The sequence below is a fragment of the Pseudotabrizicola algicola genome, assembly GCF_010915705.1.
Taxonomy (GTDB): Bacteria; Pseudomonadota; Alphaproteobacteria; order Rhodobacterales; family Rhodobacteraceae; genus Pseudotabrizicola; species Pseudotabrizicola algicola.
The window spans coordinates 1-54,846 of record NZ_JAAIKE010000007.1; the positions used below are offsets into that span (position 1 = coordinate 1).

Sequence of the window (54,846 nt, forward strand, 5' to 3'; positions counted from 1 at the left end):
ACAAACCGTGAAGCTTTCACCAGGATCATCGGGCAAAAACCCTACCTGGCCGATATGCAAACAGTCAGACGCCGATGCGCCCAAACCGCCCACATATCCCTTCATTCATCAAATTTTCAAAGAGCGTGAAGACAAAACAAACTCGAGGCGCTAATTCCTTAGCGTTACCCGAACCGCCGCATCTTCAGAATTTCCGAACTTCGTTTCCGTCAACCGCTCTGCGTTTCCGCAACCTGCTGTCTTCGCTTCCGTCCGTCACCGTCGCTGTTTCGCTTCGGTGAGGCGGTATTTACGGACGGACGCAGGGAGCCGCAAGGGGAAAAACATCGGCCCGTCGCATTTTTTTCACATAGCCCGAAAAACACTCAAAATCTGGGGGTTGGCGCAATTTTTACCACAAGAGATCCTGCACTGCGGCAACAATCTTGCGCCTGCAGCATCGCCCTCTTGCCCGGTGCGGGGCTTATCCACAGACTCACCGTCCGGAGCCACGGAACAGGGGCAGCCGCAGCGCCAGAACTGCCGCTACGGCAGCCGCATAAAGCAGCGGCTCGCTCGGCCAGCCCTTCACCAGAACCACGAAATGCGCCGCGCCCACCACCGCCGCCACATAGGCGAGCCGGTGCAGCCGTCGCCATGCCAGTGGCCCGAGTCGCCGGATCGCCGCATTGGTCGAGGTCAGCGCCAGCGGGATCATCGCCAGCAGACCGATCATGCCAAGGATGATATAGGGCCGCTTGTAGAGATCGCGCAGGATCTCGTCGCCGCGCAGCCCCATGTCGAGCACGACCCAGGCCAGAAAGTGCATCGCTATATAGAAGAAGGCCATCACGCCCAGCGCGCGGCGAAAGCGGATCAGGTTCAGGCCGATCAGGCGCAGCGGCGTGATGCACAAGGAGGCGAGCAGGAACTGCAACCCCCAGAGGCCGAGCTTCAGTTCGATCGCCTTCACCGGATCGGCCCCGAGGCCGCCGGTGGCGGCGGCCCAGACCAGCCAGACAAAGGGCAGCACCGCCGCCACCCAGACCAGCCCCGTCGGCACGCGGCGTGCCAGCGCATTCGCGCGCTCGGTCAGGGACGGGGCGGAAAGCTGCATGGTCAATAGTCCTTGCTCAGGTCCATCCCGGCATAGAGGCTGGCCACCTCATCATAGCCGTTGAACATCAGCGTATCCTCGCGTCCGGCAAAGATGCCCGCGCCGACGCGCCGTTCGCTGGCCTGGCTCCAGCGGGGGTGGTCCACCGTCGGGTTCACATTGCTGTAAAAGCCGTATTCGCGCGGGTTCTGCATGTTCCATGTCGTCTGTGGCTGGGTGTCGGTCAGGCGGATGCTGACGATCGACTTGATCGACTTGAACCCGTATTTCCACGGCACCACCAGACGGATCGGCGCGCCGTTCTGGTTGGGCATCGGCTCGCCATACAGACCCGTCGCCAGAATGGTCAGCGGGTGCATCGCCTCGTCCAGCCGCAGCCCCTCGCGATAGGGCCAATCCAGACTGCGGGTCATCTGCCCGGGCATCTCCTCGGGGCGCACCAGCGTCTCGAAGGCCACATACTTCGCCCCCGGCTGCACGCCGACCTTCGCCAGCAGATGGCCAAGCTCGAACCCGATCCACGGAATCACCATCGACCAGGCCTCGACGCAGCGGAAGCGGTAGATGCGCTCCTCCAGCGGGGCGTCCTTGAGGATATCGGCCAGATCATAGGTGCCGGGCCGGTCCACCAGACCGCCGATCTGAACCGACCACGGGTCCGTCGTCAGCAGGCGGGCATTGCGGGCGGGGTCACCCTTGTCGAGCCCGAACTCGTAGAAATTGTTGTAGGTGGTGATTTCGGAAAAGGTGTTCGGCGTCGCATCGGTCGAATACCGGCTCTTTGCCGCCTCGATCTTCGCCGCAGCCGGCGTGGCGATCAGCCCCGCCGCCGCCCCCGCCATCACCTGCCGCCGGTTCAGCCATTGCGCCTTCGGCGTCACATCCGACCAGTTCAATCCCCGCATAGCCTGTCTCCCCTGTGGCCCCTCGCAACAACTTGGCCGCCTCTGCGGAAAAATCAAAGCAAAGCTGCTCACATTGGCGGGAAGGGCTGCAACACGGGCCGCGACGCGCGCCGGAACCGGTCACACAACCTCACCTTGCATCACAGGTTTTTGACTGGAAACCGCCCGCACCCGCGGCTTAGCGCGCCCGCACCGCAGGGCAAGCCCGCCTCACGCAGTCGTAGCCCTGATCCGATCGCCATTCCGGACCATATACGGCAGGCCAATCAAGGCGATGATCAAACGGGAGTGACCTATGATCCGCAGAACCTTTCTTGCCATGACGACCGCCCTTGCCTTCGCAGCACCGTCCTTCGCCGACAGCCACGGCCCCAAGGACATCGTCGACACCGCTGTCGGCGCAGGCACCTTCAACACGCTGGTGGCCGCCGTGACCGCCGCCGGTCTGGTCGACACGCTGAAGGGCGAAGGCCCCTTCACCGTCTTCGCGCCGACCGATGAGGCCTTCGCCGCCCTGCCCGCAGGCACCGTCGACTCGCTCCTGCTGCCCGAGAACCTCGAGCAGCTGACCGCGATCCTCACCTACCACGTCGTGCCGGGCAAGGTCATGTCGACCGATCTCTCCGAGGGCCTGACCGCCGCCACCGTCAACGGGGCCGAGGTCACCATCACCCTCGAGGGCGGCGCCAAGGTCAACGGCGCCAACATCACCACCGCCGACATCGAAGCCTCCAACGGCGTGATCCACGTGATCGACGCCGTCATCATGCCGCCGATGTAATCACGGCCATCCGGCCGACGGGGGGCGCCGCGCGCGCCCCCCACATCCGCTTAACCAAAGCGCTCCATGCTCACAGGCCCGTCCGCGAAAGGGCCAGCATGACACCGACGCTCCACACCCTGAACCTGAACCAGATCGACACCGAGGCCCTGCCGCGCGACCGCACCGCGCTCGACCCGCAGGAGCTCGATCAACTCGCCCGCTCCATCGCGCTCAGCGGCCTGCGCCAGCCGATAGAGGTCTGGATGCTGCAAGCCCCGCGCCCGCCCTTCCTCTACGGCCTGATCTCCGGCTACCGCCGCACCGCCGCCCTGCGCCGCCTTGGCCTCACAGAGGTGCAAGCCTTCCTGCGCACGCCCGAAACGCTCGCACAGGCGATGGCCGAGATGGTGGGCGAAAATGAAATCCGCAGCCAGATCACCCCGTGGGAAAAGGCCCGCCTCGTCCTCGCCACCGTCGACGAAGGCCACTTCCCCACCCCCGACGCCGCGATCCGGGGCCTGTTCCCGCATCTCTCGCGCCAGAGCCACCACCGCATGCGCGGCCATGCCGAGGTGGTCGAGGCACTGGGGGATATCCTGTCACAGCCCGAAACCCTCTCCAGCCGCAGGCTCGACCGCCTCGCCACCGCCCTGCGGTCCGGCTGGGAAAACCTGCTGCGCGCCGCCCTCGCCCCGCTGAAATCGCCCGGCATGGAAACCCAATGGCAGGCGATGCTGCCCATCCTGACCGAAAGCACCACCTCCAAGTCCACAGGCGACTCCCCCCGCCCCCGCCGCCTCCTGCACCTGAAAAAAGGCCTGACCATCCGCCGAGAACTCACCCAACACGGCTACGCCCTGCGGTTTTCGGGGCCAGAGGCAAGGCGGGGCGGCATGATGGATGACGTGATGGATTATGTGGAGCGGTGGTTTGGGAGTGAGTGAGGGGGGCTTCCACGAAAGCTAAGCCTCTCGCCCCCAATGATTGCCAAATTGCGCCTCGCCCGCTCAAACCCGCTCCACACCCCCTGCCCAAGCCCGCCGCGCCACCGCCAACTCCCAGCCCTTCTGCAAATTCATCCAGAATTCAGCACTGGTGCCCAGCGCGGCGGCAAGCCGCAAGGCGGTGTCGCCTGTAACGCTGCGCCGTCCGGCCACGATTTCGCTGATCCGGTTGGCAGGGACGCCCACGCGCCGTGCCAGTTCGGCGGCGCTCAGGCCCATCGGGGCCAGAAATTCCTCACCCAGCACTTCCCCCGGATGCACGGGGTCCAGCGTCTGCGCGTCAGTGATAGTCGCAGATTTCAACGTCATGTGCGTCGTTCCCTTCCCATCTGAAACACAGCCGCCACTGGTCATTGATGCGGATAGACCATTGCCCGGCGCGGTCGCCTGACAGCGCCTCCAGCCGATTGCCCGGCGGCATCCGCAAATCCTCAACCGTCACTGCTGCGTGCAGCATCGCCAATTTGCGCAGTGCCGCCCGTTCCACCGCCTGAAACGCCGGCACCCGTTCCAGCCGGAACAGCTTTTCGGTGCGCTTGTCGGCGAAGCTAGCAATCATACGCGTTACGTATCATGTATTGCCTCCATTTTCAAGCTGTCTCAGGGGGGGCTGGCAGAAAGATACCCCCCAAACCTTAACAACACCCTAATCCCACACCCCTAACCCATTGAAAACAAATAAACCCTCCCCCTGTAACACAGGGGGAGGGTGCGGGCAGGGGTGAGTCCCCGGCCAAGGGTCAGTGGATCACGGCCTCCACCGGACGGGCCCGGCGCGAGGCCGAGACGCGGTCGCCGATGATCAGCCCCTCCGGCCCCGCCCCGACCACCACGGTGGACCCGTCCAGCACGTCGCCCGACAGGATCATCTCGGCCAGCGGGTCCTGCAGGTGCCGCTGGATGACCCGCTTCAGCGGCCGCGCCCCGAAGACCGGGTCATACCCTTCCTCCGCCAGCCAGGCCCGCGCGGCATCGTCCAGCTCCAGCGTGATCTTCCGCGAGGCCAGCCGCTTCTCCAGCCGCTTCATCTGGATCAGCACGATCCCCGCCATATCGGCGCGGTTCAGCCGGTCGAAGATCACCTGCTCGTCCAGCCGGTTCAGGAACTCCGGCCGGAAGTGCTGGCGGACCGCCTCCATCACCTCGGCGCGAGCGCCCCCCTGATCCGCCCCTTCCGGCAGCTCCGACAAGGCCCGCGCCCCGAGGTTCGAGGTGAGGATGATGAGCGTCTGCTTGAAGTCCACCGTCCGCCCCTGCCCGTCCGTCAGCACCCCGTCATCCAGCACCTGCAAGAGCACGTTGAAGACGTCCGGATGCGCCTTTTCCACCTCGTCGAACAGCACGACCTGATAGGGCCGGCGCCGCACCGCTTCGGTCAGCACGCCGCCCTCGTCATAACCGACATAGCCCGGAGGCGCGCCGATCAGCCGGGCGACCGAGTGTTTCTCCATGAACTCCGACATGTCGATGCGGACCATCGCCGAGTCATCGTCGAACAGATACTCCGCCACCGCCTTGGTCAGCTCGGTTTTCCCCACGCCCGTGGGCCCGAGGAAGAGGAAGGACCCGAGCGGGCGGTTCTCGTCGTTCAACCCCGCCCGCGCCCGGCGCACGGCATTGGCCACGGCAACCAGTGCCGCCTGCTGGCCCACCACCCGCTTGCCAAGCTCTTCCTCCATCCGCAGCAGCTTCTCGCGCTCGCCTTCCAGCATCTTCGTGGTCGGAATGCCCGTCCAGCGCTCCACCACCTCGGCAATCTGCTCGGGGCGGACCGCTTCGGACACCAGGGCATCCCCTTCGCGCGCTTCGGCCTCGGCCAGCGATTTCTCCAACCCCGGAATACGCCCGTACTGCAGCTCACCGGCCTTGCCGAAGTCACCGTCCCGCTTGGCCTGCTCAAGCTCGGCCCTCGCGCGGTCAAGATGCTCCTTCAGGTCGCGCGCCGCCTCGAGCGAATCCCGCTCGGCCTGCCATTTGGCAGACATCGAGTCAGACTGCTCTTTCAGGTCGGCCAACTCCTTTTCGAGTTTTTCCAGACGATCCCGGCTGGCGGCATCATCCTCTTTCTTCAGGGCCTCGGATTCGATCTGCAGCTGCAGGATCTGGCGGTCCAGTTGATCCAGTTCTTCCGGCTTGCTGTCCACCTCCATCCGCAACCGGCTGGCGGCCTCATCCACAAGGTCGATGGCCTTGTCGGGCAGGAAACGGTCGGTGATGTAGCGATGAGACAGCGTTGCCGCCGCCACCAGGGCCGAGTCGGAAATCCGCACCCCGTGGTGCAGTTCATACTTTTCCTTGATCCCGCGCAGGATGCTGATCGTATCCTCGACCGTGGGCTCGTTCACCATCACCGGCTGGAAACGGCGGGCGAGGGCCGCATCCTTTTCCACATACTTGCGGTATTCATCAAGCGTGGTCGCACCAACGCAATGCAACTCGCCCCGCGCCAAGGCAGGCTTGATCAGGTTCGCGGCATCCATTGCACCGTCAGATTTCCCGGCACCAACAAGCGTGTGCATCTCGTCGATGAACAGGATGATCTCGCCCTCGGCGGCAGTGACCTCGTTCAGCACAGCCTTCAGGCGTTCCTCGAACTCACCCCGATACTTCGCGCCCGCAATCAGCGCGCCCATGTCGAGCGCCATCAGCTTCTTGTTGCGCAGGGATTCAGGCACATCGCCGTTCACGATGCGCAGGGCCAGCCCTTCGGCGATGGCGGTTTTCCCGACGCCGGGTTCGCCGATCAGAACGGGATTGTTCTTGGTGCGGCGGCTCAACACCTGCATGGCGCGGCGGATTTCCTCATCGCGTCCGATGATGGGGTCGATCTTCCCCTCGGACGCGGCTTCGGTCAGGTCGCGGGCATATTTCTTGAGGGCATCATAGCCCTGCTCGGCACTGGCCGTATCGGCAGTGCGGCCTTTGCGGATGTCATTGATCGCGGCGTTAAGCTTTTGTGGCGTGACAGCGCCCGCATCAAGACAGGTTTTCGCAGCCCCCGGCACCAAGGCAAGTGCCATCAGGATGCGTTCCACGGGAACGAAACTGTCACCCGCCTTCTTGGCCAGTTTCTCGGACTCGTCGAGCACCTTGACAAGCGAAGCATCGGTAAACGGCTGCGCATCGCCCGAGACGCGCGGCATCTTTTTCAGCGCAGCCTCGACGGCATCACTCACCCGAGCGGGCTCTCCACCCGAGCGGCGGATCAGATTGGCGGCCATCCCCTGCTCATCATCCATGATGGCCTTGAGCAGATGCTCGGCCGTCAGGCGCTGATGGTTTTCCCGCATGGCAATGGTTTGCGCGGCTTGAAGGAACCCGCGCGAGCGTTCCGTGAACTTTTCCAGGTTCATCGGTCATTCTCCTATGTTAGCACCGCTTGCCCGCGCCCGACATCGGCACACGGAACCTCGGCCTCATCAGAAAGATGGGATGTCACAGAGCTTGATGCAAGATTGCCACAAGGGACGCGTGCAGATTCCCTTTGGCGCGGGCAGGGAGCGACGGACACGAGTCAACCACAAAGCGAGCAACCTTGCCCAAAGGCAGACCGCGCCGGAACGAATCCGCCGAAAACCGGCCCGGCAATCGGCGGGATCGGGCTTGGCCTTGGCCAGACAGGACGCCACGGGTTGCGGCGCTGCGTCGCAACCCCGACAGTCAGCCGAAAGAACGGGCAGGCGGGAGAGCAGCCGGATTGCCCACGCCGAGAAAGGGCCTGTCATGTATGACCTGTTGCAACCCCTGATCCACAAGGCCGCCGTGCATGAAATAGCGGTAAATGTCGCGCGCACCGGACTTTCGATCGGCAGCGAAGCGGAACTTCATCAGCTTCCCAATGGGCGGATAGGCGTGTTTGCACGGCTCAGCCGCAAGTTTCTGGGGGTGTTTCCGCGGCAGGTGACTGTGCTTGTCGGCATGCTCGGGCCGCAGGCAACGGCCCTGATTGCCCCGGCGGTCGAGCGCAATGAATTGCTGCGGGTGCGCATCGTCGGGCTGACGCCAGAGCATCTGAGCGCCCCCGGATATGGCCCCGAGGTGCATGTCTCGGTCTGGGGCGATCCGCGTCATGTGTCGGTCTGGGCGCAAGATGGCACCGTGACCACCCCGCCGCCCCTCAAGTCGGAAGCGCCGGAAAGCTAACCCGGCAGGGCATAGCGCACATAGGCAAAGGCGCTGCCGTCAGGGGCCCAGTTCGGCACATTCATCGTGCCTTGGCCGCCGTTCATCTCGATCAACCGCTGCCGATTGCCGCCATCCGGGTCCATCCGGCAGATGGCAACCGGCAGATCGGCAGGGTGGCCCAGCGTGCCGGGCGGATAGGCGAGGTAGATGACATGCTGCCCGCAAGGCGAGGGGTGCGGAAACCAGTTTACGAAATTATCGGCAAACAGTTTGCGCTGATCGGTGCCATCTGATGCCATCACCCAGATCTGGGCATGTCCGTCGCGGTCACAGTTGTAATAGATGGCATGGCCATCAGGGCTGTAATCGGGGCCATCGCAATGCCCCTCGCCATTGGTCAGCCGCCGCTCGGTCCCGCCATCAACCGGCAAGGTGTAAACATCAATCACGCGCGAGCCGCCCCGCGCCGCGACATAGGCCAGCGTGCGGCCATCGGGCGACCAGCCATGCCACCAACTGGGCGCTTCGGGCGAAACGCGCTGCGGCATGCCCCCGCCCGCTGGCACCAGATAGATCTCGGACCCTGCGCCGCGATGATGGCTTGAGATCACCCACGTCTTGCCATCAGGTGAAATGCCGTGATCGTTGTTCAGCCGCCCGACGCCCTCCAGATCGACCGCCTGCAAGGCGGGCGCGTCAAGCGGAACGCGAAACAACCTGCCTTCACCATTGACCAGCAGATAACTGCCGCAGGGTGACCAGTTCGGCGCCTCGATATGGCAGTCGGTCTGCAAGACCACACGGGCCTGTCCCCGCGCCATGTCCCATATTTCCAGCGAGGATCTCATTCCCGCACCTTGGGCTTGAGCAGCTTGGCCGGGCGCATCGCCTCGGCCGCCTTGAACAGCCCGAAGGTCTGGTTGACGTAATTCACCACGCCGCCGATCTTTTCCATATAGGCCGCAAGTTCGGGCGTGCGTTCCGCCTCGACCACCTGCACCGCGCGACTGGGGTCATCGCCCTCAAACTGGCAATAGAACAGCGGCTCGCCGCGCTTCAGGATGATGTCCTTTTCGGGCTCGTGCCATTCAAAGGCCCACATCAACGGGCGCGGCCAGACGTTCAGCGGAAAGCGCCCACCGAAGATGGTGCCGGGCAGCGGGTCCTTGCGGTAATGCGCGAAGGTGCCAAGCTGGGTGATGTAGCACATCTCGTCAGCGATGAAGCAATAGGGCAGCATCAACTGGATGGTGGGGCGGTCGGGATAACGCCACTCCGCCTCATTCACCAGCGTCAGCAGATCACCCAGCTTGCTGGCACGCACCGGGCTTGCCACACCCAGACGGTTGACGAGATGCGCCTTGCCCTTTTCGTCACGCCTGAACCCGATGTGAATGTCGAACGGGCATTTCACCATGAAGTAGCGGCTCTCCAGCTGGATCACGGCGGGGCAGCGGCTGGCGCTTTTGGCATGGCTCTTGTTGGTCTGCCGGAAAATGATCCGTTCGGGCGGGTCATACATCACCGCACCCTTGTCCGATGTCAGGAACCATCCGACCGTCAGCGGGCCAGAGCGCGGCCCTTCCTCGGGGCGGTCAAAGGTTACCGTGAAATCCATGTCAGCCTCGCTGTGCCTGTGCTTTTTCGCGAAGACTCCGCCTTTCGGGCCGTTGCGTCAAGCCATGCGCGTCAAGCGGTTTCACGCTCTGCCAATGCGGCGCGCAAGGCCCGCAGACGCCCGCCATCGGTGCGCCGCCGGATGCGGGCGGCAAAGCCCAAATCGACAAGGCGCCCCGAGTCGATGACAGAGGACGAGCAAGAGGCGTGCACCTCGCGCAGTGGCACCGCGTGAAACGCGCCCAGAGACTCGGCGCTGATGCCCGCCCCCGGCATCACGATGATGCGCCCGCGCGCCTGCGCGATCAGATCGGCCAGCCGTGCCGCGCCTTCCGCTGCGGTAAGCGCGCCGCCGCTTGTCAGCACCCGCTGAAAGCCAAGCTCTATCGCCTGCTCCAGCGCCGCCGGAAAGTCAGGCACCAGATCAAAGCAGCGGTGCAGGGTCAGCCCCATGTGCTTGGCCCGCCCGATAAGCAGCCCCAGCACATCGGTATCAAGCCGCCCGTCGGGCCTGCTGGCGCCCAGCACGACACCCTGCATCCCGCAGGCCGAAGCCGCTTCGATATCGGCTTCCATCACCGCGATCTCGTCCGGGGTCCAGACGAAATCTCCTGCACGCGGGCGGATCATCGCATAGATCGGCACCCCCGCCCCCGCCGCCCGCCGCATCATTCCGACCGACGGCGTCAGCCCGCCAAGATCAAGCGCCGAGCACAACTCGATCCGCCCTGCCCCGCCCCTGATCGCCTCTGCCAGGCCTTCGGTGGTATCGACGCAAATCTCGATCAATGTGTTCATGGTCCAAAGGCCTCCCATCCGGCTTCGGCAGCACCGACCAGCCCAGGCTCGGGGCGGCATTGCGCGGGCACGATCAGCGCTGCATCGGTCTGGCGCAGGATCGCCGCCCGCAGACGCTGGTCAAGCGCGCCGAGCAACGCAGGCACATTGGACAGCCCGCCGCCGACAGGCACCACCGATGCGCCAACCACATTCATCACCAAGGCCAGCGGCGGCGTGATCAGATCAAGCCAAAGCGCCACCGTCTCGCCCGCCTGCACCTGTCCAGCCTGCCAATCCGACAGTATCACCGTCGAAGGGGCCGAAACCCCATGCAACCCGTGGTGAAGCTTCTCAAGCCCCCGAGCCCCGCAAACAGCATCGACACAGCCGTTCAGCCCGCAGCCGCAAGGCAGGTTCCAGGGCGCAGGCACCACCGGGCCATGCCCCCATTCCCCCGCATAGCCGCCCGCGCCCTGCACGAGCCGCCCGTCGATCACCAACCCGCCACCCACGCCCGTGCCAAGGATGACACCAAAGACAGTGCGATGCCCGCGTCCCGCGCCCTGCCGCTGTTCGGCCAAGGCAAAACAATCGGCATCGTTCAGCACCAGAACCGGCAGGCGCAGCGCGGCGGAAATCTCGTCTGCCAGCACACGGCCATCGGCGCAGGGGATATTCGCCACCTTGATGCGCCCGCTTTCCGGAGCCACCACACCCGCAATCGCAATCGACACGCCGCGCAGGGCATGACCCGCAGCAAAGGCCGACAGCGCCGCCAGAAAGGCCCCGAAATCATCGCACGGTGTGGCGGTTTCGCCCAAAGGCGTCAGCCGATCCCCCTGCGCCAAGGCCGCCTTGATCCGAGAGCCGCCGATGTCAAAGCACAGGATCATCGCGTTCCTCCAATTCCGCCCTGCTATGGCTTGACACCACTTGCCCATCGCCGCAAGACGCGTTGCACCCAGCAAAGGAGCCGCCCATGTCCGATGATCGCCTGATCGTGGCGCTTGATGTGCCGAATGTCGTTCAGGGGCTGGAGCTTGCGGCCCGCATCGGGGATGCCGCCAGTTTCTACAAGATCGGGCTCGGCATGCTGACCGGCGGCGGCTTTGCCCTTGCCAACGAGTTGAAGCAGGAGCAGGGCAAGCGCATCTTTCTGGACATGAAGCTCTTCGACATCGGGGCCACGGTCGAAGCCGCAGTGCGCGGCATCGCGCAATATGATCTCGACTTCCTGACCGTGCATGGCGACCCGCAGGTTGTGCGCGCCGCGCAGGAAGGCAAGGGCGGCACCGGGCTCAAGATCCTTGCGGTGACCATCCTCACCTCGCTCGACCGCGCCGATCTGGACGACAACTGCATCAAGCCGGGAGATATCCACGCCATCACGCTCGAACGGGCCGCCCGCGCGCTTGCCGCAGGGGCGGATGGCGTGATCGCCAGCCCGCAAGAGGCGGCAGCCATCCGCGCCCTGCCCGAAGCGGCGGGCAAGCTGATTGTCACCCCCGGTATCCGGCCCGCAGGCAGCGCCAGCGGTGACCAGAAACGCATTGCCACTCCGGCGCAGGCGATCGCCGATGGCGCCGACCACATCGTGGTGGGTCGCCCGATCTGGCAGGCGAAAGACCCTGCCGAGGCAGCGCGCCGCGTGCTGGCCGAACTGGCCTGACATCGGGCGGGTAGCGAAACCGCCTGCACCTCTCGCGTCATCAAGGCTTCACTTGCACCGCAGCCCCTGTTTCGGCTTATATGCCGGATCATTTGACGAGAGATGCAATGCAAGACGGTACCGAACACCAGACGCCAGACCTGCCCGCCGCGCAGGAGTTTACCGACGCCGCCGCCGCCGTGGATCGGCTGGAAGAGCTTTACTTCAAGGCCACCGCCTATCTGGCCGACCATTTCAGCGCGACGGTCACCAAGGGCAAGCCGGCCACTCGTATCCGCGCCTTTTACCCAGAAATCCGCCTGCGGGTCGCAAGCCATACCAAGGCAGACTCGCGCCTTGCCTTCGGCCATGTCGCCGGCCCCGGCACCTATGCCACCACGGTGACGCGCCCCGACCTGTTCCGCAATTACCTGATCCAGCAACTCACGCTGTTGATGGAAAACCACGGCGTTCCGGTGCAGATCGGCCCCTCGGAAACCCCGATTCCGGTGCATTTCGCGGTTGCCGGCAACCCTGCCGTTTCGGTCCCGCAAGAAGGTGTGCTGGAATTCAGCCTGCGCGACGTGTTTGACGTGCCGGACCTTGCCACCACGAATGACGACATCGTCAACGGTCAACGCACGGAAAACCCTGACGGGTCAATGCCGCTCGCCCCCTTTACCGCGCAGCGGGTCGATTATTCGCTCGCACGGCTTTCCCATTACACCGCCACCGATCCGCAGCATTTCCAGAACCACGTCCTGTTCACCAACTACCAATTCTATGTGGACGAGTTCGAGGCCTATGCCCGCAAGATGCTGGCCGATCCGTCGCAGGGCTATACCGCCTTTGTCGCCACCGGAAACCAGATCATCACCACCGCCGAAGGCGAACTGCAGCCGGTCGCCAAGCTGCCCCAGATGCCGACCTATCACCTCAAACGCGCGGACGGGCAGGGAATCACGCTGGTGAACATTGGTGTCGGCCCTTCAAACGCCAAGACGGCCACCGACCATATCGCCGTGCTGCGCCCACACGCATGGTTGATGGTCGGACATTGCGCGGGGCTTCGCAACTCGCAGTCCTTGGGTGATTTCTGCCTTGCCCATGCCTATCTGCGCGAAGACCATGTGCTCGACGACGATCTGCCTGTCTGGGTGCCGATTCCGGCGCTTGCCGAGATTCAGATCGCGCTGCAAGAAGCGGTCGCCGAGGTCACCCAGCTTGAAGGCTATGAACTCAAGCGGATCATGCGGACGGGGACCGTGGCCACAATCGACAACCGCAACTGGGAGCTGCGCGACCAGTCCGGTCCGGTCAAGCGTCTGTCGCAATCGCGGGCCATTGCGCTCGACATGGAAAGCGCGACCATCGCCGCCAACGGCTTCCGCTTCCGGGTGCCCTACGGCACATTGCTGTGCGTCTCGGATAAACCCCTGCATGGCGAGCTGAAACTCCCCGGCATGGCGAGTGATTTCTACAAGACCCAAGTCAGCCGCCACCTTCAAATCGGCATCCGCGCAATGGAGCGCCTCCGGTTGATGCCTATCGAGCGCATACACAGCCGCAAGTTGCGCAGCTTCGAGGAAACCGCGTTCCTTTAACCGCTCATTTTCAGGTGGGACGCACGGTTTGGGCTTGATCTGTGCAGAAAAAACCTGTGTAGCGAAACCCGTCGCCGGCAACGGCCAACCCACATCTCCGGCTCGTCCAATGCCGACGGCCTGCAATAAGGAAGAAGAAACATGACGACGAAACCGATGACGAAAACCCAGCTCGTGGCCGCGATCGCTGAATCGATGGGTGCAGACAAGAAAACCGCTGGCTCGGCGCTGGATGCGATCATCGACGTGGTGACCCGCGAAGTCGCTGCCGGCGGTTCGGTGACGCTGCCGGGTCTGGGCAAGGTTGCCTGCAAGGCCCGTCCCGAGCGTCAGGTGCGCAACCCCGCCACCGGTGAAACCATGACCAAGCCCGCCGACAAGCAAGTGAAATTTGCGATCGCCAAAGCGCTGAAAGACAGCGTCAACGCCTGATCTTCCGGCGCGTAACGAGGCAGGAACTACCAAAAGAGGCGCCCAAGCGGCGCCTCTTTTCATTGTGGCAGAAGCAGAGGCACAGGGCGCCTGAAACAATTCTCACGCAGCTTTTCATGGCGCCTGCGCCGCTGCACCGGCATCTTTCTGGCATTGCCAACACAGAGGGGATGCCATGCGTCTGTCTGACTTCAAACGGCTGATCGCTCCGGTCACCTTGCCGGACCCGCCCAAGCTGCCGCCTGCGGGTGTAACGCCTTAACCGATTGTCCCGCGCTGGCTGCCAGTTTGGGCGCGGTCCAGCATCAGGTGGTCCAGCAGGATGCAGGCCATCATCGCCTCACCCACAGGCACGGCGCGGATGCCGACACATGGGTCGTGGCGGCCCTTGGTGATCAGGTCAATCTCCTCACCGCGCTGGTTGATGGTCTGGCGCGGGGTGAGGATGCTGGAGGTGGGCTTGACAGCAAAGCGGCACACCACCGGCTGACCCGTGGAAATGCCTCCCAGGATGCCGCCCGCGCGGTTCGACAGGAACTCTGGCCCGTTCGGACCCATACGGATCTCGTCGGCATTCTCTACCCCCGTCAGCGCGGCTGCGGCCATGCCGTCGCCGATCTCGACAGCCTTGACGGCATTGATGCTCATCATCGCGCTGGCGAGGTCGCTGTCGAGCTTGCCGTAGAGCGGCGCGCCAAGGCCGGCGGGGACGCCGGTCGCGATCACCTCGATCACCGCGCCCACAGAATTGTGCGACAGGCGGAGTTGGTCGAGGTAGTCGGCCCAGTCGGTCGCGGCAACGGGGTCGGGGCACCAGAAGGGGTTGTTGCCGATGCTGGCCAGATCGACGCGGCTGCGGTCGATCCCGCGCGCGCCCATCTGAACCATGTAGCCGGTGATCGTCAGCCCCGGCACCAGCGCGGCAAGGGTGGCGCGGGCGACACCGCCTGCGGCGACGCGGGCAGCCGTCTCGCGGGCCGAGGAGCGGCCGCCACCGCGATAGTCGCGGTGGCCGTATTTCTGGTGATAGGTGATGTCGGCATGGCCGGGGCGGAAGGCCTGGGCGATGTCGCCGTAATCTTTGGACCGCTGGTCGGTGTTCTCGATCATCAACTGGATCGCGGTGCCGGTCGTGCGGCCCTCGAACACGCCCGAGAGGATGCGGACCTCGTCGGGTTCTTTCCGCTGGGTGGTGAACTTGTTCTGGCCGGGCTTGCGCTTGTCGAGCCAGGGCTGGATATCGGCTTCGGTGAGGGGGATGCCGGGGGGGCAGCCGTCGACGGTGCAGCCGATGGCGGGGCCGTGGCTTTCGCCCCAGGTGGTCACGCGGAACAGGTGGCCGAAGGTGTTCAGGCTCATGACGGTCTCCCCTTGTTGAGGATGGTTTAGGGGAAAAGCGTGCAGGAATGAAGGGGGTGGGTTTCCACTGTGTTACAGAGCGCCTCCCCTCATAGAATCAATGGGTTAGCCCTGTGGTCTTCATGAGTTGTTAACAATTCCGCTTCAAACGCCCCGCCCCGCCACCCGCTGGCCGAGAAATCGCGGCTATACAGGGGGCGACCAATGCGGCCGGAGCGATATGGGCGTGCCGGTAGGGGTGAGCGACCAAATCTCGCGCATTTCGGCATCGGTAACCGCAACGCATCCGTCGGTCCAGTTGAGCCATGTATGCCACGCCGCAAGCGCGCCCCAGCCATTGGGCAGGCCGTGGATCATGATATTGCCGCCGGGGCTGTAGCCACCTTGCGCGGCGGCGGCCTTGTCAGCGTCATTCGGGTAGGAGATGTGCAGGCTGAGATGGGCCATCGAATTCGGGTTGCGCCAGTCGATGACGTAATCGCCCTCGGGCGTGCGCTCGTCGCCCTCGCGCTCCTTGTGGCCCTGATCCCATGCGGAGCCCATGGCAATATCATAGGTTTTCAGCACGCTCTGCCCGCGCAAGAGATACATCTTGCGGTCGGATTTGGAGACGATGACGCGGTCGGCCTGTTCTTCGGCGGCGGCGTAGGGCGGCGGCGTGCCAGACCCCACGCGCGCCATGACCTTGGTGTAGCCGAAGGCGGCGACAACACCCGACATCAGGACTGTGGCGGCAAGAAGAAGGGGGCGGGTTCGCAAGGCGCAGGCTCCGTCACTGGGGGTTGCAGTGTTTCAGGCGGGCGCGGCAAGTTCAAGCGGCCGGGCCGTGGCCCTCGGGCGCTTGGGGGGCTATGCTGCGCGCCATGAGCGATGATCTGAAATCCCGCCTGCACGCACGCGCCCTTGCCGAGGGGTTTTCGGCCATGCGCATCACCACGCCGGATGCAATTCCGCAGGCGGCGGAACGGCTGGCGGCGTTTGTGGCGCAAGGGCGGCACGGGCAGATGGGCTGGATGGCCGAGCGCATGGGCTGGCGGGGCGACCCTGCCGCGCTGTGGCCCGAGGCGCGGTCTGTCATCATGCTGGCCGAAAGCTATGCGCCGGAGGAGAACCCACTGCCCCTGCTGCAAGAGCGGGATCGCGGCGTGATTTCGGTCTACGCGCAGGGCAAGGATTACCACGATCTGGTCAAGCGGCGGCTCAAACGGCTGGGGCGCTGGCTGATCGACGAGAGCCACCGCGACAAGACCGCCTGCGAGATCAAGGTGTTTGTCGACACCGCCCCCGTCATGGAAAAGCCGCTGGCACAGGCGGCGGGGCTGGGCTGGCAGGGCAAGCACACCAATCTGCTCAGCCGCGATCTGGGCAACTGGTTTTTCCTTGGCGCGATTTTCACGACGCTGGAACTTGCGCCGGATGCGCCCGAGCAAAGCCATTGCGGGTCTTGCACCGCCTGCCTCGACATTTGCCCGACGGCGGCTTTTCCTGCGCCCTATCAACTGGATGCACGGCGCTGCATTTCCTACCTGACGATCGAACATGCGGGTCCGGTGGCCGAGGACCTGCGCGCATTGATGGGCAACCGGATTTATGGCTGCGATGATTGCCTTGCCATCTGCCCGTGGAACAAGTTTGCCAAGGCGGCGCGCGATATCGGCTATGCCGCGCGGCACGGCGCGCCGCCCTTGGCCGAACTGGCGGGGCTGGATGATGCCGCGTTTCGCGCGCGTTTTGCGGGAAGCCCGATCAAGCGGATCGGGCGGAGACGGTTTGTGCGCAATGTGCTGTATGCGATCGGCAATTCGGGCGATGCGGCCCTGCGCGGCGTGGCGCAAGCGCTGTGCGACGATGCCGATGCGGCGGTGGCCGATGCGGCCCGCTGGGCAGTGTCGCGGCTTTAGGCGCCGCGCAACTGGTCGCGCAGGGTGGTGATCTGTTCACGCAGGCGCGTCAGGTCATCCAGCGACAGGCCGGATTTTTCCAGAACGGCGGCGGGGATATGCGCCGCCCGCGACTGGAGCGTGCGGCCCGCATCGGTCAGCGTGATGTTCACCTGCCGCTCATCGGCGGAACTGCGGGTGCGGCTGATCAGCCCGCGATCTTCCAGCCGTTTGAGCAGCGGGGTGAGCGTGTTGGATTCAAGCTGCACCTGACGGCCAAGGCTGCCCACCGTCTGCGCCTCGCCCGTCCAGAGCGCGGTCAGGACGAGGTATTGCGGATAGGTCAGACCCAGATCATCGAGCAGGGGTTTGTAGACATGCTGCATCGCATGGGTGGCTGAATACAGCGCAAAGCAGATCATGTCAGGCAGGGGCAAGGTCATGTGGCCAGTATAATCGCGCGCGATTGAATCGCAAGCGGGTTGACCTGCGGGGGCGACTCGCCTATATTACATCGCATACGATATAATCGCAAACGAAAGGAACTCCGATGTCCGTTGATGCGAAATACTGGACCGAGGCCCATGCCACCGGAGGCGGGCGCAATGGTCTGGCCAAGCTGGCCGATGGCAAGCTGACGGTGACGATGACCAGCCCGAAAGAGCTGGGCGGGTCGGGCGCGGGGCATAACCCCGAAGAGCTGTTCGCGCTGGGCTATGCCGCCTGCTATCTCGGCGCGATGCGCTTTGCCGCCAGCAGCGAAAAGCTGGGCACCGTGCCGGACGATGCCACGGTGAACGCCCATGTGGGCATCGGGCCGCGCAGCGATGGCGGCTTTGGCCTGAAGGTCAAGCTGGTCGTGACACTGCCGGGGGTGGAGCGTGCCGTGGCCGAAAAGATGGTGGAACGCGGACATTTCATCTGCCCCTATTCCAACGCGACCAAGGGCAATATCGAAGTGGAAACCGAACTGGCATAGGCCGGTTTGCGCCTGACCCGCGCGCTAAGGCGCGGGCGTTTGGTTTTGCGGTGATTCTGGGGTATGCTGGCTGCCCACAGTCAATGGAGGACAGCATGCAACGTGACCCGAAGGGCCGCCATCTGGCCGACACACGCAGCCCCAGCACGGGCAGCAAGACGGCGCAATTCCTGCGCCTGGCGCGGCGCAAGCGCGAGGTGTTCCACACCAGCCACGCGCCTTCCGGCGGAACGCGGCTGGCGCAGTTCCTGCGCATCGCGCGGGGGCGGATGGCCTGAACAGGCGCTCATCAAGCCTCACGGCTTTCTTCGCTGCGGGGGGCCGCAGCGAAGAGGCCGGTCAGGGCCGATGAGCGTTCAGGCGCGGACCAGTTTCTCGTAATCGAGCGAGACCTGTTTGCACAGATCGCCGACCTCGAAATTGTAATCGCCGATCTGGCCGACCGGCGTCACCTCGGCGGCGGTGCCGGTGAGGAAGCATTGCTGGAAGCCTTCCAGCTCGGACGCCTCGATGCGGCGCTCGATCACCTTGATGCCCATGCCTTGCAGCATGCCGATCACGGTCTGGCGGGTGATACCGTTCAGGATCGCGTCGGGAATGGGGGTGTGCACCTCGCCATCCTTGACGAAGAAGATGTTGGCGCCGGTCGCCTCGGCAACATAGCCGCGATAGTCGAACATCATCGCGTCCGAGCAGCCCTTGGCCTCGGCGGCGTGTTTCGACATGGTGCAGATCATGTAGAGGCCCGCGGCCTTGGCGGCATGGGGGATGGTATCGGGCGCGGGGCGCTTCCACTTGGCGATGTCGAGTTTCGCGCCCTTGAACTTGGCGTCGCCGTAGTAGTTGCCCCAGGACCAGACGGCGATGGCCATGCGGATCGGGTTGCGCTTGGCGGCGACACCCATGTCTTCGCCCGCGCCGCGCCATGCCAGCGCACGGACATAGGCGTCGGTCAGGTTGTTGGCTTTCAGCACCGCCTCTTTCGCGGCCTCGATCTCGTCGACCGAGTAGGGCAGCGGCATGTCGAGGAGTTCGCCCGACTTGCGCAGCCGTTCCGAATGTTCGCGCGACTTGAAGATCTTGCCGTTGTAGCACCGCTCGCCTTCGAACACGGCGGAGGCGTAGTGCATGGCGTGGGTCAGAATGTGGACATTGGCATCACGCCAGTCTACCAGTTTGCCATCCATCCAGATGTACCCGTCACGATCGTCATAGCCAGCCATGAAGCCCCCCAAATTTTCGCAATGTTGCCAAGGACAGGTCCGTTTCGGACATAATCTTGCGCAAAACCGTATGCGGGCTATCAGTTGGGTCTTGGAAAGTCAACAAGGCTGACGTAACTTCACCGTCAGCTAGGGAGGCGCTTCATGGCAGATCAGACCCCCAGCGGCGAAAGCCTGCTGTTTCTGACCGACGAGCAGTTGCGCAAGGGCATCGAGGCCATGTTCTTTGCCTACCGGGGCTTTACCGCCGACCCGGACCGTATTCTGGAGGGCATGGATTACGGGCGCGCCCATCATCGGGCGATCCATTTCATCCACCGCAGCCCCGGCACCACGGTTTCCAACCTGCTGACCATTCTGGGGGTGACCAAGCAATCGCTCAACCGCGTCCTGCGCACGCTGGTGGACGACGGGCTGGTGGAGGCGCGGGTGGGGCGGCGCGACAAGCGCGAGCGGCACCTGCACCTGACCGCCAAGGGGCAGGAGCTGGAGCGCGAGCTGTCGGATGCGCAGCGGGCGCGGATGCGCGCGGCCTATCGCGCGGCGGGGCCGCAGGCGGTGGCGGGGTTCCGGCAGGTGCTGGAGGCGATGATGGACCCCGAACTGCGGCGGCAATACCAAGGGCTGAAGGAGAGCGGCGCATGACGCAAGGGGACGCGCATCTGCTGGTGGTGGATGATGACGAACGCATCCGCGGGCTGTTGCAGAAATTCCTGATCCGCAACGGATTTCTGGTCTCGGTCGCCCGCGACGCGGCACAGGCGCGGCGGCTGCTGTCGGGGCTGGAATTCGACATGATCGTGCTGGATGTGATGATGCCGGGCGAGGATGGCATCACCCTGACCCGCGAATTGCGCCGCCAGATGCAGACGCCCATCCTGCTGCTGACGGCCAAGGGCGAAACCGCCAGCCGGATCGAAGGGTTCGAGGCCGGCGCAGACGATTACCTTGGCAAGCCCTTCGAGCCGAAGGAACTGCTGCTGCGGATCAACGCCATCCTGCGGCGGGTGCCGGTGGTGCGCAATGAAACGGTGCCGAAGGTGCTGCATCTTGGCCCCGTGCGCTATGACATGGACCGGGGCGAGTTGTGGCGCGGCTCCGATCCGGTGCGGCTGACCGCAACCGAGGCGGCGCTGATGCGGCTGTTTTCGGCGCAGCCCGGCCATGCGATCAGCCGTGAAAAGCTGGTGGCCGATCTGGGCCGCGACGATGCCGCGCAGGAACGGGCGGTGGATGTGCAGATTACCCGTCTGCGCCGCAAGATCGAGGATGACCCGAAACAGCCGCGCTATCTGCAGACCGTGCGCGGCGAAGGGTATATGCTGCAACCCGATTGAACGGCTTGGCAGACCTGATACAGACAGGCTGGGGGAAATCTCTTGCTCTGTATCCGTGGAGGAACGAATTGAAATCTGTTTGCGCGTCTCTTTTGGCCTCGGTCGCCTTGCTCTGTGCTGCATCGCCCGCTGTTACCCAAACCCTGATGACCTATGACTCGGTCGGCGTCTGGGACATTCTGGTGGACCCGACCATCGGCAATGGCTGCCTGATCAATGCGGTGTTCGAGGATGGATCTGACGTGCGGATCGGCTTTGCCCCCGACACGGGCAATGGCTATTTGCTGGCGATGAACGAGGCTTGGGGCGATATCGAGGAAGGGACGATGTATCCGATCTCGATGGATGTCGACGGATCGGTCTACAACGGCGAGGGCAAGGGCATCTACATTGACGGGATGCCGGGCGTGGACATCGAGTTCGACAGCGCCGATTTCCTGCTGGATGTCGCCACCAAACAGACGCTGACCCTGTCGTCCGAGGCGGGCGAGGTGATGTCGATTGACCTGACCGATACGATGGCCGCGCTGGACGCCGCCATTGCCTGTCAGGAAGCACAGGGCTGATCCTGCCCCAGCGCCCCGATCAAGCGGCTTGCAGCCGCTGCGGGGCGCGCCATACTGGGCGGCATGAAAACGCTGCTTTCCCTAGGACATGGCTATAGCGCCGATGCGCTGGCCCGTTTGCTTGTTCCGCAAGGCTGGTCGGTGATCGGCACCACGCGAACGCCCGAGAAAGCCGCGCGCCTGAAGGCGCGCGGGATCACACCACTGCTGTGGCCCGGCGATCTTGGCCCGGCCTTGGCGCAGGCCACGCATATCCTTGTTTCGGCCGCGCCGGATGCGGCGGGAGACCCGTTCCTGCTGGCCTGTCCGCAGATCGCGCAGGCGCGGGTCGATTGGGTCGGCTATCTGTCGACCACCGGCGTTTATGGCGACCATCAGGGCGGATGGGTGGACGAGGCCACGCCGCTGACCCCTGTGGGCGCGCGCGGTGCGCAGCGCGTGCTGGCCGAGACACAGTGGCGGGCGACCGGCCTGCCGCTGCACATCTTCCGGCTGGCGGGCATTTATGGCCCCGGTCGCGGCCCGTTCGAAAAGGTGCGCGACGGCAGCGCGCGGCGGATCATCAAGGCGGGCCAGTATTTCAGCCGCACCCATGTGGAGGACATTGCGCAGGTGCTGGCCGCCAGCATCGCGCGGCCCAACCCCGGCGCGGCCTATAACGTCTGCGATGACGAACCGGCCCCGCCCGAGGATGTGCTTTCCCATGCGGCAGCGCTGCTGGGCCTGCCCGAGCCGCCGGCGATAGACTTCGATCAGGCCGAGATGACGCCGATGGCGCGCAGTTTCTATGCCGAGTCAAAGCGGGTGCGCAATGACCGGATCAAGGACGAGCTTGGCGTGCGGCTGCTCTATCCGACCTATCGCGAAGGCCTGGCCGCGCTTTTGGCCGCGTCCTAGCGCACTGCATTTGCCCCTTGCGCCTGCTGGCGGGGGCCGTATCCTTGCCGATACCTCGGGGTGCCCCTGTGCCGGGCTGAGATGCGAAAGCGGACCCGTTGAACCTGAACCGGATCATACCGGCGGAGGGAAGGTGCGACGGATGACCTCCAAGCCCGACCTGTTCCGTCGCAATTGGAGGAAGACATGAAAACTTCGATCCTTGCGACCGGCCTTTCCTGCCTTGCGCTTGCGGCGCATGCGGAAACGCCTGTCCTGACCGTTTACGCGGGTGAATACTTCACCTCGGAATGGGGCCCCGGACCGGCCATCGAGGCGGGGTTCGAGGCGTTTTGCGGCTGCGACCTGCAATTCTCGACGGGCGATCTGCTGCCGCGCCTGCTGCTGGAAGGTGCGCGCACCGAGGCCGATGTGATGATCGGCCTGTCCACCGATGTGCTGGCCCGCGCGCGCGAGTCGGGGCTGTTTGCGCCGCACGGGCAGGATCTTTCGGCGCTGACGGTGCCGGTGGACTGGCCGGATGACACCTTCCTGCCGTTCAACTGGGGCCATACCGCGCTGATCTATGACACGACGCGGATGGAGACGCCCCCCGCCTCGCTGGAGGCGATGCGCGATCTGCCCGAGGGGGTGACGGTGGTGATCCAGGACCCGCGCACCTCGATCTCGGGGCTGGCGATGGTGCTGTGGGTCAAGGCGGTTTACGGCGATCAGGCGGGGGCCTTCTGGGCCGATCTGGCGCCGCATATCCTGACGGTGACGAAGGGCTGGTCGGAAAGCTATGGCCTGTTCACCAGCGGCGAGGCCGATATGGTGCTGAGCTACACCACCTCGCCCGCCTATCACATCATGGCGGAAAATGACCTGACCAAGAAGGCGGCGATCTTCCCCGAGGGGCATTACTTCATGGCCGAAACCGTGGGCAAGATTGCGGGGACCGATCAGCCCGAACTGGCCGATCAGTTTCTGGCATGGGTGCTGACGCCCGATTTCCAGAAGACCATTCCGGCGGCAAACTGGTCGCTTCCCTCGGCGCTGCCGGTGGCGGACTGGCCTGCGGGCTGGTCTGACCTGCCGCTGCCGGAAACGGTGCTGTTCCTGTCCGAGACCGAAGCCGAATCGCTGCGGGCCGAGGCGGTCGAGGAATGGCGCGCGGCGCTGTCGCAATGATCGGGACAAGCGTCGCGAGTGCCCTCGCGGCGCTTGTCCTTCTGCCGCTGGGGGCGGTGCTGTGGCGGGCCGGGGTCTGGCCCGCGCTGGCCCCCGGCGATCTGCAGGCGCTGTGGTTCACGCTGTGGCAGGCGGCGGTGTCGGCGCTGCTGTCTTGCGTGCTGGCGGTGCCGGTGGCGCGGGCGCTGGCGCGGCGGCGGTTTCCCGGGCGCGCGGCGCTGATCTCGCTGATGGGCGCGCCATTCCTGCTGCCCACCATCGTGGCGGTCATGGGGCTGATCGCGGTGTTCGGGCGCAGGGGCTGGGCGAACGAGGCGCTGGCCGCGCTGGGTGTGGCCCCGCTGTCGATCTACGGCGCGCAGGGGGTGATTCTGGCGCATGTCTTCCTGAACCTGCCGCTGGCGGTGCGGATGATCCTGCAGGGATGGCAGGCGATTCCCGCCGAACGCTTCCGCCTCGCCGACTCGCTCGGCTTTGCCCCGGCGCAGGTGTCGCGGCATCTGGAATGGCCGATGCTGCGCGCCGTGCTGCCGGGGGCCTTCGCGGTGATCTTCGTGATCTGCCTGACAAGCTTTGCCATCGCGCTGACGCTGGGCGGAGGGCCAAGGGCCACCACGGTGGAGCTGGCGATCTATCAGGCCATACGCGCCGATTTCGACCTTGGCCGCGCAGCGCTGCTGGCCGGGGTTCAGTTCCTGCTGTGCGCGGCGGTGGCGGTGCTGATCTGGCGGGTGATCGCCGCCCCCGGTTTTGGCGCGGGGCTGGGCCGCCCCCCGATGCTGCGGACGCGCGGCGCGGGGCCGTGGCTGGCCGATGTGCTGGCCATCGGCGGCGCGGCGCTGTTCCTTCTGTTGCCCTTGACCGCCATCGCGCTGCGCGGCTTGCCGGGTTTGGCCGACTTGCCTGAGGCCGTCTGGTCTGCCGCAGCGCGTTCGGTCAGCGTGGCGCTGGCTTCGACCCTCCTGACGGTGCTGGCTGCCCTTGCGCTGGCGCTGCGGGTGGCCAAGGCGGGGCGCGGCGCGGCTTTGATGGATGCGGCGGCGCTTCTGCCGCTGGCGACCTCGGGGCTGGTGCTCGGCACCGGCCTTTTCCTGCTGGTGCAGCCTTGGGTTCTGCCGGCGCAGCTGGCGCTGGAAGTCACCGTCGCGGTGAATGTCGCCCTGTCGCTGCCCTTCGTCTACCGGCTGCTGCTGCCCGAGGCGCGCACGCTGCAGGCCGATTACGGGCGGCTTTCGGCTTCGCTTGGCTTGCACGGGCCCGCATGGCTGCGCTTTGTCGCCCTGCCCCGGCTTGCGCGCCCGCTGGGTTTTGGCGCGGGGCTGGCGGCGGCGCTTTCCATGGGCGACCTTGGCGTCATCGCGCTTTTCGCTTCCGATCAGAGCGCCACCCTGCCGCTGGTGGTGCAGGGGCTGATGGCCTCTTACCGGCTGGAGGCGGCGGCGGGCGGGGCGCTTGTGCTGGTGCTGACAAGTTTCGGCCTGTTCTGGGCCTTTGATCTGATGGGGCGACGCTATGCTGCGGTTTGAACGGGTGGTGCTGGCGCAGGACGGCTTCCGCCTGAGCGCCGACTGGGAACTGCCCGCCGGCGGACGGGTCGCCGTGATCGGCCCCTCGGGCGCGGGGAAATCCACCCTGCTCTCGGCGGTTGCGGGTTTTCTGGCCCCGCAGAGCGGGCGCATCCTGTGGCAGGGTCAGGACCTTGCCGCGCTCGATCCCGGCGCGCGGCCCGTCACCATCCTGTTTCAGGACCAGAACCTGTTCCCGCACCTGACGCTGGCGCAGAACCTCGGCCTTGGGCTGCGGCCCGACCTGCGCCTGTCGCCGCCGCAGCAGGCGCAGATCGGCGCGGTGCTGGACCGCGTGGGCCTGCCCGGCCTCGCCGCGCGCAAACCCGCCCAGCTTTCGGGCGGGCAGATCGGGCGCGCCGCGCTGGCCCGTGCCCTGCTGCGCGCGCGGCCCGTGCTGTTGCTGGATGAACCTTTTGCCGCGCTCGGTCCCGCGCTCAAGGCCGAGATGCTCGGGCTGGTCGAAGAGGTGGCAGCGGAAACCGGCGCGCTGGTGATGATGGTGACCCATGACCCCGCCGATGCCCGTGCCTTTGCAGCGCTGACCGTTCTGGTCGCCGATGGCATCGCCGCGCCCCCTGCCCCGACCGCCGCGCTGTTCGCAGACCCGCCCCCCGCGCTGCGCCGCTATCTGGGATAGGACTTGCCGGCAGGACCGGCGGACAAATGAAAAACCCCGCCAGTGGCGGGGTTTCCCTTTGGTCTGTGCTGGCGCCGGTCAGGCCAGCTTGCGGCCCTTGACGTTGGCCCAGATCTTCTTGTTGGTCAGATAGAGCAGGGTCGACAGCACGATCAGGAAGATCACTGCGGTAAGGCCAGCCTGCTTGCGTGCCATCAGCTTGGGCTCTGCTGCCCAGACGAGGAAGGCGGTCACGTCCTCGGCCATATTCTCGACCGTGGCGGGGGTGCCATCGGCATAGGTGACCAGATCGTCGCTCAGCGGGTTGGGCATCGCGATCCAGCTGCCCGGCACGGTGGACACGCCATGCTCGTCCTTGCAGCTGTCCGGCACGCTGCCGTTCGGGAAGGCCGAGTTATAGTAGAACCCGTCCACACCATCGGGAGCGCAGGCCGGTTCTTCCTCGTAATGCGTCAGGATGGAATAGGTGTATTCCGCCCCGCCGATCCCGTTGAAAAGCTGGCTGATACCGGTGCCGTAGGGGCCGTGGAACCCTGCGCGGGCCTTGGTCATCAATGAGAGGTCCGGCGCGCCTTCCATGCCCGATGCCGGGAAATGGTCGGTCGGCACACCGGCGCGGTCTTCGCCGGTTTCACGGTCGGTGACCGTGAACTGCGACGCATAGGCGCGGATCTGGTCTTCCGGCATTGCCGGACCACCAGGATCGGACAGGCTGCGGATCGGCACGAACTTCATGCCGTGGCAGGCTGCGCAGACCTCGGTATAGACCTGCAGGCCGCGCTGCAGCTGGTTCTGGTCGAACTTTCCGAACGGGCCTTCGTGGGCAAAGGCCAGATCGGTGATTTCGGCATGACCGCCGGCGGCCAGTGCTGCCCCGGCCGAAAGGGCAAGGGCCGTGGTGGCGGTGAGTGCGATGTTCCTGATCATGTCAGTCAGTTCCTTTCTCACTCGGCCGCGACGGTCTTGGTGCCGCCGGTCGTCGGGGAGTAATGGGCGTTGAAGTCTTCCTCGATGGTCGCAGGCTGCGGCGTCGGCTTTTCGATGACACCCAGAAGCGGCAGGATGACAAGGAAGTAGGCGAACCAATAGGCCGAGGCGATCAGCGAGATGGTGGCATAGGGCTCTTCCGCCGGCATCGCACCCACCCACATCAGCACGATGAAGTCGACGCAGAGCAGGGCGAACCACCATTTGAACATCGGGCGGTAACGGCCCGAGCGCACCGAGGAGGTATCCAGCCACGGGGCCAGAGCCATCACCGCGATGGCACCGAACATGGCCAGCACGCCGAAGAACTTGGCGTCGACGATGCCGAAGGTCAGCCATTCCGCCGCGATCACGACCCAGACTTCACCCGTGAAGGCGCGCAGGATGGCGTAGAAGGGCAGGAAGTACCATTCCGGCACGATGTGCGCGGGCGTCGCCAGCGGGTTCGCCTCGATGTAGTTGTCGGGGTGGCCAAGGTAGTTCGGCATGAAGCCGACGATGGCGAAGAACACGACAAGGATCACGGCAAGGGCGAACAGGTCCTTGATGACGAAGTAGGGCCAGAACGGCACGGTGTCGCGCGCGGCCTCTTCCTTGGACCCGCGGCGCACTTCAACGCCCGTGGGGTTGTTGTTGCCGGTGGTGTGGAAGGCCCAGATATGCACCGCGACGAGGGCCGCGATCACGAAGGGCAGCAGGTAGTGCAGCGAGAAGAAGCGGTTCAGCGTGGCATTGTCGACTGCCGGTCCGCCGAGCAGCCAGGTCTGGATCGGCTCGCCCACGCCGGGGATCGCGCCGAACAGGCCGGTGATCACGGTTGCACCCCAGAACGACATCTGGCCCCACGGCAGAACGTAGCCCATGAAGGCGGTGGCCATCATCAGCAGGTATATGATCATGCCGATGATCCAGGTCACTTCGCGCGGGGCTTTGTAGCTGCCGTAGTAGAGGCCGCGGAAGATGTGCAGGTAGACGGCGATGAAGAACAGCGAGGCACCGTTCTGGTGCAGGTAGCGCAGCATGTGCCCGCCGTTCACGTTGCGCATGATATGCTCCACCGAGGCGAAGGCATAGTCGACGTGCGGCGTGTAATGCATCACCAGCACGATGCCGGTCACGATCTGCAGCGCAAGGCAGAAGGTCAGGACGATGCCCCAGATCCACATCCAGTTCAGGTTCTTCGGAGTGGGCAGCATCAGCGTGTCGTAGGCAAGCCCGACGATGGGAAGGCGCTTGTGCAGCCACTTCTCCCCGCCTGTCTTTGGCTCGTAATGGTCGTGCGGAATTCCGGCCATGGTGTTGTGTCCTTATCCCAGCCTGATCGTTGACTCGTCCACAAAGGACGCGAGCGGAATGTCGAGGTTGCGCGGCGCAGGTCCACGGCGGATGCGGCCGGCCTCGTCATAGTGCGACCCGTGGCAGGGGCAGAACCAGCCACCGAAGTCACCGGCCCCGTCGCCGATCGGCACGCAGCCGAGGTGGGTGCAGACGCCGATCATCACCAGCCACTCGCCCGCTTCGTCCAGCGTGCGGTTCTGGTCAAGCGCGTCGGCCCCCGGCTTGTTGGGGTTCTGTGCGGCGCGGTCGATGGTCAGCTGGTCCAGCGTGGTGGCGCGGGCGGCGGCAATCTCGGCCTCGCTGCGGCGGCGGATGAACACCGGCTTGCCGAGGAACTTGACGGTAAGCTGGGTGCCGACGGCAACGCCCGAGACGTCGACGAAGATCGACGACAGCGCCTGGACGTCGGCCGAGGGGTTCATCTGGTTCACAAGCGGCCAGACCGCGGCTCCGGCGGCAACAGCCCCGGCCCCGGCGGTTGCGTAATACAGGAAATCCCTGCGGGTGCCTGCGTGGTCTTCTGCGTGGGACACGAGTTATTCTCCCTTTCAAGGTCACACGGGCTGCGACCCATAAAGATTTCGGGGCTGTGGTTTCCCACGACCCTGCCGTTGGGGTTCTTAGCCAAGCCGGGGCGCGACGTCCAGCGGACAATACGGCGCATCTGACCTGCCATGAACCGTTATTTCCTTGCCTGTGGCCGATAGGGCGCGTCGATCACCGGGCAATCATGGCCATTATGATGCGCGGCTGTCCCTGCGGTTCAAGCCCCTGCGACAAGACGTAGCGCAGAACGCCCGCCGAAAGCTGCCGCTGCCGTCCGCCGCACATCGCGCCACGGTGCCGCCTTCCGTGGCAACGCCGCCGAGCGGGGGCTCGATGCCCCCGAGGCGGCACCCCCGATGCGGAGCGCGCGACTCAGCCCTTGGGCAGCGTCGCCTGCATCGAGGGGCGGGCGGCCAGTTCGGCTTCCCATGCCGCCAGAAGCGGACGGCCCATGCGCCAGTGCCGCCCGGCGTGGCGGAAATCCAGATAGCCCAGCGCGCAGCCAAGCGCGATTTTCCCCATATCTAGCGGACCTGCGGTCAGATAGTCCATCCAGCGGTTTTCCAGATCATCCAGCGCCCGCGCGATCTTGGACCACTGCCCTTCGACCCAGGGCGCGTGGCGGCAATCCTCGGGGCGGATGCGGGTTTCATAGACCATCAGCAGCGCGGCATCGAGAATGCCGTCGGCGGTGGCCTCGAGCGTCAGCGTCTCCCACAGGCGCGGGGCCTCGGGATACAGCCTCGCCCCCGCTTGCGCATTCAGGAACTGGCAGATCACCCGGCTGTCATAGAGCGTGGGCGCGCCCTCGCGTTCCAGCGCGGGGATCTTGCCGAGCGGATTGCGGGCGATCACCCCGCTGTCCGGCGCGACCGGGGTGCCGGAGGCGGGGGTTAGGTCGATCCCCGAAAGGCCGGTTTCGGTGATCAGCACCATGACTTTGCGGACATAGGGCGAGGTGGGCGAGTAAAACAGCTTCATCCGATATCCCGAAAGCGCAGGCGGGCCATCATGCCCGCATCAAGGTCATAGGTTTTGCCGCCGATGCGGACGCGGCGGCGCAGGCGGAAGGCGGCGTTGTGCTGCCCCTTGGCATCGCGCGGGCTGTGCGTGGCCAGACCTTCCGCCAGATCATCCAGCGCATCTTCGGCGCGCTGGTCGGTGCGCCCGGCAAAGCCGCGCTGCCGGATCAGGCGCTGGCCAAGATAACCGACGGCGGCAATCGCCCCGAAACGCAGGGCAAAGGGCAGCAGCGGGGCTAGGGGCAGCGGCATGGTCACCTCCGGTCGGTCTGTCGAAAGCTTAGGCGGGGGATGGGCCGCTGTCCATCCCGGCCACCGTCCGCAAGACCCGCGCCGCGCTAGGCGGGGTTTCGCGGGATGATTCGTTCCATTTCATCGGCAAGGCGCGCGGCATCGCTTGGCCCGCCCCTCTGGCGCAAGGCCGCGGCAGCGCGCAACCGCACTTCGGGCGGCTTGTTCTGGTTCAGCTTCCATGTGCCTTGCAGGTCGGTGATCTCCAGCCGGAAGGGCAGGATCATCCGCATCATGCGGGGCATCGCTCCGGGCGTCATCTTGGCGCTTGTCCAAGGCGTCTTGGGCAGAAGGCGCGCCTCTTGCGCGGCGCTGATCGCGTCGAGATGCGGCTCGAGCGCTTCGGGGGGCAGCGGATGCAGCGTGCCGCGCAGGTGCACGGCAATGTAGTTCCATGTGGGCACCTGATCGGGCACCAGATCATGCGGGCCATACCAGTCGGGCGAGATATAGGCATCTGGCCCCTGCACGGCCAGCAGGGCGGCAGCGGGCAGGGCGGCACGGGCGATGGGGTTTGACCGCGCAAGATGCAGATCCAGCGTCTCGCCGTTTTCAGAAATCACGAAAGGCACATGCGCGGCAAGCGGCCCTTCCGGCCCGTTGAGCGCCAGCATGCCGAACCCCTGCGCGCGCGCAAAGGCAAGGATGGCGTCATGTTCTGCAGACCGGAATGCGGGATTTGGATGCATGGAGTCCCTGTCAGCGTTGCGGTTTCGTCGGGGCGGGGGGCAGGGAGGCGCCTGCCGTCATCCTGCCAAAGGCACCGGCGCCCGCGCACGGCGCATCAGGCGGATGCCGAAAGCGGCACCGGCCAGATAGACCAGCGCGGCCAGGGGCGATTGCAGCGGCAGCGACAGCGTGACCATCGGCCCGAGGATGGTGCCCGCGCCGGGCAGGATCAGCGTTCCCGCGAAGAGCCCTGCAAGGGCGATGAGCGCCACCCAGAGCGCGGCATCAAGTGCCACCCCCCTGCCCCCGGCGCGGCGCGCAAACAGCGGGAACAGCAGCCATTGCGCAAGGGCCGCGCCCGCCAGCATCGGCGCAAGCGAGCGCACGAAGGCCCCCGGTTCGGGCGGGATGCCATTGGCCAGCGTCATCGCCAGACCAAGGGTGGCGGCGGCGACCAGCGCGGCAAGCAGGCGGCTGTGGGAATAGCTGAACATGACACATTCCTAGACGACCCCCGCCCGCAGGCAAGGGCCAAGAGAAAAGGCCGCCCGGTTTCCCGTGGCGGCCTTTTGATTACGTCGCTGCAAGCGATATCAGCCCTGACGGGCCTTGTAGCGCTTTTGCGTCTTGTTGATCACATAGACGCGGCCCTTGCGGCGCACGATCTGGCAATCACGGTGACGCGTCTTCAGCGAACGGAGCGAGTTGGCGACTTTCATGGTCGTCTCTTTCCTTGGTCGCGGCGCATCACGCGCCAGTTGAAAACAATAACTCCCGGATGGGGAGCGGTGAATGGTGGGCGGTACTGGGATCGAACCAGTGGCCACTACGATGTCAACGTAGTGCTCTACCGCTGAGCTAACCGCCCACGCTACAGCCGCTGTTCCCCCAAACGCCCCAAAGAAAAGGACGCGGGGGGAACCGCGTCGGTGTGGGGGGGTCTATAGCCAGTTGCGGCGGGGGCTGCAAGAGGCTTTCCATCGGGCGGGGCGATGCAATCTAGGCTTTTGGCATTTCGGCAAAGCCCGCTATAACAGGGAGGAGCGGGAGACAGCAGTGCAAAGCGAAGCCTTTACCCTTTACCAGCCCAAGCGGCGCGACACGCCCGTGGTGTTTTCCTCACCACACAGCGGCAGGGTCTATCCGCCTGAGTTTCTGGCCCGTTCGGTGCTCGATTCCCATGCGATCCGGTCGTCGGAAGATGCGTTTGTGGATGATCTCTTCCTTGCCGCGCCCGATTTTGGCGCGCCGCTGATCGCGGCCTCGGCCCCGCGCGCCTTTGTCGATCTCAATCGCGCCGCCGACGAGATGGACGCTTCGGTGGTGGAAGGCGTGCCGCGCAGCCCGCACAACCCGCGCGTCGCCTCGGGGCTCGGGGTGATTCCCCGCGTCGTTTCGGGCGGGCGGCAGATCTATCGCGGGAAACTGGCGCTGGTCGAGGCGGAAGAGAGGATTCGCAGCCACTGGCACCCCTATCACGCCGCCTTGCGCCAGTTGACCGAGGAAAGCCACGGCCTGTTCGGCCAGTCGGTGCTGATCGATTGCCATTCGATGCCGCATGAGGCGATCGAGGCCCATTCGCGCCCCGGTTTCCCGCGGCCCGAGGTGGTGCTGGGCGACCGATTCGGCGCGGCGGCGGCGCGCGATGTGATGGACAGGGTCGAGGCCGCATTCCGGCGCGCAGGCCTGCGGGTGTCGCGCAATGCGCCCTTTGCCGGGGCCTATATCGCGCAGACCTATGGCCGCCCGTCGCGCGGCTTTCATGTGGTGCAGGTGGAAATCGACCGCGCGCTTTACATGGACGAGGCGCGCATCCTGCCCTCGGCGGATTTTGACGCCTTCCGCGCGCTGATGGCGGGGGTGATGGCGGAAATCACCGATATCGGCCGCCGTCAGGTGCCGCTGGCGGCGGAATAGACCTCGCAGGCGGGACCGGCGCGGCCCCTGAAGCCTAGCGCAGTGCGCGACCCTTTATGATCGCCTCTTTGCCGAAGCGGGCGCGAATCGCGTCGGCGGCACGTTCGGCGCGGGCGCGTTTGGCGGCGTCGGGGTCGAGCAGATCGCCCGAGCGGTCGGCCTGATCTTCGGGCGCAAGGTCGGAAATGCCCACCCCGATCAGCCGGAACGGGCCCTTGGTGCCGGAATGGTCGAAGAGGTCACGCGCGGTGCGGTAGATGCGGTCGGCGATCTGGGTAGGGTCGGACAGCGCGTGGCGACGGGTGACGATCTGGAAATCGCCGCGCTTGAGCTTGAGCGTCACCGTGCGCCCCGCGAGCGCCTTGGCCTTGGCGCGGTCGGCCACCTGTTCGGACAGCCGCCACAGATGGCCGTCGAGCAGGTCGGGGTCGGACGTGTCTTCAAAGAAGGTGGTTTCCTTGGAAATCGACTTCACCATTTCGTCGCGCGTCACGCGGCGGCTGTCCTGCCCGCGCGCGAGGTGCCAGAGCCTGTCGCCCATCTGGCCGAAGCGCGCCACCAGATCGACGCGGTCCCAGCGCAGAAGATCGGCAATCGTGCGGATGCCCGCCTGTTCCAGCGCGGCCTGCGTGGCGGTGCCGACCCCCCAGAGGATGCGCACGGGTTTGGGACGCAGGAAGGATTCCGTCTCTGCCGGGCCGATCACCGAAAAGCCGCGCGGCTTGTCGAGATCGGAGGCGATCTTGGCCAGAAACTTGTTATGCGCGAGGCCGACGGAGCCGGTGACGCCCAGTTCCTCCTCCATCCGCTTGGTCAGGCGGGCGAGCAGGACGGCAGGCGGCGCGCCATGCAGGCGGGCGGTGCCGGTCAGGTCCAGAAACGCCTCGTCCAGCGACAGGGGTTCGATGGCGGGGGTCAGATCCTCCATCATCGCGCGGATCTGGCGGCTGACCTCGACATAGCGGGCCATGCGGGGTTTGACGACAACCGCCTGCGGGCAGAGCTTGAGCGCCTGAAACATCGGCATCGCCGAGCGCACGCCGTGGATGCGGGCGATGTAGCAGCAGGTCGACACCACCCCGCGCGTGCCGCCGCCGACGATCAGCGGCTTGTCGGCAAGGCCGGGATCATCGCGCTTTTCCACCGAGGCGTAGAAAGCATCGCAATCCATATGCGCGATGGAGAGGTGGAACAGGTCGGGATGCGCCAGCAGGCGCGGGCTGCGGCAGGCCGGACAGCGGCCCCGCGGCGGGGCCGTTTCAAAGGTCGTCAGGCAATCGCGGCACAGGGCGGGCATGATGCGCGCAGCATAGCGGGTTGGAACGCGGGCGCACAGCGGGATGTGGCAGCGCCGGAGGCATCCGTGGGAGCCTCCGGCGGGAGTATTCCCGAAAGGTGCAAGGCAGGCCTAGCGTGCCGGAGCGGGGCGCAGGCTTGGCTGTGCGGATTTGGCCGGTTTCCGGTAGCGGTCGAAGCCGAGGTCGCGGCTTTCGATCTCGGTCGCGCGGCCCGAGACGATATCGGCCAGAAGGCGGCCGGAGCCTGCCGACATGGTCCAGCCCAGCGTGCCGTGGCCGGTGTTCAGGAACAGGTTGGCGATGGGCGAGCGGCCGACGATGGGGGTGCCATCGGGGGTCATCGGGCGCAGGCCTGTCCAGAAGCTTGCCTGGCTTTGGTCACCGGCGCCGCCGAACAGGTCTTCGACCGAGTGTTGCAGGGTGCGCTTGCGCTTGTCGGACAGCGACAGGTCGAAGCCTGCGATTTCCGCCATGCCGCCGACGCGGATCCGGTCGCCCAGACGGGTGATGGCGATCTTGTGGGTTTCGTCCATCACGGTGGAGACAGGGGCGCGGGCGGCGTCGACCACCGGCACGGTGATGGAGTAGCCCTTGACCGGATAGACCGGCAGGTTCAGCCCCAGATCGGCGGCGAGTTTCGGCGAGTAGGAGCCCAGCGCCAGCACGAAGGCATCGGCAGTCACTTCGCCTTCGGAGGTGGTGACGGAGGTGATCCGGTCGCCCGTGCGGTTCAGACGGGTGATGCTGACGCCGTGGCGGAAGGTGACGCCGAGCGCGGCGGCGCGGGCGGCGAGCCCTTGGGTGAACTTGAAGCAATCGCCGGTTTCATCCTTGGGCAGGCGCAAGCCGCCTGCGATCTTGCCCGCCGCATCGGCAAGGCCCGGTTCGACCGCGAGGCAGCCTGCCACGTCGAGCACTTCGAAGGGCACGCCCCCCTGACGCAGCACGTCGATGTCCTTGCCCGCCGCATCCACCTGCTTTTGCGTGCGGAAGAGTTGCAGCGTGCCTTGCTGGCGTTCGTCGAAGCTGATGCCGGTATCGGCGCGCAGGTCGGTCAGGCAATCGCGCGAGTATTCGGCAAGGCGCACCATGCGGCCCTTGTTCACCGCATAGGCGGCGCTGGTGCAGTTCCCCAGCATCTGCAGCATCCAGCGGATTTTGGCCATGTCCGGCTTGGGGTTCACGATGAGCGGGGCATGTTCCATGAACATCCACTTGATCGCCTTCATCGGCACGCCGGGCGCGGCCCAGGGCGCGGAATAGCCGGGGCTGATCTCGCCCGCGTTGGCAAAGCTGGTTTCCATCGCGGCGGCGGGCTGCCGGTCGATCACCGTCACGTCATGCCCCGCGCGGGCCAGATACCAGGCCGAGGTCACGCCGATGACGCCAGAGCCGAGGACGACGATTTTCATGGGCAAACCTTTCGCGGAGGGGATGATCTGTCGAAGATGCATCGAAGGGGCGGGGATTTTCTGGCAAAGATGACGGGGGCTTTGGGCTTCTTTCGAATAAATCACCATTCACATGGAACATGGCGGCAGAAAGTTTCGCATGATTAAGAATCGGGCGAAGAATGAACGGCGGCAGCGGGCATTGGCGCAAGATTATCCCCAGCCTTGCCTCTGGCGGGGGAAGCCGCCATCCTGACGGGCAGCAATCCATTCAGCGGGGCGTGTTTTCATGGGTTTTGACCAGTTTCTGGGCGGCAATGCGGTGTTTCTGGCCATCGCCGCATTTCTTATCCTGTGTATCTTTCTGGGCGTGCGGATCGTGCCGCAGTCGGAAAAACATGTGGTGGAGCGCTTTGGCCGCTTGCGGTCGGTGCTGGGGCCGGGGATCAACTTCGTGGTGCCGTTTCTGGACCGGGTGGCGCACAAGATTTCCATTCTGGAGCGGCAGTTGCCGACCGCCAGTCAGGATGCCATCACCGCCGACAACGTGCTGGTGAAGGTGGAGACGAGCGTGTTCTACCGCATCACCGAGCCGGAAAAGACCGTCTACCGCATCCGCGATGTGGATGCCGCGATTGCCACCACGGTGGCAGGGATCGTGCGGAGCGAGATCGGCAAGCTGGAACTGGATCAGGTGCAGTCGAACCGCAGCCAGTTGATCGAGCGCGTGCGCGAACAGGTGACGGCGATGGTCGATGACTGGGGGGTCGAGGTGACGCGGGCCGAAATCCTTGACGTCAATCTGGACGAGGCGACGCGCGCGGCGATGTTGCAGCAGCTGAATGCCGAGCGCGCGCGGCGGGCGCAGGTGATGGAGGCCGAGGGCAAGAAGCGGTCTGTCGAACTGGCGGCGGATGCGGATCTGTATGCCGCCGAGCAGCAGGCCAAGGCCAAGCGGGTGACGGCGGATGCCGAGGCCTATGCCACGTCGGCCATTGCGGTGGCGATCAAGGAATCGGGGCTGGAGGCGGCGCAGTACCAGCTTGCGCTGGCGCAGGTCGAGGCTTTGGCCAAGGTGGCACAAGGCACCGGCAAGCAGACCATTCTGGTGCCAGCGCAGGCGCTGGATGCCTTTGCCGATGCGTTCAAGATGCTGAAGGGGCGCAGCTGATGTGGGCAGTCTGGTGGGTCTGGATCGTGGCCGGTTTCGCGCTGGGCGTGCTGGAGGTGCTGGCCCCCGGTTACATCTTCGTGGGCTTTGCCATCGGCGCGGTCGTGGTCGGCGCGGGGCTTGGCCTCGGGCTTCTGGGCGGCTCGCTGCCGTTCTTGCTGCTGGTCTTTGCGGTCGCGTCGCTGGTGGCGTGGCTGGTGCTGCGGCGGGTGCTGGGCGTGCGCAAGGGGCAGGTCCGGCTGTGGGATCGCGACATCAATGACTGACGGGCGCAGGGTTCTGGTGCTGACCCATGATGACTGCTTGTCGCATGTGACGCCCCCCGGCCACCCCGAGCAAGTGGCACGGCTGCAGGCGGTGGAGCGGGGCCTGCAGGGCCTTGCGGTGGAGCGGCGCGCGGCCCCGACGGGCGCGGTGGAGGATGTGCTGCGCTGCCATCCGCACCGCCATGTGGACCGTCTGCGCGCGGCGGTGCCCGCGCAGGGCTGGGCGCAGGTCGATGGCGATACCTTCCTGTCGCCGGGGTCATACACGGCGGCCATGCGCGGCGTGGGCGGCATCTGCGCGGCGGTAGATCATGTGATGACCGCAGGGGGCCGCGCCTTTGTGGCCACCCGCCCGCCGGGGCATCATGCCGAGCGGGAAACCGCGATGGGGTTTTGCCTGTTCGGCACGGTGGCCATCGGGGCGATGCGGGCGCTGGAGGTGCATGGGCTGAACCGGGTCGCTGTGCTGGATTTCGACGTGCATCACGGCAACGGCACGCAAGACCTGTTGTGGGACGAGCCGCGGGTGCGCTTTGTCTCCAGCCAGCAGATGCCGCTGTATCCCGGCAGCGGGCATCCGGACGAGCGCGGCGCGCATGGGCAGATCACCAACCTGCCGCTGCCCGCCGGATCGGGGGGCGCGCAGATGTGGGCCGCGTGGGAGCCTGCGCTGGCCGCGCTGCGCCTGTGGCAGCCCGAGCTTGTGATGATAAGCGCCGGGTTTGACGCGCACCGCGATGACCCTTTGGCGGGGCTGATGTGGTCGGCCGCCGATTTCGCGCGGCTGACGCGCGCCATCTGCGCGCTGGCCGACGAATGCTGCGCGGGGCGGGTGGTATCGGCCCTGGAGGGCGGCTATGATCTGGACGCATTGGCCGATTGCGTGGCCGCGCATGTGAAAGAACTGGGAAGGCAAGCCGCATGACCGACAGACCCGCCGAAAAGCCCGTAGGCGACATGAGCTTTGAAGAGGCGATGGCCGCGCTGGAACAGGTGGTGGGCCAGCTGGAACGCGGCGATGTGGCGCTCGATGCCTCGATCGCGCTCTATGAACGCGGGGCCGCGCTCAAGGCGCATTGCGAGGCCAAGCTGAAGGATGCCGAGGAAAAGGTGGAGCTGATCCGCGCCGCCGAAGGCCGCGCCATCGGCACCACACCGGCGGAGGGGATGTGAGCTTTCCCGCCGCACTGGCCGAAGCGGGCGGCCTGATCGGAGCACGGCTGGAACAGGCGCTTGCCGACGGGGCAGACGAGCCTGTCATCCATGCGATGCGCTATGCAGTGGCGGGCGGCAAGCGGCTGCGCGGCTTTCTGGTGCTGGAAACCGCGGCGCTGTTCGGGATTGCGCCCGCGCAGGCCATCAGTGCCGCCGCGGCGGTCGAGGCGCTGCACGCCTACAGCCTTGTGCATGACGACCTGCCCTGCATGGATGACGACGATCTGCGGCGCGGCCTGCCCACCGTCCATGTGAAATGGGATCAGGCGACCGCCGTTCTGGCCGGAGATGCCCTGCAGACGCTGGCCTTCGAGTTGCTGTGCGATCCGGCGCTGGGCAAGGCCGACACCCGCCTTGAACTGGTGCGCACACTGGCGCTGGCCTCGGGGGCCGAGGGCATGGTGCTCGGGCAGGCGCTGGACATCGCTGCCGAAACCGCAAGCGCACCGCTGACGCTGGACCAGATCACCCGCTTGCAGGCGGGCAAGACCGGCGCGCTGATCCGCTGGTCGGCCGAGGCGGGGGCGGTGATCGCGGGGGCCGACCCTGCCCCCTTGCGCGCCTATGCCACAGCCCTTGGCCTTGCCTTCCAGATCGCCGACGACATCCTTGACGAGACGGGCGACGAGGCACAGACGGGCAAGCGCCTGCACAAGGATGCAAAGGCGGGCAAGGCCACCTTTGTCTCGCTTCTGGGTCTGGAGGGCGCGCGCGCCCGTGCGCGGGATCTTGTCGCCGAGGCAGAGCGCCACCTTGCCCCCTATGGCGACAAGGCGCAAACCCTGATAGACGCGGCCCGGTTTGTAATCGCGCGCGACAGCTAAGGCCAAAGGCAGGACATGACCCACCGACCATCGACTCCGCTTCTGGACCGTGTGACGCTGCCTTCCGACATGAAGGGGCTGTCCGACCGCGAGTTGCGGCAACTGGCCGATGAACTGCGGGCCGAGACGATTTCGGCGGTGTCGGTGACGGGCGGCCATCTGGGCGCGGGTCTGGGCGTGGTGGAGCTCACGGTGGCGCTGCACGCCGTGTTCGATGCGCCGCGCGACAAGATCATCTGGGATGTCGGCCACCAGTGCTATCCGCACAAGATCCTGACAGGGCGGCGCGACCGCATCCGCACCCTGCGCAGCGAGGGCGGGCTGTCAGGCTTTACCAAGCGGTCGGAAAGCCCCTATGACCCGTTCGGCGCGGCCCATTCCAGCACCTCGATTTCCGCCGCACTGGGCTTTGCCATGGCCGCCGATCTGGGCGGCGATCCGGGCGATGCGGTGGCCGTGATCGGCGATGGCAGCATGAGCGCGGGCATGGCCTTCGAGGCGATGAACAACGCGGGCCATCTGAAGAAGCGGCTGTTCGTGGTGCTGAACGACAATGAAATGTCGATCGCCCCGCCGGTCGGCGCCCTGTCGAGCTACCTCAGCCGCCTCTATGCCGAGGCCCCGCTGCAAGACCTCAAGGCCGCCGCCAAGGGCGCGCTGGGCCTGCTGCCGCCGCCCTTGCAGGAAGGTGCGCGCCGAGCCAAGGAAATGCTCAAGGGCATGGCGATGGGCGGCACCCTGTTCGAGGAACTGGGCTTTTCCTACATCGGGCCGATTGACGGGCATGATCTTGACCAGCTTCTGCCGATCCTGCGCACCGCCAAGGCGCGGGCCACCGGGCCGATCCTGCTGCATGTGCTGACCAAAAAGGGCAAGGGCTATGCCCCCGCCGAAGCCGCCCGCGACAAGGGCCACGCCACCGCCAAGTTCGACGTGCTGACGGGCGTGCAGGCCAAGGCGGCGTCGAACGCGCCCAGCTATACCAAGGTCTTCGCGCAATCGCTGATCGCCGAGGCCGAGCGTGACAGCCGGATCGTCGCGGTCACTGCCGCGATGCCCGATGGCACCGGGCTGAACCTCTTTGCCGACCGTTTCCCGCGCCGCTGCTTTGACGTGGGCATTGCGGAGCAGCACGCGGTCACCTTCTCGGCAGGACTGGCGGCGGGGGGGATGCGGCCCTTCTGCGCGATCTACTCCACCTTCCTGCAGCGCGGCTACGATCAGGTGGTGCATGATGTCGCCATCCAGCGCCTGCCGGTGCGCTTTGCCATCGACCGCGCCGGTCTGGTCGGGGCCGACGGGGCGACGCATGCGGGCAGTTTCGATGTGGCCTTCCTTGCCAATCTGCCGGGCATGGTGGTGATGGCCGCCGCCGACGAGGCCGAGCTTGTCCACATGGTCGCTACCGCCGCCGCGCATGATGACGGCCCCATCGCCTTCCGCTTCCCGCGCGGCGAAGGGGTGGGCGTCGAATTGCCCGCGCGCGGCACCCCGCTTGCACTTGGCGTCGCACGGCTGATCCAGTCCGGCAACCGGGTGGCGCTATTGTCCTTCGGCACAAGGCTGGCCGAAACGCTGAAAGCCGCCGAAAGCCTCGCGCAAAAGGGCCTTGCCCCCACAGTGGTCGATGCCCGCTTTGCCAAGCCGCTCGACCGCGACATGATCTTGAACCTTGCGCGCAATCACGAAGCGCTCATCACGATTGAAGAGGGTGCCATCGGCGGCTTCGGCAGCCATGTCGCCCAGCTTCTGGCGGATGAGGGCGTGTTCGACCGTGGCCTCAAATACCGCTCGATGGTGCTGCCCGACACTTTCATCGACCACGCCTCGCCCGAGGCGATGTATCGCATCGCCGGAATGGACGCGGCCCAGATCGAGGCCAAGGTGCTGCAAACCCTCGGCATCGCCAGCCTGACGAAACGCGCCTGATCATTATCTGTCTGAAAATATTCCGGGGTCGTCGGCGGCTCGCCACCGGTTCGAGAACCAGCCGGCGACGGGCAGAGCCCCGCGCAGGCCGGACACAGGGTGCAGCGCTTCAGAAATCCAGATCGGCGTAATGCGCGGGCGGCGGGAAGCCTGGCACCTGATCGGCCAGCAGGGTGCGGAAACTGGGGCGCGACTTGATCTTGGCATACCAGTCCTTGACCGAGGCCGCGCGGTTCCAGTCCACATCGCTGATGTAGTCAAGGCAAGACAGATGCGCGGCGGCGGTGAAATCGGCCAGCGTCATCGTATCGCCCGCCAGCCAGCGCCGCTGGTCCAGAATCCACGCCATGTAATCGAGATGGAACTTGATGCGCCCTGCCCCGAACTTCACGTTCTTGGAATCCGGATAGCCCAGCTTCATCACCTTCTTGTTCACCCGTTCATACAGCAGCTTCGACGTCACCTCGTCGTGAAACTTGTCGTCGAACCACGCGCAGATGCGGCGCACCTCGTAGCGCAGGTCGGGATCGCGGGGCATCAGGGCGGGGGTGGGAAAGGTTTCGTCCAGATATTCGCAGATCGCCTGACTCTCGGACAGCGTCTTTTGCTCCAGCTTCAGGATCGGCACCTTGCCTGCCGGGTTGCGGCGCAGGAAATCGGGGCTCGGCTCCCAATAGCGCTCTTCGACCAGTTCCACCTCCAGCTTCTTCTCTGCCAGCGTCAGGCGCACCTTGCGACAAAAGGGAGACAGCGGAAAATGATAGAGGCGGATCATGCGGCACCCGTGAAATGATTGTCAGACTGATACAGGCCACGGCACGGGGGTTCAATGCGCAACCATAGCACTGGCCCGCAGGCCCGTCAGGAAAGGCGGGTCTGTGCCAGCAGGAAGGGCAGGTCGTCGAAATCCGAAAACTGCATCAGCGGGGCCAGATCGGCCACCGATGTCTTGCGATAGCCTTCGGTGAACAGCGCAAAAGGCACTCCGGCGGCTGTGGCGGTGGCGGCGTCCACCTCGCTGTCCCCGATGTAAAGCGTCGGCCCGCCGCCAAGCGCTGCGATACAGGCATGCAGGGGGGCGGGGTCCGGCTTGGCGACGGGCAGGCTGTCACCGCCGATCACCGCGCTGAAAAACGGCGCAAGGCCAAGGTCGCGCAGCACGTCGCGGGCGGGGGCCACGGGCTTGTTGGTGCAAACCCCCATCAGGTGTCCCGCCTGCTGCAAGGCGGTCAGGGCCGCCACCACCCCCGGATAGGGGCGCGTCAGGTCGCTGGACGCGGCGCTGTAATGGTGCAGCGTTGCCTTGGTCAGGCGCGGGTGCTGGCGCATGTCCAGCCCGACGCGGACGATGACCCGCTCCACCAGTTTCGGAAGCCCGTTGCCGATGAAGGAGGTGACGGTGGCCAGATCGAGCGGCGGCAACCCCTCCCCTGCCAGCATCCGCGCCACGGCGGCGTGGATGTCGGGCGCGGAATCGACCAGCGTGCCGTCGAGGTCAAAGACCAGTTGCAGCGTGCTCACTGCGCCGCCTGCGCCGCAGCGCGGATGGCGCGGATGTTCTCGCCATAGGGCGCGGGGTTCTGCACCGAGCCGCCCTTGAACACGGCCGAACCGGCCACCAGCACATCGGCGCCCGCGGCGGCAACCAGCGGCGCGGTTTCCACCGTCACGCCGCCATCGATCTCGATATGGATGGGGCGGTCGCCGATCATCGCGCGCAGCGCCCGCACCTTTTCCACCTGTGAGTGGATGAACTTCTGCCCGCCAAAACCGGGGTTCACCGTCATCACGCAGACCAGATCGACCATGTCGAGCAGATAGGCCACATCCTCCAACCCCGTGCCGGGGTTCAGCGCAAGGCCCGCCTTGGCCCCCGCCCCGCGAATGGCCTGCAGCGTGCGGTGGATATGGGGCCCGGCCTCCAGATGCGCGGTGATCACATCGGCCCCCGACTTGGCAAAGGCATCGATATAGGGATCGACCGGCGCGATCATCAGGTGAACATCCATCACGCCCTTGATATGCGGGCGGATCGCGGCGCAGGTGGCGGGGCCGAAGGTGAGGTTCGGCACGAAATGCCCGTCCATCACATCGACATGCACCCAGTCACAGCCCTGGGCTTCAATCGCCTCGCATTCCAGCCCGAAGTTGGCGAAATCGGCGGACAGGATCGACGGCGCGATCTTGATGCTGCGGCTGAAGGTCATGCGATGGGTCCCCTTTGGCATCTGTGCCGCTTCTTCAATCGCGGATCGCCTGCTTTCGTCAATGGCCGGACACGAAAAATACGCGCCGTTGCGTCGTCTCAATAGCGGAAACAGGTGTCGCGCCCGTCGGCGGCAATCGTTTCGGCCCCCGAGATGATGGCGCGGGTCCGGTTGCGCACGAAGTTGGACGGATTCGACGCAGAGCGCCCCTTGGGGTCGGGCAGCACCGCCGCCAGCCGTGCCGCTTGCAGCGCGCTGAGATTGCGGGCATCGGTGTTGAAATAATGCCGCGCCGCCGCCTGCACGCCGAACACGCCCTCATCAAATTCGGCGATGTTCAGGTAAACCTCGAGTATCCGCTGCTTGGACCAGATCAGTTCCACCGCAGGAGTCAGGACACCCTCCATCGCCTTGCGCAGCCATGACCGCCCGTGCCAGAGGAACACGTTCTTCACCACCTGCTGGCTGATGGTCGATGCCCCGCGCGTGCCGCCCTGCGCCACGGCGGCGCGGATGGCGTTCATGTCAAACCCCCAGTGCAGGCAGAAATTCGCATCTTCCGCCGCAACGGCCGAGCGGCCCATCACCGGCGCGATATCCTCGATCGCCACCCATTCGCGTTCCAGCCCGCCGAGGCGCGAGATTTCCTGCAACTGGTAGATGTTCACCGGCGGGTTGAGGAAGGAGAACAGCAGCACCAGCGACGCAAACAGCCCCGCCACGCCCAGAACGCCGCGCAAGGCCCAGCGCAGCACCGTCCGTCGAAGGTTGCGCACGGGCACAACCAGCGGTGCGGGGTCTTTCGCCTTGCGGGATTTTTTCGGTGTCGTGGCCATGCCCTGTTAGGCCCCATGCCGCTGGCGGGGTCAAGACATGACGCCGCATGGTCAAAGGGCCCCGCAAGCGGAGCCCTTTTTCATTGTGGTATCGGCGTTACTCTGCCGGAACCTTCACCGCCTCGTCGCTCAGCGGATGTGGCAGATGGATCAGCATTTCCTTGGGGCAGACCTGCAGGAAATTGGCGCGCTCGGCCTCCCAGTTGGCAAGGATCGACGCGGCCTTGCGGCTGCCGGTCTCGCGGGCATGCGCCTCGATCAGGCCGCGCAATTGCGCTTCCCAATGCGGATGGCTGACGGCGCAGGTGACCAGCGATTCCAGGTTCATGAAATCCTCGGCCACGCCGTTCGGGTCATACAGATACGCCATGCCGCCGGTCATACCAGCACCGAAGTTGGCCCCGATACGGCCAAGGATCACCGCGACGCCGCCGGTCATGTATTCGCAACCGTTCGATCCGCAGCCTTCGACCACCACTTTCGCACCCGAGTTGCGCACGGCAAAGCGTTCGCCCGCGCGGCCCGAGGCAAAGAGGAAGCCATCGGTCGCGCCATACAGCACCGTGTTGCCGATGATGGTGTTCTCCGCCGCCTCCAGCGGCGAGGACATCAGCGGACGCACCACGATGGTGCCGCCCGACAGGCCCTTGCCGACGTAGTCGTTGGCGTCGCCCATCACCTCGAGCTTCAGCCCGCGCGTGGCAAAGGCACCCAGAGATTGGCCCGCGTTGCCGGTGAGTTTCACCGTCAGGTGGTCGGGTTGCAGGCTGTTGCGCATGCCGAACTTGCGCACGATGTGGCTGGATGCGCGCGTGCCGATGGTGCGGTGCGTGTTGCGCACGGCGTAGGACAGCTGCATCTTCTCACCCTCTTCGAAGAAGCGGGCGCCATCGCGGATGATCTCGGCATCCAGCGTGTCTGGCACGGCATTGCGCGGCTTGGACCGGTCATAGGTGATCCGGTTCGCGCCATCGACGGTGATCAGCAACGGGTTCAGGTCCAGATCGTCCAGATGCGCGGCCCCACGGCTGACCTGCGTCAGCAGGTCGGCGCGGCCGATGATCTCGTCGAGGCTGCGCGCGCCGATGGCGGCGAGCAGTTCGCGGACTTCCTGCGCATAGAAGGTGATCAGGTTCACCACCTTGTCGGCGGTGCCGGTGAACTTCTTGCGCAGTTCTTCGTTCTGGGTGCAGACGCCCACCGGACAGGTGTTCGACTGGCACTGACGCACCATGATGCAGCCCATCGCGATCAGGGCGGCGGTGCCGATGCCGTATTCCTCGGCCCCCATCATCGCCGCCATCACCACATCGCGGCCCGTGCGCAGGCCGCCATCGGTGCGCAGCGTGACGCGGTCGCGCAGGTTGTTCATGCTCAGAACCTGATGCGCCTCGGTCAGGCCCATCTCCCACGGCAGGCCCGCGTATTTGATCGAGGTGCCGGGGCTGGCCCCTGTGCCGCCGTTGTGGCCCGAGATCAGGATGATGTCTGCCTTGGCCTTGGCCACGCCCGCCGCAATCGTGCCGACGCCCGACGAGGACACCAGCTTCACCGTCACCTTGGCGCGCGGGTTGATCTGCTTCAGGTCATAGATCAGCTGCGCAAGGTCTTCGATGGAGTAGATGTCATGGTGCGGCGGCGGGCTGATGAGCGTGACGCCCTTGGTCGAATGGCGCAGGCGCGCGATCAGTTCCGTCACCTTCATGCCGGGAAGCTGGCCGCCTTCGCCCGGCTTGGCCCCTTGGGCGACCTTGATCTCCAGCTCTTCGCAGGCGTTCAGGTATTCCGCCGTGACGCCAAAGCGCCCCGAGGCCACCTGTTTGATCTTGGCAGACGGGTTGTCGCCATTGGGTTCGGGCAGGAAATGCGCCGGATCTTCGCCGCCTTCGCCGCTGTCGGACTTGGCGCCGATGCGGTTCATCGCGACGTTCAGGGTCTTGTGCGCCTCTGGCCCCAAGGCCCCCAGCGACATGCCCGGTGTCACGAACCGCTTGCGGATGCTGGTGATCGATTCGACTTCCTCGATCGGCACCGGTTTGCCCAGCGGCTTGATGTCCAAGAGGTCGCGGATGTGGATCGGCGGGTTGGCCCGCATGGCGGCGCTGTATTGCTTCCAGATGTCAAAGCTGGCGCGGTCGCAGGCCGCTTGCAGCATGTGCATCGTCTGCGCTTCCCATGCGTGCTTTTCGCCCGAGCGGCGCGCCTTGTAGAAGCCGCCGATCGGCAGCACATCGGCCCCGCCCAGCCAGCCCTTGGCGTGGACCTCTTCCAGCTTTTGCTCGATGCCGGTCAGACCGATGCCGGAAATGCGGCTGTGCATGCCGGGGAAGTATTCGGCGCACATGGCGCGAGACAGGCCCACGGCCTCGAAGTTCAGGCCGCCGCGATAGCTGGAGATCACCGAAATGCCCATCTTGGACATGATCTTCAGCAAGCCGCCATCAATCGCATCGCGGTAGCGGCGCATCGCGTCGGTAAGCGAGCCATCGAGCAGGCCGCGTGCGATGCGGTCGGCAATGGAGTCTTGCGCCAGATAGGCGTTGACCGTGGTCGCGCCGCAGCCGATCAGCACCGCGAAGTAATGCGGGTCGATACATTCGGCAGACCGCACGTTGACCGAGCAGAAGGTGCGCAGCCCCTTGCGCGTCAGCCAGCTGTGCACGGCAGACGTGGCAAGGATCATCGGCATCGCCACCTTTTCCGGCCCCTGATGCTCATCCGTCAGCACCAGATGGCTGGCCCCCGACCGCACGGCATCTTCCGCCTCGGCCCGGATGCGCTCCAGCCCCTGACGCAGATCATCAAGGCCCGTCGTCACCGGGAAGGTGCAGTCGATATAGGCGACATTCTCGCCGAAATGCTTGCACATCACCTCGAATTCGGAATTGGCGATGAACGGGCTTTCCAGCACCAGAATCTCGGTCTGGCTGGAGTTTTCATCCAGCACGTTCTTGAGGTTGCCGAACCGTGTCTTGAGGCTCATCACCCGGCTTTCACGAAGCGAGTCGATGGGCGGGTTCGTCACCTGGCTGAAGTTCTGGCGGAAGAAATGCGACAGCGGGCGATAGACCGATGACAGCACGGCAGCAGGGGTATCGTCGCCCATGCTGGCGACCATTTCCTTGCCATCCTCGGCCATCGGGGCCAGCACCTGTTCCAGTTCCTCGACCGTGAATCCGGCGGCGATCTGGCGCTTGCGCAGTTCCGCGCCTTCGAACTGCGGACGTTCCGGCACGTCGCGCAGCAGGCTGTTCAGGTCGACGACCTTTTCGATCCAGTCGCCATAGGGGTTCGAGGCGGCCAGTTTGTCCTTCATCGCGGCGTCGTGGTAGAGCTTGCCCTCTTTCATGTCGACGGCAATCATCTGCCCCGGCCCGAGCGCGCCCTTTTCGCGCACGGTGGTTTCATCCACCGGCACCATGCCCGCTTCGGACCCGGCGATCAGCAGGCCATCGCCCGTCACCACATAACGCATCGGGCGCAACCCGTTGCGGTCAAGCCCGCCGCAGACCCAGCGGCCATCGGTCATCGCAAGGGCGGCGGGGCCGTCCCACGGCTCCATCACGGCGTTGCAATAGGCATACATATCGGCCCATGCTTTCGGCATGTCGGTGGTGGTCTTGCTCCATGCCTCTGGCACCAGCATGGTTTTCGCCATCGGGGCCGAGCGGCCCGAGCGCACCATCACCTCGAACACCGCATCCAGCGCACCGGAATCGGAGGTGCCCGACGGGATGATCGGCTTGATATCCTCGGCAGCGTCGCCAAAGTTGTTCGACGCCATCCGGATCTCGTGCGACTTCATCCAGTTGACGTTGCCCTTCAGCGTGTTGATTTCGCCGTTATGGGCCAGCATGCGGAAGGGCTGCGCCAGCCACCACTGCGGGAAGGTGTTGGTGCTATAGCGCTGGTGATAGATGGCGAAGGCGGATTCAAACCTGTCATCCATCAGGTCGGGGTAGAACACCGCCACCTGTTCGGCCAGCATCATGCCTTTATAGATGATGCTGCGGCAGGACAGGCTGCACAGGTAAAGCCCCTGGATATGCGCGGCCAGCGCCGCCTTTTCGATGCGGCGGCGGATGATGTAAAGCTCGCGCTCGAACTGCTCCTGATCGATGTCCTTCTCGCAGCGGATCAGGATCTGTTCGATCTCGGGGCGGGTGGCGTTGGCCTTTTCGCCCAGCACGGAGGTATCCACCGGCACATGCCGCCAGCCATAGATGTAATGGCCCATGCGCAGCACTTCGGCCTCTACGATCGTGCGGCAGCGTTCCTGCGCGCCGAAATCGGTGCGCGGCAGGAACACCTGCCCCACGGCCACCCATTTATGCGTATCGGGTTCATGCCCCGTGCGGCGGATCACGTCATAGAAGAACTTGACCGGAATCTGCACATGGATGCCCGCGCCGTCGCCGGTCTTGCCATCGGCATCCACCGCGCCGCGGTGCCAGATCGCCTTGAGCGCGTCGATGCCCGATTGCACCACCTTGCGGCTGGGCTTGCCCGAGATCGCCACGACCAGACCCACGCCGCAGGACGAATGTTCGTCATCGGCTTTGTACAGGCCATTCGCGTCCAGCCACGCGCGCTTGGCTTCTTCGGCTTTTACCCAGGCGTCGTCATAGATGGTCATGGCTGGAATCCTTCTGGCTTGGGGTGGCGCGTGTCATCAGCGGGTCGCAGTCGAACAGGGGTTCGGTGGCGGCAAAACCGGGATCGCCCGGAAACAGGAATTTGACGGGGCTTCCGTCCATCGGCAGGAAGTCCCCGTCCGGGCCGCGCCATTCGGACGGGCCCGAGAAGAACAGCCGCATTTCGGGGTGGATGTATTCGTTGCCGCGCGACTGGCGCAGCACCGCCCCGCTCTGGTCGGTTTCGGTGAACTCGAACTGGGTTTCCGCCAGGGTCACGCCGTCGATGGTGACGCTGCGGCCGGTCAGGGTGTCGAACCCGTTCACCCGCGTCTGTTCCCCGTTGTCGCGGGTCAGGCCGAAGGCAAAGGTATCGGTGCCGGTGGACAGAAGTTCGGTAAACGATGCCGGATCAGAGGGGTTCGGGTCCAGCGTCTGGCGCACGGCGGTCTGGCCCAGATCATAGCTTTCGACCCATTCGGCCTCGGCGTTGATCCGGCTGAGGAAGAACGGCCCCTGCTGGTCGAAATCGGCGCGCCACTGGTCACCGAGGGTGTCGGCGCTGCACTTGTAATGGTTGGACACACGGCATTGCCGCGCCTGCACCGTCATGAAGGTGGTGCAGCCTTCGGGCGGCGTGAAGGAACCGGCCACGGCAGGCGCGGGCAAGGCCACCGCCGCCGCAAGTATCAGATATCGCATTGCCGCCCCTTTCTCTGGTCTTTGGTCAGCCGTGCTGACCCTTGCTGACGCACGGGCCGCCCTGCCGGGCGGGCGCTGTTATTCACGGGTTCCGTGGCGAAGGGTCACTCCGCCGCGACGACTTCGGTCTGCTTGAGATAGGCCATGATCGCCTCTGCCGCCTCGCGCCCGTCGCGGATGGCCCAGACCACCAGCGACGCCCCGCGCACGATGTCACCCGCCGCATAGACGCCCGGCAGATTGGTGGCATGGGTGCGGAAATCGGCCTTGATGGTGCCCCAACGGGTCACCGCCAGTTCGGGCACGCCCCAGAGCGTCGGCACGTCTTCGGGCTCGAAGCCCAGCGCCTGCACGACCAGATCGGCCTCTTCGACGTAATCGGCGCCTTCGATCAGTTCGGGCGACTGGCGGCCGGTGGCGTCGGGTTCGCCCAGACGCATCTTCTGCACCATCACACCTTCCACCGACTCGCCGCCGGTGAAGCCCTTGGGGGCCGACAGCCACACGAATTCCACGCCTTCTTCCTCGGCGTTCTGCACTTCGCGCTGGCTGCCCGGCATGTTGGCGCGGTCGCGGCGATACAGGCATTTCACCGAGGTCGCGCCCTGACGGATAGCGGTGCGCACGCAGTCCATCGCGGTATCGCCGCCGCCGATCACCACGACGCGCTTGCCCGCTGCGTTCAACTCGCCCGAGTCGAACTCCGGCACGTCGTCGCCAAAGCTCTTGCGGTTGCTGGCGGTCAGATAGTCGAGCGCCTTGACCACGCCGCGCGCCCCCACGCCCGGAGCCTCGATGTCACGCGACTTGTAGACGCCGGTCGCGATCAGCACGGCATCATGCTGGCCGCGGATCGCATCGAAGCTGATGTCGACGCCGACGGTGCAGTTCAGCACGAATTGCACCCCGCCCAGTTCAAGCTGTTCGATCCGCTGCATCACCACCGGCTTTTCCAGCTTGAAGCCGGGGATGCCATAGGTGAGGAGGCCGCCAGCGCGGTCATAGCGGTCATAGACCGTGACCTGATAGCCCTTGCGCCGCAGCAGATCGGCGGCAGCAAGCCCCCCCGGTCCCGCGCCGATGATGGCAACGCTTTCGGGGCGGTCGGCGGCGGGCTTGATCGGCTTGACCCAGCCGTTTTCCCATGCGGTGTCGGTCAGGTATTTCTCGACCGAGCCGATGGTCACGGTGCCGTGGCCCGATTGTTCGATCACGCAATTGCCTTCGCACAGACGGTCTTGCGGGCAGATGCGGCCGCAGATCTCCGGAAAGGTGTTCGTGGCCTGGCTGATCTCGTAGGCCTCTTGCAGACGCCCTTCGGCAGTCAGGCGCAGCCAGTCGGGAATGTTGTTGTGCAAGGGGCAATGCGACTGGCAGTAGGGCACGCCGCACTGGCTGCACCGGCCCGCCTGTTCGGCTGCCTTCTCTGCGGCGAACTCGCGGTAGATTTCGTGGAAATCCTGATTGCGCAATGTAGCCGGACGCTTTTCAGGCGTCTCTTTGGCGACGGTCACGAATTTGAGCATTTTCTGCGTGGCCAAGGCTGCGTCTCCCATACGTGTATCGGGTGCGCTTTCTTACCTAAGGGCCGGACGGAATAAAAGTCAGCAATGCTGACCTTTATTCCGGTTTTTTCGCTGTTTGGTCAGCCGTGTTGACTTTTTCTTCCGAAAATAGGTCAGCACGCAATACCTAATGGCTCAGGCAGTCATCCAAAGGCCCAGCAAAGCCGCGGTTCCGACGATGATTCGCCACCAACCGAAGACCGCATAACCGTGCTTGCCAATGAAGGACAAAGCCCAGCGCACGACAAGGACGGCGGTGACAAAGGCCACCGCAAAGCCCACGGCAATATCGGTCATCGCCGAGAAATCCAGCAGATCGCGCGATTTGAACAGGTCATAGGCCACTGCCGCGCCCATCGTCGGCAGGCTGAGCAAGAAGGAGAACTCGGCCGCCGCCCGCTTTTCGACACCCATCATCAGCGCGCCCACGATGGTCGCGCCCGACCGCGAGACACCGGGGATCATGGCCACGCATTGGCACACCCCGATCCAGAAGGCCTTGCGCAGCGGCAGGGCGGTCGCATCGAAATGCAGGGGCGGGGGCGCGATACGGTCGATCACCAAAAGGATGACCCCGCCCACGATCAGCATCACCGAGATGAGCACGGGGGTCTGGAACAGCACCGTCTTGATGAAATCATGCGCGATCAAACCGATCACCACCGCCGGCAAGAAGGCGATGAGCAGCGCGACAAGCGCCCGTAGCGCCTCGGGGTCACGATGCGCGCGCAGGGCAAGCCCGCCCAGTTTCACCGCATAGAGCGAGATCAGCGCCAGAACCGCGCCGAGCTGGATCACCACTTCAAAGGTGTTGCCCGGACTGTCAAAGCCCAGAAAATGCCCCGCCAACAGCAGATGCCCCGTGGATGACACAGGGATGAATTCCGTCAGCCCTTCAAGGAGACCTAGAAGGGCTGCGAGCAATAAATTGTCCATAAAAATCAGGCCTTTTTAAGATTCTTTGCAGAATCCTTGATGGCGGCATACTGACCCGAGGGCCGATAGCGCCACAGGTATTCCGGCAAGACAGCGTCAATCGAGGTGGGCGTGATGCCAAGATCGGCAAAGCCCTTCGCTCCATCGGCCACCACGTTGTCTCGCGCAAGGTTGCGCACCTGATCGCGGGTCAGAATCTTGTTCTCGAACAACCCGACAGTCAGCGCCTGCACAAGATCGAAGGTGCCGCCCATCAGACGGGCTGCAAAAAACGGCACATTGAGAATGAGACGGCGGCGATGGATCACGCCAAGCATCTTTCCCATCAGGTCGCGGAAGCTCGCCACATCCGGCCCGCCAAGTTCGTAGATGCCCGGTTCCGCAAGGCCTTTGGCGGCACGCACCGCCGCTTCGGCCACATCTTCCACATGCACGGGCTGGAACCGAGTATCGGCACCGACCACCGGCAGGATCGGTGTCATCGTCGCCATGCCGGCAAAGCGGTTGAAGAACTGGTCTTCGGTTCCGAAGATTACCGATGGCCGCAGGATCACCGCCGACGGATAGGCCGCCAGAACCGCCGCCTCGCCCTCGGCCTTGCTGCGGGCATAGTCGCTGTCGCTGGTCTTGTCGGCCCCGATGGCGGAAAGCTGCACCAGATGCGGCACCGCAAGCTCTGCCGCGATACGGGCCACGCGGGCTGCACCCTTTGCCTGCACCGCATCGAAGGTGTTTTTGCCGGACCGGTTCAGGATGCCGACGCAATTCACCACGGCATCGGCCCCCAGCATCACCGCGCGCACCGACTCGTCGTCGCGGATGTTGCACAGCACAGGCTCGACCTGTCCCGGCACGCCATAGGGGCGCACGAACAGCGCCTCGTTCGGGCGACGCACCGCCACGCGCACGCGCCAGCCATCTTTTGCCATGCGGCGCGCGATGTAACGGCCCACAAAACCCGAACCGCCGTAGATGGTGACAAGCTTGCTCATGCGGATGAACCCTTTCGGCCTGACGAAACCTGAGACTTCCATAGCTTTGACACCCCGTGCGGGCAAGATGAAAGGCCGTCGCACAGGCGGTGAGTTTTTTCTTGTGAAGTGCTTTTCTTCCCGTTGACACCCCCGCACGGCCCGCATAAACAGCCCCCACACCATCGCCCAGATGGCGGAATTGGTAGACGCACTGGTTTCAGGTACCAGCGCTGCAAGGCGTGGAGGTTCGAGTCCTCTTCTGGGCACCAAATTCAAAACGGCCGTCCTTCGGGACGGCCGTTTTCATTTGCGCCGCAGCCTGCTAAGGCGCAGTCACTCAGCAAAGGGGCCAGCCGCGTGACGATTTACCTGCACAAGACCGATCTTCCCGATGGCCTTACGCTTGGCCCCGTGGTGGCGATCGACACCGAAACGATGGGGCTGGACCCGCGCCGCGACCGTCTGTGCGTGGTGCAGCTTTCGGACGGGAACGGTGACGCGCATCTGGTGCAGATCGGCCTTGGCCAGACCTCGGCCCCGAATCTCGAACGGTTGCTCACCGATCCGGCCACGCTCAAGCTGTTCCATTACGGGCGTTTCGACATCGCGGCACTGAAATGCGCCTTTGGCGTCACCACGCAGCCCGTGTGGTGCACCAAGATCGCCTCGCGGCTGATCCGAACCTTCACCGACCGGCACGGGCTCAAGCATCTGCTGCTGGAACTTCTGGGCGTCGATGTATCAAAGCAGCAGCAGACGAGCGACTGGGGCGCGGCCACGCTGACCGAGGCGCAAAAGGACTATGCGGCGTCCGATGTGCTGCATCTGCACGCGCTGAAGGCCGAGCTTGAAAAGCGGCTGGAGCGGGAGGAGCGCAGCGATCTGGCGGCCCGCCTGTTCGCCTTTTTGCCGACGCGGGCCGAACTGGACCTGATGGGCTGGTCCGACACCACCGACATCTTCAACCACTAGCATCTTCACCCGCTCGGCGGCCTGCCGCCGACACGGGCAGCGCCGCCATTGGCGGCATCGGCCGCGCTCTGTAACCTGCCGCAGGGCTTTGCCGCGAGAAAGCAGCATGGATATGGCACAATCGGATTTCCACTCGCGTCTGATCGGCTGGCTCAAGATCCTGCTGCCCCTAGTGGCGCTTGGCATCTTGTCGACGCTGTTTCTGGTCGCGCGCACCATCGACCCTGACAATGCGATTCCCTATGCCGATGTCGACGTCGAGGACCGCTTGCGCGAGCCGCGCATGACCGCGCCGAATTATGCGGGGCTGACCGCAGACGGGGCCGCGCTGACCATCCGCGCCGATGAGGCGCGCCCCGCCTCGGACAGCGGAACAAGGGCCAGCGCGCTGGCGCTGAGCGGGGTGCTGGAAACCCCCGATGGCGGCCGCACCGAGTTGCTGGCGGGGGCCGGACAGATCGACCCCGGCGCGCGGCGTATCCTGCTGACCGACGGGGTCACCATCCGCTCGTCGACGGGCTGGCAGGTGCAGGGCGAAAACCTGACCGCTGCGATGGACACGACCGATATCGAGATGCCCGATGCCGTGACCGCGACCGGCCCGGCGGGCGTTGTCACCGCCGACAGCCTGCGGCTGACTCAGGCCGGTGACGGGGAAGACTCCTATCTTCTGGTTTTCAACGGGGCGGTGAAGCTGGTATACGCTCCGGCAAACTGATCCATTGCACAATTTTCAGACAGGCTGACCATGTTCCAGTTGCGCGCCTCTTTTTCTCTGGCGGCCATATCTCGGGTGACCCTCGGCCTTGCGGTCGTCCTGTGCCTGTCTTTCCTCTCCGGTGATCCGGCCCGGGCGCAGCAGGCGAACATCCGCTTTGGTGGCTTGCAGCAGGATACCACCCTGCCCGTCGAGGTGACATCGGACACGCTTTCGGTCGATCAGGCCAGCGGCGCCGCGATGTTCACCGGCAATGTCATGGCCAAGCAGGGCGAAATGCGGCTGACCGCAGGCACGATCCGTGTGGAATATGCCAGTGACGGCCAGGGCATCGCCCGCCTGATCGCCAGCGACGGGGTGACTCTGGTCAGCCCGAGTGACGCGGCAGAGGCGCGCGAGGCGGTTTATACCATCGCCAGCGGCACGGTAGAGATGACGGGCGATGTGCTTCTGACCCAAGGCCGCGCCGCGATTTCCGGCCAGAACCTGACGGTGAACCTGACCGATGGCACCGGCACCATGACAGGCGGGGTCAAGACCGTGTTCCAGCCGGGGTCGGCACCTTGACCGCCCCGCGCGCGCTTTCCGTCACCCAAGGCAGCGCCGGTCTGGTGATCCGGTCGCTGCGCAAAAGCTACAAGAAGCGACCGGTGATCCGCGACGTCTCGATGGAACTCAGCCGGGGCGAGGTGGTGGCGCTGCTGGGGCCGAACGGATCGGGCAAGACCACCTGCTTTTACGCCATCGCCGGATTGGTCACGCCCGAAGGCGGGCAGGTCATCATCGACGGCAAAGACGTGACCGCCCTGCCGATGTACCGGCGCGCACGGCTCGGCATCGGCTATCTG

59 protein-coding genes, 2 tRNA genes and 1 riboswitch (1 of these 62 only partly in view) are annotated in these 54,846 nt (G+C 65.2%); of the genes, 28 read left to right on the top strand and 33 right to left on the bottom strand.

The genetic code is table 11. The features are described from left to right. Positions 1-475 precede the first annotated feature (475 nt). Positions 476-1,096, bottom strand: coding sequence for a protein-methionine-sulfoxide reductase heme-binding subunit MsrQ (gene msrQ, locus G3572_RS17215; protein ID WP_164614216.1), 621 nt, complete (start codon positions 1,094-1,096; stop codon positions 476-478). A 2-nt stretch (positions 1,097-1,098) separates the two neighbouring features. Continuing rightward, positions 1,099-2,001, bottom strand: coding sequence for a protein-methionine-sulfoxide reductase catalytic subunit MsrP (gene msrP, locus G3572_RS17220; RefSeq protein WP_164614218.1), 903 nt, complete (start codon positions 1,999-2,001; stop codon positions 1,099-1,101). A gap of 295 nt (positions 2,002-2,296) precedes the next feature. Here msrP and G3572_RS17225 point away from each other — a divergent pair, with 295 nt between their 5' ends. Both G3572_RS17225 and G3572_RS17230 read left to right on the top strand, forming a co-directional pair. Then, complete coding sequence (locus G3572_RS17225; protein ID WP_164614220.1) at positions 2,297-2,782, top strand: fasciclin domain-containing protein; 486 nt, start codon at positions 2,297-2,299, stop codon at positions 2,780-2,782. A gap of 98 nt (positions 2,783-2,880) precedes the next feature. Further along, complete coding sequence (locus G3572_RS17230) at positions 2,881-3,708, top strand: ParB/RepB/Spo0J family partition protein (protein WP_164614223.1); 828 nt, start codon at positions 2,881-2,883, stop codon at positions 3,706-3,708. Between the two features lie 63 nt (positions 3,709-3,771). On the opposite strand, the gene G3572_RS17235 is transcribed toward G3572_RS17230, so the two are convergent. The 3 genes from G3572_RS17235 to clpB all read right to left on the bottom strand — a co-directional run bounded on the left by G3572_RS17235 (position 3,772) and on the right by clpB (position 7,121). Next, complete coding sequence (locus G3572_RS17235; protein WP_164614225.1) at positions 3,772-4,077, bottom strand: HigA family addiction module antitoxin; 306 nt, start codon at positions 4,075-4,077, stop codon at positions 3,772-3,774. Further along, complete coding sequence (locus G3572_RS17240) at positions 4,049-4,327, bottom strand: type II toxin-antitoxin system RelE/ParE family toxin (RefSeq protein WP_164614227.1); 279 nt, start codon at positions 4,325-4,327, stop codon at positions 4,049-4,051. Before G3572_RS17240 ends, G3572_RS17235 begins: the two co-directional genes overlap by 29 nt. Before the next feature lie 181 nt (positions 4,328-4,508). Next, a complete protein-coding gene (clpB, locus tag G3572_RS17245) occupies positions 4,509-7,121 on the bottom strand; it encodes an ATP-dependent chaperone ClpB (RefSeq protein WP_164614229.1) in 2,613 nt (870 codons plus the stop codon). A 370-nt stretch (positions 7,122-7,491) separates the two neighbouring features. On the opposite strand from clpB, the gene G3572_RS17250 reads away from it, so the two are divergent. Then, positions 7,492-7,911 carry a hypothetical protein gene (locus G3572_RS17250; RefSeq protein ID WP_164614231.1) on the top strand — a complete coding sequence of 140 codons (420 nt, stop codon included), beginning with the start codon at positions 7,492-7,494 and terminating at the stop codon, positions 7,909-7,911. Here the strand turns inward: G3572_RS17250 and G3572_RS17255 are convergent. The 4 genes from G3572_RS17255 to G3572_RS17270 all read right to left on the bottom strand — a co-directional run bounded on the left by G3572_RS17255 (position 7,908) and on the right by G3572_RS17270 (position 11,183). Continuing rightward, entirely contained in the window at positions 7,908-8,741 is an 834-nt protein-coding gene (locus tag G3572_RS17255) for a TolB family protein (protein WP_164614233.1), read from the bottom strand. The two genes, G3572_RS17250 and G3572_RS17255, sit on opposite strands and share 4 nt — an antisense overlap. Continuing rightward, positions 8,738-9,511 carry a hypothetical protein gene (locus G3572_RS17260; protein WP_164614235.1) on the bottom strand — a complete coding sequence of 258 codons (774 nt, stop codon included), beginning with the start codon at positions 9,509-9,511 and terminating at the stop codon, positions 8,738-8,740. The genes G3572_RS17255 and G3572_RS17260 overlap by 4 nt, the downstream gene beginning before the upstream one ends. Positions 9,512-9,582: 71 nt before the next feature. Continuing rightward, the gene (locus G3572_RS17265; protein ID WP_164614237.1) at positions 9,583-10,308 is read right to left on the bottom strand and encodes a copper homeostasis protein CutC; all 726 of its coding nucleotides are present in this window, start codon (positions 10,306-10,308) and stop codon (positions 9,583-9,585) included. After that, positions 10,305-11,183: an ROK family protein gene (locus G3572_RS17270; RefSeq protein ID WP_164614239.1), complete on the bottom strand. Its 879-nt coding sequence runs from the start codon at positions 11,181-11,183 to the stop codon at positions 10,305-10,307. Before G3572_RS17270 ends, G3572_RS17265 begins: the two co-directional genes overlap by 4 nt. An 86-nt stretch (positions 11,184-11,269) precedes the next feature. Between G3572_RS17270 and pyrF the strand changes: the two genes are divergently transcribed. From pyrF to G3572_RS17285, 3 genes are all read left to right on the top strand, one after another. Then, on the top strand, positions 11,270-11,959 hold the full coding sequence (gene pyrF, locus G3572_RS17275; RefSeq protein ID WP_164614241.1) for an orotidine-5'-phosphate decarboxylase: 690 nt from the start codon (positions 11,270-11,272) through the stop codon (positions 11,957-11,959). Positions 11,960-12,066: 107 nt separating this feature from the next. After that, entirely contained in the window at positions 12,067-13,542 is a 1,476-nt protein-coding gene (locus tag G3572_RS17280) for an AMP nucleosidase (RefSeq protein WP_164614243.1), read from the top strand. A gap of 141 nt (positions 13,543-13,683) precedes the next feature. Further along, positions 13,684-13,974 (top strand): HU family DNA-binding protein, encoded by a 291-nt coding sequence (locus tag G3572_RS17285; RefSeq protein WP_164614245.1) that lies wholly within the window; start codon positions 13,684-13,686, stop codon positions 13,972-13,974. Positions 13,975-14,232: 258 nt separating this feature from the next. Here G3572_RS17285 and aroC read toward each other — a convergent pair whose 3' ends face one another. After that, on the bottom strand, positions 14,233-15,333 hold the full coding sequence (aroC, locus tag G3572_RS17290; RefSeq protein WP_164614247.1) for a chorismate synthase: 1,101 nt from the start codon (positions 15,331-15,333) through the stop codon (positions 14,233-14,235). A gap of 186 nt (positions 15,334-15,519) precedes the next feature. Further along, on the bottom strand, positions 15,520-16,092 hold the full coding sequence (locus G3572_RS17295) for a L,D-transpeptidase family protein (protein ID WP_240335613.1): 573 nt from the start codon (positions 16,090-16,092) through the stop codon (positions 15,520-15,522). A 104-nt stretch (positions 16,093-16,196) separates the two neighbouring features. On the opposite strand from G3572_RS17295, the gene queG reads away from it, so the two are divergent. Further along, positions 16,197-17,234: a tRNA epoxyqueuosine(34) reductase QueG gene (gene queG, locus G3572_RS17300; protein ID WP_164614249.1), complete on the top strand. Its 1,038-nt coding sequence runs from the start codon at positions 16,197-16,199 to the stop codon at positions 17,232-17,234. Here queG and G3572_RS17305 read toward each other — a convergent pair. Further along, complete coding sequence (locus G3572_RS17305; protein ID WP_164614251.1) at positions 17,231-17,656, bottom strand: MarR family winged helix-turn-helix transcriptional regulator; 426 nt, start codon at positions 17,654-17,656, stop codon at positions 17,231-17,233. The genes queG and G3572_RS17305 overlap by 4 nt on opposite strands. Before the next feature lie 107 nt (positions 17,657-17,763). On the opposite strand from G3572_RS17305, the gene G3572_RS17310 reads away from it, so the two are divergent. Both G3572_RS17310 and G3572_RS17315 read left to right on the top strand, forming a co-directional pair. Next, positions 17,764-18,192, top strand: a complete 429-nt coding sequence (locus tag G3572_RS17310; protein WP_164614253.1) for an organic hydroperoxide resistance protein — start codon at positions 17,764-17,766, stop codon at positions 18,190-18,192. Positions 18,193-18,287: 95 nt separating this feature from the next. Continuing rightward, a complete protein-coding gene (locus G3572_RS17315) occupies positions 18,288-18,470 on the top strand; it encodes a hypothetical protein (RefSeq protein WP_164614255.1) in 183 nt (60 codons plus the stop codon). A gap of 78 nt (positions 18,471-18,548) precedes the next feature. On the opposite strand, the gene G3572_RS17320 is transcribed toward G3572_RS17315, so the two are convergent. After that, positions 18,549-19,415: a branched-chain amino acid aminotransferase gene (locus G3572_RS17320; RefSeq protein ID WP_164614257.1), complete on the bottom strand. Its 867-nt coding sequence runs from the start codon at positions 19,413-19,415 to the stop codon at positions 18,549-18,551. Between the two features lie 144 nt (positions 19,416-19,559). Between G3572_RS17320 and G3572_RS17325 the strand changes: the two genes are divergently transcribed. The 7 genes from G3572_RS17325 (at position 19,560) to G3572_RS17355 (ending at position 25,590) form a co-directional block, all read left to right on the top strand. Further along, entirely contained in the window at positions 19,560-20,060 is a 501-nt protein-coding gene (locus G3572_RS17325; RefSeq protein WP_164614259.1) for a MarR family winged helix-turn-helix transcriptional regulator, read from the top strand. After that, on the top strand, positions 20,057-20,752 hold the full coding sequence (locus G3572_RS17330; protein ID WP_164614261.1) for a response regulator: 696 nt from the start codon (positions 20,057-20,059) through the stop codon (positions 20,750-20,752). Before G3572_RS17325 ends, G3572_RS17330 begins: the two co-directional genes overlap by 4 nt. 68 nt (positions 20,753-20,820) lie before the next feature. Then, on the top strand, positions 20,821-21,318 hold the full coding sequence (locus G3572_RS17335) for a hypothetical protein (protein ID WP_164614263.1): 498 nt from the start codon (positions 20,821-20,823) through the stop codon (positions 21,316-21,318). Between the two features lie 63 nt (positions 21,319-21,381). Further along, the gene (locus tag G3572_RS17340) at positions 21,382-22,215 is read left to right on the top strand and encodes an SDR family oxidoreductase (protein WP_164614264.1); all 834 of its coding nucleotides are present in this window, start codon (positions 21,382-21,384) and stop codon (positions 22,213-22,215) included. A gap of 46 nt (positions 22,216-22,261) precedes the next feature. Beyond that, positions 22,262-22,363, top strand: a riboswitch (TPP riboswitch). A gap of 38 nt (positions 22,364-22,401) precedes the next feature. Next, positions 22,402-23,385 carry a thiamine ABC transporter substrate-binding protein gene (locus tag G3572_RS17345; protein WP_164614266.1) on the top strand — a complete coding sequence of 328 codons (984 nt, stop codon included), beginning with the start codon at positions 22,402-22,404 and terminating at the stop codon, positions 23,383-23,385. Then, positions 23,361-24,911: a thiamine/thiamine pyrophosphate ABC transporter permease ThiP gene (locus G3572_RS17350; RefSeq protein ID WP_164614268.1), complete on the top strand. Its 1,551-nt coding sequence runs from the start codon at positions 23,361-23,363 to the stop codon at positions 24,909-24,911. Before G3572_RS17345 ends, G3572_RS17350 begins: the two co-directional genes overlap by 25 nt. Then, positions 24,898-25,590, top strand: a complete 693-nt coding sequence (locus tag G3572_RS17355) for a thiamine ABC transporter ATP-binding protein (RefSeq protein WP_164614270.1) — start codon at positions 24,898-24,900, stop codon at positions 25,588-25,590. The genes G3572_RS17350 and G3572_RS17355 overlap by 14 nt, the downstream gene beginning before the upstream one ends. A gap of 78 nt (positions 25,591-25,668) precedes the next feature. Here G3572_RS17355 and G3572_RS17360 read toward each other — a convergent pair whose 3' ends face one another. From G3572_RS17360 to G3572_RS17400, 9 genes are all read right to left on the bottom strand, one after another. Beyond that, positions 25,669-26,517 carry a cytochrome c1 gene (locus tag G3572_RS17360; RefSeq protein WP_164614272.1) on the bottom strand — a complete coding sequence of 283 codons (849 nt, stop codon included), beginning with the start codon at positions 26,515-26,517 and terminating at the stop codon, positions 25,669-25,671. A 17-nt stretch (positions 26,518-26,534) separates the two neighbouring features. After that, complete coding sequence (gene petB / locus G3572_RS17365; protein ID WP_164614274.1) at positions 26,535-27,872, bottom strand: cytochrome b; 1,338 nt, start codon at positions 27,870-27,872, stop codon at positions 26,535-26,537. Positions 27,873-27,884: 12 nt separating this feature from the next. Continuing rightward, on the bottom strand, positions 27,885-28,448 hold the full coding sequence (gene petA, locus G3572_RS17370; RefSeq protein ID WP_164614276.1) for a ubiquinol-cytochrome c reductase iron-sulfur subunit: 564 nt from the start codon (positions 28,446-28,448) through the stop codon (positions 27,885-27,887). A gap of 385 nt (positions 28,449-28,833) precedes the next feature. Next, on the bottom strand, positions 28,834-29,442 hold the full coding sequence (locus G3572_RS17375; protein ID WP_164614278.1) for a glutathione S-transferase: 609 nt from the start codon (positions 29,440-29,442) through the stop codon (positions 28,834-28,836). After that, on the bottom strand, positions 29,439-29,735 hold the full coding sequence (locus tag G3572_RS17380; protein ID WP_164614280.1) for a hypothetical protein: 297 nt from the start codon (positions 29,733-29,735) through the stop codon (positions 29,439-29,441). The genes G3572_RS17375 and G3572_RS17380 overlap by 4 nt, the downstream gene beginning before the upstream one ends. An 86-nt stretch (positions 29,736-29,821) precedes the next feature. Beyond that, complete coding sequence (locus G3572_RS17385) at positions 29,822-30,463, bottom strand: FMN-binding negative transcriptional regulator (RefSeq protein ID WP_164614282.1); 642 nt, start codon at positions 30,461-30,463, stop codon at positions 29,822-29,824. Positions 30,464-30,520: 57 nt separating this feature from the next. After that, on the bottom strand, positions 30,521-30,937 hold the full coding sequence (locus G3572_RS17390; RefSeq protein ID WP_164614284.1) for a hypothetical protein: 417 nt from the start codon (positions 30,935-30,937) through the stop codon (positions 30,521-30,523). Between the two features lie 99 nt (positions 30,938-31,036). After that, positions 31,037-31,162 (bottom strand): type B 50S ribosomal protein L36, encoded by a 126-nt coding sequence (ykgO, locus tag G3572_RS17395; RefSeq protein ID WP_100196728.1) that lies wholly within the window; start codon positions 31,160-31,162, stop codon positions 31,037-31,039. A gap of 74 nt (positions 31,163-31,236) precedes the next feature. After that, positions 31,237-31,311: transfer RNA gene (locus tag G3572_RS17400), tRNA-Val, on the bottom strand. A 188-nt stretch (positions 31,312-31,499) separates the two neighbouring features. On the opposite strand from G3572_RS17400, the gene G3572_RS17405 reads away from it, so the two are divergent. After that, complete coding sequence (locus G3572_RS17405) at positions 31,500-32,360, top strand: N-formylglutamate amidohydrolase (protein WP_164614285.1); 861 nt, start codon at positions 31,500-31,502, stop codon at positions 32,358-32,360. A gap of 34 nt (positions 32,361-32,394) precedes the next feature. Here the strand turns inward: G3572_RS17405 and G3572_RS17410 are convergent, their stop codons facing one another. After that, entirely contained in the window at positions 32,395-33,657 is a 1,263-nt protein-coding gene (locus G3572_RS17410; protein WP_164614287.1) for a DNA polymerase IV, read from the bottom strand. 111 nt (positions 33,658-33,768) lie between these two features. Then, positions 33,769-35,112 carry a D-amino acid dehydrogenase gene (locus G3572_RS17415; RefSeq protein ID WP_354004061.1) on the bottom strand — a complete coding sequence of 448 codons (1,344 nt, stop codon included), beginning with the start codon at positions 35,110-35,112 and terminating at the stop codon, positions 33,769-33,771. A gap of 226 nt (positions 35,113-35,338) precedes the next feature. Here G3572_RS17415 and G3572_RS17420 point away from each other — a divergent pair, with 226 nt between their 5' ends. Genes G3572_RS17420 through dxs form a run of 6 tightly spaced genes read left to right on the top strand, consistent with a single transcriptional unit; the run spans position 35,339 to position 40,454 of the window. Continuing rightward, complete coding sequence (locus G3572_RS17420) at positions 35,339-36,220, top strand: SPFH domain-containing protein (RefSeq protein ID WP_164614291.1); 882 nt, start codon at positions 35,339-35,341, stop codon at positions 36,218-36,220. After that, positions 36,217-36,486, top strand: a complete 270-nt coding sequence (locus G3572_RS17425) for an NfeD family protein (RefSeq protein WP_164614533.1) — start codon at positions 36,217-36,219, stop codon at positions 36,484-36,486. Before G3572_RS17420 ends, G3572_RS17425 begins: the two co-directional genes overlap by 4 nt. Continuing rightward, entirely contained in the window at positions 36,479-37,411 is a 933-nt protein-coding gene (locus G3572_RS17430) for a histone deacetylase family protein (protein ID WP_164614292.1), read from the top strand. The genes G3572_RS17425 and G3572_RS17430 overlap by 8 nt, the downstream gene beginning before the upstream one ends. Next, positions 37,408-37,659, top strand: coding sequence for an exodeoxyribonuclease VII small subunit (locus tag G3572_RS17435; protein ID WP_164614294.1), 252 nt, complete (start codon positions 37,408-37,410; stop codon positions 37,657-37,659). Before G3572_RS17430 ends, G3572_RS17435 begins: the two co-directional genes overlap by 4 nt. Next, positions 37,656-38,525, top strand: coding sequence for a polyprenyl synthetase family protein (locus tag G3572_RS17440; protein ID WP_164614296.1), 870 nt, complete (start codon positions 37,656-37,658; stop codon positions 38,523-38,525). Before G3572_RS17435 ends, G3572_RS17440 begins: the two co-directional genes overlap by 4 nt. Before the next feature lie 15 nt (positions 38,526-38,540). Beyond that, positions 38,541-40,454 (top strand): 1-deoxy-D-xylulose-5-phosphate synthase, encoded by a 1,914-nt coding sequence (gene dxs / locus G3572_RS17445; RefSeq protein WP_164614298.1) that lies wholly within the window; start codon positions 38,541-38,543, stop codon positions 40,452-40,454. 109 nt (positions 40,455-40,563) lie between these two features. Here dxs and fzlA read toward each other — a convergent pair whose 3' ends face one another. The 9 genes from fzlA to G3572_RS17490 all read right to left on the bottom strand — a co-directional run bounded on the left by fzlA (position 40,564) and on the right by G3572_RS17490 (position 52,326). Then, on the bottom strand, positions 40,564-41,229 hold the full coding sequence (gene fzlA / locus G3572_RS17450) for an FtsZ-binding protein FzlA (RefSeq protein WP_164614300.1): 666 nt from the start codon (positions 41,227-41,229) through the stop codon (positions 40,564-40,566). Positions 41,230-41,315: 86 nt separating this feature from the next. Next, positions 41,316-41,975 (bottom strand): phosphoglycolate phosphatase, encoded by a 660-nt coding sequence (gene gph / locus G3572_RS17455; protein WP_354004062.1) that lies wholly within the window; start codon positions 41,973-41,975, stop codon positions 41,316-41,318. Continuing rightward, entirely contained in the window at positions 41,972-42,661 is a 690-nt protein-coding gene (rpe, locus tag G3572_RS17460) for a ribulose-phosphate 3-epimerase (protein WP_164614302.1), read from the bottom strand. The genes gph and rpe overlap by 4 nt, the downstream gene beginning before the upstream one ends. A 98-nt stretch (positions 42,662-42,759) precedes the next feature. Then, entirely contained in the window at positions 42,760-43,497 is a 738-nt protein-coding gene (gene mtgA, locus G3572_RS17465; RefSeq protein ID WP_164614304.1) for a monofunctional biosynthetic peptidoglycan transglycosylase, read from the bottom strand. A gap of 97 nt (positions 43,498-43,594) precedes the next feature. Then, positions 43,595-48,133 carry a glutamate synthase large subunit gene (gltB, locus tag G3572_RS17470; RefSeq protein WP_164614306.1) on the bottom strand — a complete coding sequence of 1,513 codons (4,539 nt, stop codon included), beginning with the start codon at positions 48,131-48,133 and terminating at the stop codon, positions 43,595-43,597. Beyond that, entirely contained in the window at positions 48,120-48,833 is a 714-nt protein-coding gene (locus G3572_RS17475; protein WP_164614308.1) for a hypothetical protein, read from the bottom strand. The genes gltB and G3572_RS17475 overlap by 14 nt, the downstream gene beginning before the upstream one ends. Positions 48,834-48,937: 104 nt before the next feature. After that, positions 48,938-50,374 carry an NAD(P)-dependent oxidoreductase gene (locus tag G3572_RS17480; RefSeq protein ID WP_164614310.1) on the bottom strand — a complete coding sequence of 479 codons (1,437 nt, stop codon included), beginning with the start codon at positions 50,372-50,374 and terminating at the stop codon, positions 48,938-48,940. Positions 50,375-50,533: 159 nt separating this feature from the next. Beyond that, positions 50,534-51,334, bottom strand: coding sequence for an undecaprenyl-diphosphate phosphatase (locus G3572_RS17485; protein WP_164614312.1), 801 nt, complete (start codon positions 51,332-51,334; stop codon positions 50,534-50,536). A gap of 5 nt (positions 51,335-51,339) precedes the next feature. Continuing rightward, complete coding sequence (locus G3572_RS17490) at positions 51,340-52,326, bottom strand: complex I NDUFA9 subunit family protein (protein WP_164614314.1); 987 nt, start codon at positions 52,324-52,326, stop codon at positions 51,340-51,342. Positions 52,327-52,492: 166 nt separating this feature from the next. On the opposite strand from G3572_RS17490, the gene G3572_RS17495 reads away from it, so the two are divergent. The 5 genes from G3572_RS17495 to lptB form a co-directional block, all read left to right on the top strand. After that, positions 52,493-52,577 (top strand) — tRNA-Leu (locus tag G3572_RS17495). An 88-nt stretch (positions 52,578-52,665) separates the two neighbouring features. Further along, complete coding sequence (locus tag G3572_RS17500; RefSeq protein ID WP_164614316.1) at positions 52,666-53,280, top strand: ribonuclease D; 615 nt, start codon at positions 52,666-52,668, stop codon at positions 53,278-53,280. Positions 53,281-53,392: 112 nt separating this feature from the next. Beyond that, positions 53,393-53,998: a hypothetical protein gene (locus G3572_RS17505; protein WP_240335614.1), complete on the top strand. Its 606-nt coding sequence runs from the start codon at positions 53,393-53,395 to the stop codon at positions 53,996-53,998. Positions 53,999-54,028: 30 nt separating this feature from the next. Next, complete coding sequence (locus G3572_RS17510) at positions 54,029-54,565, top strand: LptA/OstA family protein (RefSeq protein WP_164614320.1); 537 nt, start codon at positions 54,029-54,031, stop codon at positions 54,563-54,565. After that, positions 54,562-54,846: the 5' portion of an LPS export ABC transporter ATP-binding protein gene (gene lptB / locus G3572_RS17515; RefSeq protein WP_164614322.1), read on the top strand. Its footprint extends 477 nt past the window's final position; 285 of the gene's 762 nt are visible here — the first part of the coding sequence; it begins with the start codon at positions 54,562-54,564; the stop codon falls past the right edge of the window. The genes G3572_RS17510 and lptB overlap by 4 nt, the downstream gene beginning before the upstream one ends.

Coding starts and splice junctions, on each gene's coding strand:
- msrQ (WP_164614216.1), bottom strand. CDS start 1,096: ATGCAGCTTTCCGCCCCGTCCCTGACCGAGCGCGCGAATGCGCTGGCA.
- msrP (WP_164614218.1), bottom strand. CDS start 2,001: ATGCGGGGATTGAACTGGTCGGATGTGACGCCGAAGGCGCAATGGCTG.
- G3572_RS17225 (WP_164614220.1), top strand. CDS start 2,297: ATGATCCGCAGAACCTTTCTTGCCATGACGACCGCCCTTGCCTTCGCA.
- G3572_RS17230 (WP_164614223.1), top strand. CDS start 2,881: ATGACACCGACGCTCCACACCCTGAACCTGAACCAGATCGACACCGAG.
- G3572_RS17235 (WP_164614225.1), bottom strand. CDS start 4,077: ATGACGTTGAAATCTGCGACTATCACTGACGCGCAGACGCTGGACCCC.
- G3572_RS17240 (WP_164614227.1), bottom strand. CDS start 4,327: ATGATTGCTAGCTTCGCCGACAAGCGCACCGAAAAGCTGTTCCGGCTG.
- clpB (WP_164614229.1), bottom strand. CDS start 7,121: ATGAACCTGGAAAAGTTCACGGAACGCTCGCGCGGGTTCCTTCAAGCC.
- G3572_RS17250 (WP_164614231.1), top strand. CDS start 7,492: ATGTATGACCTGTTGCAACCCCTGATCCACAAGGCCGCCGTGCATGAA.
- G3572_RS17255 (WP_164614233.1), bottom strand. CDS start 8,741: ATGAGATCCTCGCTGGAAATATGGGACATGGCGCGGGGACAGGCCCGT.
- G3572_RS17260 (WP_164614235.1), bottom strand. CDS start 9,511: ATGGATTTCACGGTAACCTTTGACCGCCCCGAGGAAGGGCCGCGCTCT.
- G3572_RS17265 (WP_164614237.1), bottom strand. CDS start 10,308: ATGAACACATTGATCGAGATTTGCGTCGATACCACCGAAGGCCTGGCA.
- G3572_RS17270 (WP_164614239.1), bottom strand. CDS start 11,183: ATGATCCTGTGCTTTGACATCGGCGGCTCTCGGATCAAGGCGGCCTTG.
- pyrF (WP_164614241.1), top strand. CDS start 11,270: ATGTCCGATGATCGCCTGATCGTGGCGCTTGATGTGCCGAATGTCGTT.
- G3572_RS17280 (WP_164614243.1), top strand. CDS start 12,067: ATGCAAGACGGTACCGAACACCAGACGCCAGACCTGCCCGCCGCGCAG.
- G3572_RS17285 (WP_164614245.1), top strand. CDS start 13,684: ATGACGACGAAACCGATGACGAAAACCCAGCTCGTGGCCGCGATCGCT.
- aroC (WP_164614247.1), bottom strand. CDS start 15,333: ATGAGCCTGAACACCTTCGGCCACCTGTTCCGCGTGACCACCTGGGGC.
- queG (WP_164614249.1), top strand. CDS start 16,197: ATGAGCGATGATCTGAAATCCCGCCTGCACGCACGCGCCCTTGCCGAG.
- G3572_RS17305 (WP_164614251.1), bottom strand. CDS start 17,656: ATGACCTTGCCCCTGCCTGACATGATCTGCTTTGCGCTGTATTCAGCC.
- G3572_RS17310 (WP_164614253.1), top strand. CDS start 17,764: ATGTCCGTTGATGCGAAATACTGGACCGAGGCCCATGCCACCGGAGGC.
- G3572_RS17315 (WP_164614255.1), top strand. CDS start 18,288: ATGCAACGTGACCCGAAGGGCCGCCATCTGGCCGACACACGCAGCCCC.
- G3572_RS17320 (WP_164614257.1), bottom strand. CDS start 19,415: ATGGCTGGCTATGACGATCGTGACGGGTACATCTGGATGGATGGCAAA.
- G3572_RS17325 (WP_164614259.1), top strand. CDS start 19,560: ATGGCAGATCAGACCCCCAGCGGCGAAAGCCTGCTGTTTCTGACCGAC.
- G3572_RS17330 (WP_164614261.1), top strand. CDS start 20,057: ATGACGCAAGGGGACGCGCATCTGCTGGTGGTGGATGATGACGAACGC.
- G3572_RS17340 (WP_164614264.1), top strand. CDS start 21,382: ATGAAAACGCTGCTTTCCCTAGGACATGGCTATAGCGCCGATGCGCTG.
- G3572_RS17345 (WP_164614266.1), top strand. CDS start 22,402: ATGAAAACTTCGATCCTTGCGACCGGCCTTTCCTGCCTTGCGCTTGCG.
- G3572_RS17350 (WP_164614268.1), top strand. CDS start 23,361: ATGGCGCGCGGCGCTGTCGCAATGATCGGGACAAGCGTCGCGAGTGCC.
- G3572_RS17355 (WP_164614270.1), top strand. CDS start 24,898: ATGCTGCGGTTTGAACGGGTGGTGCTGGCGCAGGACGGCTTCCGCCTG.
- G3572_RS17360 (WP_164614272.1), bottom strand. CDS start 26,517: ATGATCAGGAACATCGCACTCACCGCCACCACGGCCCTTGCCCTTTCG.
- petB (WP_164614274.1), bottom strand. CDS start 27,872: ATGGCCGGAATTCCGCACGACCATTACGAGCCAAAGACAGGCGGGGAG.
- G3572_RS17375 (WP_164614278.1), bottom strand. CDS start 29,442: ATGAAGCTGTTTTACTCGCCCACCTCGCCCTATGTCCGCAAAGTCATG.
- G3572_RS17380 (WP_164614280.1), bottom strand. CDS start 29,735: ATGCCGCTGCCCCTAGCCCCGCTGCTGCCCTTTGCCCTGCGTTTCGGG.
- G3572_RS17385 (WP_164614282.1), bottom strand. CDS start 30,463: ATGCATCCAAATCCCGCATTCCGGTCTGCAGAACATGACGCCATCCTT.
- G3572_RS17390 (WP_164614284.1), bottom strand. CDS start 30,937: ATGTTCAGCTATTCCCACAGCCGCCTGCTTGCCGCGCTGGTCGCCGCC.
- ykgO (WP_100196728.1), bottom strand. CDS start 31,162: ATGAAAGTCGCCAACTCGCTCCGTTCGCTGAAGACGCGTCACCGTGAT.
- G3572_RS17410 (WP_164614287.1), bottom strand. CDS start 33,657: ATGCCCGCCCTGTGCCGCGATTGCCTGACGACCTTTGAAACGGCCCCG.
- G3572_RS17415 (WP_354004061.1), bottom strand. CDS start 35,112: ATGCATCTTCGACAGATCATCCCCTCCGCGAAAGGTTTGCCCATGAAA.
- G3572_RS17420 (WP_164614291.1), top strand. CDS start 35,339: ATGGGTTTTGACCAGTTTCTGGGCGGCAATGCGGTGTTTCTGGCCATC.
- G3572_RS17430 (WP_164614292.1), top strand. CDS start 36,479: ATGACTGACGGGCGCAGGGTTCTGGTGCTGACCCATGATGACTGCTTG.
- G3572_RS17435 (WP_164614294.1), top strand. CDS start 37,408: ATGACCGACAGACCCGCCGAAAAGCCCGTAGGCGACATGAGCTTTGAA.
- dxs (WP_164614298.1), top strand. CDS start 38,541: ATGACCCACCGACCATCGACTCCGCTTCTGGACCGTGTGACGCTGCCT.
- fzlA (WP_164614300.1), bottom strand. CDS start 41,229: ATGATCCGCCTCTATCATTTTCCGCTGTCTCCCTTTTGTCGCAAGGTG.
- rpe (WP_164614302.1), bottom strand. CDS start 42,661: ATGACCTTCAGCCGCAGCATCAAGATCGCGCCGTCGATCCTGTCCGCC.
- mtgA (WP_164614304.1), bottom strand. CDS start 43,497: ATGGCCACGACACCGAAAAAATCCCGCAAGGCGAAAGACCCCGCACCG.
- gltB (WP_164614306.1), bottom strand. CDS start 48,133: ATGACCATCTATGACGACGCCTGGGTAAAAGCCGAAGAAGCCAAGCGC.
- G3572_RS17475 (WP_164614308.1), bottom strand. CDS start 48,833: ATGCGATATCTGATACTTGCGGCGGCGGTGGCCTTGCCCGCGCCTGCC.
- G3572_RS17485 (WP_164614312.1), bottom strand. CDS start 51,334: ATGGACAATTTATTGCTCGCAGCCCTTCTAGGTCTCCTTGAAGGGCTG.
- G3572_RS17490 (WP_164614314.1), bottom strand. CDS start 52,326: ATGAGCAAGCTTGTCACCATCTACGGCGGTTCGGGTTTTGTGGGCCGT.
- G3572_RS17505 (WP_240335614.1), top strand. CDS start 53,393: ATGGCACAATCGGATTTCCACTCGCGTCTGATCGGCTGGCTCAAGATC.
- G3572_RS17510 (WP_164614320.1), top strand. CDS start 54,029: ATGTTCCAGTTGCGCGCCTCTTTTTCTCTGGCGGCCATATCTCGGGTG.